This window comes from Streptomyces sp. NBC_00247 (assembly GCF_036188265.1).
Taxonomy (GTDB): Bacteria; Actinomycetota; Actinomycetes; order Streptomycetales; family Streptomycetaceae; genus Streptomyces.
This window is the reverse complement of record NZ_CP108093.1, coordinates 3964905-4021385: the sequence shown is the minus strand read 5'-3', so window position 1 is coordinate 4021385 and position 56481 is coordinate 3964905. Positions and strand designations below refer to the sequence as shown.

At 71.8% G+C, this 56481-nt stretch carries 52 protein-coding genes and 3 pseudogenes (2 of these 55 running past the window's edge); 31 read left to right on the top strand and 24 right to left on the bottom strand.

Annotated features, from left to right (window positions below; all coding sequences use genetic code 11):
- Both OHT52_RS17290 and OHT52_RS17285 read left to right on the top strand, forming a co-directional pair.
- On the top strand, nt 1-767 hold the 3' portion of the coding sequence (locus tag OHT52_RS17290; RefSeq protein ID WP_328721115.1) for an IS4 family transposase. It extends 472 nt beyond the left edge of the window; 767 of the gene's 1239 nt are visible here — the last part of the coding sequence; the start codon falls outside the window, past its left edge; the stop codon is at nt 765-767.
- Nucleotides 768-1128: 361 nt separating this feature from the next.
- A pseudogene (locus OHT52_RS17285) lies at nt 1129-1473 on the top strand (SAM-dependent methyltransferase); the annotation flags it as partial.
- Nucleotides 1474-1570: 97 nt separating this feature from the next.
- Here OHT52_RS17285 and OHT52_RS17280 read toward each other — a convergent pair.
- On the bottom strand, nt 1571-2263 hold the full coding sequence (locus OHT52_RS17280; RefSeq protein WP_328721114.1) for an NAD(P)-dependent oxidoreductase: 693 nt from the start codon (nt 2261-2263) through the stop codon (nt 1571-1573).
- Between the two features lie 75 nt (nt 2264-2338).
- On the opposite strand from OHT52_RS17280, the gene OHT52_RS17275 reads away from it, so the two are divergent.
- Entirely contained in the window at nt 2339-2965 is a 627-nt protein-coding gene (locus tag OHT52_RS17275; RefSeq protein ID WP_328721113.1) for a TetR family transcriptional regulator, read from the top strand.
- A gap of 21 nt (nt 2966-2986) precedes the next feature.
- Here OHT52_RS17275 and OHT52_RS17270 read toward each other — a convergent pair whose 3' ends face one another.
- Together OHT52_RS17270 and OHT52_RS17265 are read right to left on the bottom strand one after the other, a co-directional pair.
- Entirely contained in the window at nt 2987-3976 is a 990-nt protein-coding gene (locus OHT52_RS17270; RefSeq protein ID WP_328721112.1) for a tetratricopeptide repeat protein, read from the bottom strand.
- A gap of 127 nt (nt 3977-4103) precedes the next feature.
- Complete coding sequence (locus OHT52_RS17265; protein ID WP_328721111.1) at nt 4104-5087, bottom strand: aldo/keto reductase; 984 nt, start codon at nt 5085-5087, stop codon at nt 4104-4106.
- Between the two features lie 158 nt (nt 5088-5245).
- On the opposite strand from OHT52_RS17265, the gene OHT52_RS17260 reads away from it, so the two are divergent.
- The 7 genes from OHT52_RS17260 (at nt 5246) to OHT52_RS17230 (ending at nt 11443) form a co-directional block, all read left to right on the top strand.
- On the top strand, nt 5246-5704 hold the full coding sequence (locus OHT52_RS17260; RefSeq protein WP_328721110.1) for a MerR family transcriptional regulator: 459 nt from the start codon (nt 5246-5248) through the stop codon (nt 5702-5704).
- 599 nt (nt 5705-6303) lie between these two features.
- On the top strand, nt 6304-7332 hold the full coding sequence (locus tag OHT52_RS17255) for a C40 family peptidase (protein WP_328721109.1): 1029 nt from the start codon (nt 6304-6306) through the stop codon (nt 7330-7332).
- 168 nt (nt 7333-7500) lie between these two features.
- A complete protein-coding gene (locus tag OHT52_RS17250; RefSeq protein WP_328721108.1) occupies nt 7501-7830 on the top strand; it encodes a hypothetical protein in 330 nt (109 codons plus the stop codon).
- 192 nt (nt 7831-8022) lie between these two features.
- Nucleotides 8023-8148, top strand: a complete 126-nt coding sequence (locus OHT52_RS17245) for a hypothetical protein (RefSeq protein WP_328721107.1) — start codon at nt 8023-8025, stop codon at nt 8146-8148.
- 70 nt (nt 8149-8218) lie between these two features.
- Nucleotides 8219-8587 carry a YbjQ family protein gene (locus OHT52_RS17240; RefSeq protein ID WP_328721106.1) on the top strand — a complete coding sequence of 123 codons (369 nt, stop codon included), beginning with the start codon at nt 8219-8221 and terminating at the stop codon, nt 8585-8587.
- A 297-nt stretch (nt 8588-8884) separates the two neighbouring features.
- Nucleotides 8885-10057: a GH12 family glycosyl hydrolase domain-containing protein gene (locus tag OHT52_RS17235; RefSeq protein WP_443046799.1), complete on the top strand. Its 1173-nt coding sequence runs from the start codon at nt 8885-8887 to the stop codon at nt 10055-10057.
- A 543-nt stretch (nt 10058-10600) separates the two neighbouring features.
- Entirely contained in the window at nt 10601-11443 is an 843-nt protein-coding gene (locus OHT52_RS17230) for a class I SAM-dependent methyltransferase (protein ID WP_328721105.1), read from the top strand.
- Between the two features lie 168 nt (nt 11444-11611).
- Here OHT52_RS17230 and helR read toward each other — a convergent pair whose 3' ends face one another.
- Complete coding sequence (gene helR, locus OHT52_RS17225; RefSeq protein WP_328721104.1) at nt 11612-13798, bottom strand: RNA polymerase recycling motor ATPase HelR; 2187 nt, start codon at nt 13796-13798, stop codon at nt 11612-11614.
- 270 nt (nt 13799-14068) lie between these two features.
- Nucleotides 14069-14230, bottom strand: coding sequence for a hypothetical protein (locus OHT52_RS17220; protein ID WP_328721103.1), 162 nt, complete (start codon nt 14228-14230; stop codon nt 14069-14071).
- A 49-nt stretch (nt 14231-14279) separates the two neighbouring features.
- Between OHT52_RS17220 and OHT52_RS17215 the strand changes: the two genes are divergently transcribed.
- Nucleotides 14280-15941, top strand: coding sequence for a subtype B tannase (locus tag OHT52_RS17215; RefSeq protein WP_328721102.1), 1662 nt, complete (start codon nt 14280-14282; stop codon nt 15939-15941).
- Between the two features lie 145 nt (nt 15942-16086).
- Here OHT52_RS17215 and OHT52_RS17210 read toward each other — a convergent pair whose 3' ends face one another.
- A complete protein-coding gene (locus OHT52_RS17210; protein WP_328721101.1) occupies nt 16087-16533 on the bottom strand; it encodes a hypothetical protein in 447 nt (148 codons plus the stop codon).
- Nucleotides 16534-16657: 124 nt separating this feature from the next.
- Nucleotides 16658-16840, bottom strand: a pseudogene (locus tag OHT52_RS31510) (SDR family oxidoreductase); the annotation flags it as partial.
- A gap of 62 nt (nt 16841-16902) precedes the next feature.
- Between OHT52_RS31510 and OHT52_RS17200 the strand changes: the two are divergent.
- The gene (locus OHT52_RS17200; protein WP_328721099.1) at nt 16903-17064 is read left to right on the top strand and encodes a hypothetical protein; all 162 of its coding nucleotides are present in this window, start codon (nt 16903-16905) and stop codon (nt 17062-17064) included.
- 107 nt (nt 17065-17171) lie between these two features.
- On the opposite strand, the gene OHT52_RS17195 is transcribed toward OHT52_RS17200, so the two are convergent.
- The 3 genes and pseudogenes from OHT52_RS17195 to OHT52_RS17185 all read right to left on the bottom strand — a co-directional run bounded on the left by OHT52_RS17195 (nt 17172) and on the right by OHT52_RS17185 (nt 20040).
- Entirely contained in the window at nt 17172-18377 is a 1206-nt protein-coding gene (locus OHT52_RS17195) for an FAD-dependent oxidoreductase (RefSeq protein WP_328721098.1), read from the bottom strand.
- A gap of 87 nt (nt 18378-18464) precedes the next feature.
- Nucleotides 18465-19148, bottom strand: a complete 684-nt coding sequence (locus tag OHT52_RS17190) for a TetR/AcrR family transcriptional regulator (protein ID WP_328721097.1) — start codon at nt 19146-19148, stop codon at nt 18465-18467.
- A gap of 446 nt (nt 19149-19594) precedes the next feature.
- A pseudogene (locus OHT52_RS17185) lies at nt 19595-20040 on the bottom strand (hypothetical protein).
- Nucleotides 20041-20122: 82 nt separating this feature from the next.
- Between OHT52_RS17185 and OHT52_RS17180 the strand changes: the two are divergent.
- From OHT52_RS17180 to OHT52_RS17165, 4 genes are all read left to right on the top strand, one after another.
- Nucleotides 20123-20935, top strand: a complete 813-nt coding sequence (locus OHT52_RS17180) for a helix-turn-helix domain-containing protein (RefSeq protein WP_328721096.1) — start codon at nt 20123-20125, stop codon at nt 20933-20935.
- Nucleotides 20932-21111: a DUF397 domain-containing protein gene (locus tag OHT52_RS17175; RefSeq protein ID WP_328721095.1), complete on the top strand. Its 180-nt coding sequence runs from the start codon at nt 20932-20934 to the stop codon at nt 21109-21111. The genes OHT52_RS17180 and OHT52_RS17175 overlap by 4 nt, the downstream gene beginning before the upstream one ends.
- A 420-nt stretch (nt 21112-21531) precedes the next feature.
- The gene (locus tag OHT52_RS17170; protein WP_443046798.1) at nt 21532-22020 is read left to right on the top strand and encodes a mycothiol transferase; all 489 of its coding nucleotides are present in this window, start codon (nt 21532-21534) and stop codon (nt 22018-22020) included.
- Between the two features lie 67 nt (nt 22021-22087).
- Nucleotides 22088-23476 carry a hypothetical protein gene (locus OHT52_RS17165; RefSeq protein ID WP_328721093.1) on the top strand — a complete coding sequence of 463 codons (1389 nt, stop codon included), beginning with the start codon at nt 22088-22090 and terminating at the stop codon, nt 23474-23476.
- A 6-nt stretch (nt 23477-23482) separates the two neighbouring features.
- Here the strand turns inward: OHT52_RS17165 and OHT52_RS17160 are convergent, their stop codons facing one another.
- Nucleotides 23483-24085, bottom strand: a complete 603-nt coding sequence (locus OHT52_RS17160; RefSeq protein ID WP_328721092.1) for a TetR/AcrR family transcriptional regulator — start codon at nt 24083-24085, stop codon at nt 23483-23485.
- Nucleotides 24086-24252: 167 nt separating this feature from the next.
- On the opposite strand from OHT52_RS17160, the gene OHT52_RS17155 reads away from it, so the two are divergent.
- The 6 genes from OHT52_RS17155 to OHT52_RS17130 all read left to right on the top strand — a co-directional run bounded on the left by OHT52_RS17155 (nt 24253) and on the right by OHT52_RS17130 (nt 29227).
- The gene (locus tag OHT52_RS17155) at nt 24253-25047 is read left to right on the top strand and encodes an SDR family oxidoreductase (protein ID WP_328721091.1); all 795 of its coding nucleotides are present in this window, start codon (nt 24253-24255) and stop codon (nt 25045-25047) included.
- A gap of 50 nt (nt 25048-25097) precedes the next feature.
- Nucleotides 25098-25745, top strand: coding sequence for an RNA polymerase sigma factor (locus OHT52_RS17150; RefSeq protein ID WP_328721090.1), 648 nt, complete (start codon nt 25098-25100; stop codon nt 25743-25745).
- 77 nt (nt 25746-25822) lie between these two features.
- The gene (locus OHT52_RS17145; protein WP_328721089.1) at nt 25823-26674 is read left to right on the top strand and encodes a hypothetical protein; all 852 of its coding nucleotides are present in this window, start codon (nt 25823-25825) and stop codon (nt 26672-26674) included.
- A gap of 263 nt (nt 26675-26937) precedes the next feature.
- Nucleotides 26938-28239, top strand: a complete 1302-nt coding sequence (locus OHT52_RS17140; RefSeq protein WP_443046599.1) for an aminotransferase class I/II-fold pyridoxal phosphate-dependent enzyme — start codon at nt 26938-26940, stop codon at nt 28237-28239.
- A 116-nt stretch (nt 28240-28355) separates the two neighbouring features.
- The gene (locus OHT52_RS31505; RefSeq protein WP_443046598.1) at nt 28356-28907 is read left to right on the top strand and encodes a DMT family transporter; all 552 of its coding nucleotides are present in this window, start codon (nt 28356-28358) and stop codon (nt 28905-28907) included.
- Nucleotides 28904-29227, top strand: coding sequence for a DMT family transporter (locus tag OHT52_RS17130; protein WP_328721088.1), 324 nt, complete (start codon nt 28904-28906; stop codon nt 29225-29227). The genes OHT52_RS31505 and OHT52_RS17130 overlap by 4 nt, the downstream gene beginning before the upstream one ends.
- Nucleotides 29228-29274: 47 nt before the next feature.
- On the opposite strand, the gene OHT52_RS17125 is transcribed toward OHT52_RS17130, so the two are convergent.
- Entirely contained in the window at nt 29275-29916 is a 642-nt protein-coding gene (locus tag OHT52_RS17125) for a TetR/AcrR family transcriptional regulator C-terminal domain-containing protein (RefSeq protein WP_328721087.1), read from the bottom strand.
- An 81-nt stretch (nt 29917-29997) separates the two neighbouring features.
- Between OHT52_RS17125 and OHT52_RS17120 the strand changes: the two genes are divergently transcribed.
- Nucleotides 29998-31437 carry an FAD-dependent monooxygenase gene (locus tag OHT52_RS17120; RefSeq protein WP_328721086.1) on the top strand — a complete coding sequence of 480 codons (1440 nt, stop codon included), beginning with the start codon at nt 29998-30000 and terminating at the stop codon, nt 31435-31437.
- Between the two features lie 44 nt (nt 31438-31481).
- On the opposite strand, the gene OHT52_RS17115 is transcribed toward OHT52_RS17120, so the two are convergent.
- The gene (locus tag OHT52_RS17115; protein WP_328721085.1) at nt 31482-32174 is read right to left on the bottom strand and encodes a hypothetical protein; all 693 of its coding nucleotides are present in this window, start codon (nt 32172-32174) and stop codon (nt 31482-31484) included.
- A gap of 290 nt (nt 32175-32464) precedes the next feature.
- Here OHT52_RS17115 and OHT52_RS17110 point away from each other — a divergent pair, with 290 nt between their 5' ends.
- Nucleotides 32465-33652, top strand: a complete 1188-nt coding sequence (locus tag OHT52_RS17110) for a low temperature requirement protein A (protein WP_328721084.1) — start codon at nt 32465-32467, stop codon at nt 33650-33652.
- A 27-nt stretch (nt 33653-33679) separates the two neighbouring features.
- Here the strand turns inward: OHT52_RS17110 and OHT52_RS17105 are convergent, their stop codons facing one another.
- The 4 genes from OHT52_RS17105 to OHT52_RS17090 form a co-directional block, all read right to left on the bottom strand.
- A complete protein-coding gene (locus OHT52_RS17105) occupies nt 33680-34675 on the bottom strand; it encodes a DMT family transporter (protein ID WP_328721083.1) in 996 nt (331 codons plus the stop codon).
- A gap of 255 nt (nt 34676-34930) precedes the next feature.
- Nucleotides 34931-35473, bottom strand: a complete 543-nt coding sequence (locus OHT52_RS17100) for an O-acetyl-ADP-ribose deacetylase (RefSeq protein WP_328721082.1) — start codon at nt 35471-35473, stop codon at nt 34931-34933.
- Nucleotides 35474-35534: 61 nt separating this feature from the next.
- Nucleotides 35535-36509 (bottom strand): GNAT family N-acetyltransferase, encoded by a 975-nt coding sequence (locus OHT52_RS17095; RefSeq protein WP_328721081.1) that lies wholly within the window; start codon nt 36507-36509, stop codon nt 35535-35537.
- A gap of 84 nt (nt 36510-36593) precedes the next feature.
- Nucleotides 36594-37313, bottom strand: coding sequence for a CPBP family intramembrane glutamic endopeptidase (locus OHT52_RS17090; RefSeq protein ID WP_328721080.1), 720 nt, complete (start codon nt 37311-37313; stop codon nt 36594-36596).
- A gap of 218 nt (nt 37314-37531) precedes the next feature.
- Between OHT52_RS17090 and OHT52_RS17085 the strand changes: the two genes are divergently transcribed.
- The gene (locus OHT52_RS17085) at nt 37532-39259 is read left to right on the top strand and encodes an alpha/beta hydrolase (protein ID WP_328721079.1); all 1728 of its coding nucleotides are present in this window, start codon (nt 37532-37534) and stop codon (nt 39257-39259) included.
- A 155-nt stretch (nt 39260-39414) separates the two neighbouring features.
- The gene (locus OHT52_RS17080) at nt 39415-41469 is read left to right on the top strand and encodes a serine/threonine-protein kinase (RefSeq protein ID WP_328721078.1); all 2055 of its coding nucleotides are present in this window, start codon (nt 39415-39417) and stop codon (nt 41467-41469) included.
- Between the two features lie 124 nt (nt 41470-41593).
- On the opposite strand, the gene OHT52_RS17075 is transcribed toward OHT52_RS17080, so the two are convergent.
- Complete coding sequence (locus tag OHT52_RS17075; protein ID WP_328721077.1) at nt 41594-42094, bottom strand: cupin domain-containing protein; 501 nt, start codon at nt 42092-42094, stop codon at nt 41594-41596.
- 98 nt (nt 42095-42192) lie between these two features.
- On the opposite strand from OHT52_RS17075, the gene pip reads away from it, so the two are divergent.
- Both pip and OHT52_RS17065 read left to right on the top strand, forming a co-directional pair.
- On the top strand, nt 42193-43176 hold the full coding sequence (gene pip, locus OHT52_RS17070; protein WP_328721076.1) for a prolyl aminopeptidase: 984 nt from the start codon (nt 42193-42195) through the stop codon (nt 43174-43176).
- 124 nt (nt 43177-43300) lie between these two features.
- A complete protein-coding gene (locus OHT52_RS17065; RefSeq protein ID WP_328721075.1) occupies nt 43301-44296 on the top strand; it encodes an aldo/keto reductase in 996 nt (331 codons plus the stop codon).
- A gap of 295 nt (nt 44297-44591) precedes the next feature.
- Here the strand turns inward: OHT52_RS17065 and thpR are convergent, their stop codons facing one another.
- The 3 genes from thpR to OHT52_RS17050 all read right to left on the bottom strand — a co-directional run bounded on the left by thpR (nt 44592) and on the right by OHT52_RS17050 (nt 47230).
- Nucleotides 44592-45185 (bottom strand): RNA 2',3'-cyclic phosphodiesterase, encoded by a 594-nt coding sequence (thpR, locus tag OHT52_RS17060; RefSeq protein WP_328721074.1) that lies wholly within the window; start codon nt 45183-45185, stop codon nt 44592-44594.
- Nucleotides 45186-45357: 172 nt separating this feature from the next.
- Entirely contained in the window at nt 45358-46692 is a 1335-nt protein-coding gene (locus OHT52_RS17055) for an MFS transporter (protein ID WP_328721073.1), read from the bottom strand.
- A 97-nt stretch (nt 46693-46789) separates the two neighbouring features.
- Nucleotides 46790-47230 carry a MarR family winged helix-turn-helix transcriptional regulator gene (locus OHT52_RS17050; RefSeq protein WP_275493602.1) on the bottom strand — a complete coding sequence of 147 codons (441 nt, stop codon included), beginning with the start codon at nt 47228-47230 and terminating at the stop codon, nt 46790-46792.
- 132 nt (nt 47231-47362) lie between these two features.
- Here OHT52_RS17050 and OHT52_RS17045 point away from each other — a divergent pair, with 132 nt between their 5' ends.
- Nucleotides 47363-47575 carry a ribbon-helix-helix protein, CopG family gene (locus OHT52_RS17045; protein WP_328721072.1) on the top strand — a complete coding sequence of 71 codons (213 nt, stop codon included), beginning with the start codon at nt 47363-47365 and terminating at the stop codon, nt 47573-47575.
- 66 nt (nt 47576-47641) lie between these two features.
- Here OHT52_RS17045 and OHT52_RS17040 read toward each other — a convergent pair whose 3' ends face one another.
- The gene (locus OHT52_RS17040) at nt 47642-49081 is read right to left on the bottom strand and encodes an NCS2 family permease (RefSeq protein WP_328721071.1); all 1440 of its coding nucleotides are present in this window, start codon (nt 49079-49081) and stop codon (nt 47642-47644) included.
- 264 nt (nt 49082-49345) lie between these two features.
- Here OHT52_RS17040 and OHT52_RS17035 point away from each other — a divergent pair, with 264 nt between their 5' ends.
- Nucleotides 49346-49657, top strand: coding sequence for a DUF2530 domain-containing protein (locus tag OHT52_RS17035; protein ID WP_328721070.1), 312 nt, complete (start codon nt 49346-49348; stop codon nt 49655-49657).
- A gap of 115 nt (nt 49658-49772) precedes the next feature.
- Nucleotides 49773-52205, top strand: coding sequence for an HAD-IC family P-type ATPase (locus OHT52_RS17030; protein ID WP_328721069.1), 2433 nt, complete (start codon nt 49773-49775; stop codon nt 52203-52205).
- 39 nt (nt 52206-52244) lie between these two features.
- Here the strand turns inward: OHT52_RS17030 and OHT52_RS17025 are convergent, their stop codons facing one another.
- Nucleotides 52245-55463: a sacsin N-terminal ATP-binding-like domain-containing protein gene (locus OHT52_RS17025; protein WP_328723774.1), complete on the bottom strand. Its 3219-nt coding sequence runs from the start codon at nt 55461-55463 to the stop codon at nt 52245-52247.
- A 245-nt stretch (nt 55464-55708) separates the two neighbouring features.
- Nucleotides 55709-56481: the 3' portion of a DUF3027 domain-containing protein gene (locus tag OHT52_RS17020; protein ID WP_328721068.1), read on the bottom strand. Its footprint extends 157 nt past the window's final position; 773 of the gene's 930 nt are visible here — the last part of the coding sequence; the start codon falls outside the window, past its right edge; it ends in the stop codon at nt 55709-55711.

Sequence of the window (56481 nt, the reverse complement as noted above, 5' to 3'; positions counted from 1 at the left end):
GGCGTCCCGGTACCAGTCGCGGGCAGGGGCGCAGTGCGTATCCGCGGGCGAGGGTGGCGGCGCTGGCCGAGTGCGGGACCCATGCCGTGTTCGCGGCCGAGGTCGGACCGCTCACGGTCCACGAGACAGGGCTGGCCCGGCGGTTGTTCCCCTCGTTGACGGAGGGGATGCTCCTGCTCGCCGACCGGGGCTTTTGCGGCCTTGATTTGTGGCGGGCTGCGAAGGCGGGCGGTGCGGACCTGCTGTGGCGGGTCCGCAGCGTCGTGGTGCTGCCGGTCCTGGAAACCCTCGCCGACGGCTCCTACGTGTCGGAGATTGTCGCCGCGCGGGACAACTACCGGCGCGCGGATCCCGAGCGGGTGCGGGTGATCGAGTACGTCCTCGGCCCACGCGACGGCGGCACCGTCTACCGGTTGATCACCACTCTCCTCGACCCCGACCAGGCACCGGCCGAGGAACTCGCCGCCGTCTATGCCCAGCGGTGGGAGATCGAGAACACCCTGGACGAGATCAAGAACCACCAAGGCGTCCCAGGGCTGGTGCTGCGTTCCCGCTACCCACGCGGCGTCGAACAGGAGATCTTCGCGTTCCTGCTGGTCCACCACGCGCTGCGGGACCTGATGCACCAGGCCGCCCTCAAAACCGGCCATGATCCCGACCGGATCTCCTTCACCCGCACCCTGCGCGTCGTCCGCCGCCACGTCACCGGGCAGGCGGCGCTTTCCCCCCTCACGACTGACCCGGTCCCTCACCCAGAGCCTGCGTGAGATCACCGAACGACCGCTGCCCGCACGGCGGTTACGCTCCAACCCCCGCGTGATCAAACGCAAGATGTCCAACTGGGCCCTCAAACGAACCGAGCACCACAGCCCACCACTGCCAGACATCCCGACGGTCCGGCTGGTCAGGCCAACCAGAGCCACCCCAACCAGCCGGAAACCAACCTAAATCACCGGTATTGCACCTAGGCCGTGTCTGATAATTCGCGTCGGTTCGGCGGGCGGTGTCCGGTGCGGTGCATCGCAAGGCGGAGGATCGCCCGTGTACTGGATGTACTCGGGCGGTCCGACAACGCCGCGAGGTGCCGTGCCGGACACCGCCCGCCCGGCGGGAATTGTCAGACACGGCCTAACGCCCGGGGGCTGCTTCGTCGTCGAGGTCATGGTTCCGGAACTGCGCAAGATCCCTGCCGGGCAGAACATCGTCCCCTTCCACAGGAGTCCGACCGGGTGGGCCTACACCGTCTACGACACCGCCACCCACGACGCGACCTGCCACTACATCTCGATCGGAGAGGACGGCCCCGGCGAGGCCCGCTCGGTCCCCTTCCGCTACGTCTGGCCCGCCGAGCTGGACCTCATGGCCCAGATCGCCGGCCTGCGTCTGCGCGACCGCTGGGACGGATGGAGGCGCGAGCCGTTCACCGAGGACAGCACTCAGCACGTATCGGTCTGGGAGAAGCCGATCAGCTGATGACGGCAACATGGTCCCGTGCAACGCGAGCTCGGGGCCGTGGCCGTGCCCTCGCACGGCTGCGTGGGGCCTCGCACCGGGCCGGGTGCGGCCTGCCCTACTTCTTCTTCACGCCCTCGTTCCAGATGAGCTTCACGATGCTCGGCTTGACCGCCGTGGTGATGACGCCCATGGCCGTTCGGACGTACCGCCGCTCCGCCACCTCCCGCAGCATGCTCGCCGCGAGGTCCGCGCGGGCGGTGAAGACACCGTCCGCGCTGGTCTCGGCGGTCCGGTACGCGGTGACGACGGGGTGGTCGAAGAGGCCCGAGGGGCGTACGAACGTCCAGTCCAGGTCCGTACCCCGGATCACCCCCTCCATCCGCCGCATGTCCTCGTGGAGCGTGCGGCCGAGGCGCCGGTTCACCAGCGGATCGAGCACATGGTTGAAGAAGTACGCGCCGCTGGGCCGCCATTGGGGATCGAGGATGTTGGAGCTGACGACGAGCAGCCGTGTGACGCCCTGGCGGGTCATGGCGTCGGTGATGACTGTCCCGCTCGCCGAGTAGGTCGTGACGGGGTTCTTGCTGAAGCGGGTTCCCAGCGTGGAGAGCACGGCGTCCGTCCCCTCGATCGCCGTCGCGACGGCCGCCGGGTCGGTGGCGTCCGCGACCGCCACGGTGAGGCCCGCCCGGGGAACGAGGGAGCCGGGACGGCGGGTCACGGCGACGACCTGGTGGCCGGATGCCAGGGCCTGGTCGGTGAGGAGGCGGCCAGTCGGCCCGTTGGCGCCGAAGACGGTGATGCGCATGGTGTCGGTGGTCCTTTCGTGTGGCTGCCGGAACACCCTTGACTCTGCCGACTGCCCACCACAGGCTCAACGTTGATGAATAACGCCTCCCTCGTCATCGCCCGCCCACCGGCTCGGCCCCGGGGCCGTCCGCGCGGCAATCCGCCCACTCGCGAGACGATCGTGACGGCGGCCCGCGCCCTCTTCCTCGAACTCGGCTACCGCCGCACCACCCTGCGCGCGGTGGCCGCCTCCGCACATGTGGACATGGCCCTCATCGCGTACCACTTCGGCTCGAAACGCGGCCTGTTCGCCGAGGTGATGCGGTGCCAGTGCGTGACCGGGCTCACCGTGGGCGAGGTCCTCGGCGGCGACCCGGCCGCCCTCCCCGACCGGCTGATCGACGCGGTGACGGGCCTGTGGGAGGACGCCGACTTCCGTACGCTCTCCGCCCAGGGCGGCCTGGCCGCCGCCGCGATCGGCGAGTACCTGGAGATCGAGCTGCTGGCCCGGCTCGCTGAATTTCTCGGCGGCCGTGACGCCACCGCCCGTGCCACGGCCGCGGTGACGGTCCTCGGCGGCCTCATCTACACCCGTTACCTCAACCCCCTCCCCACCCCGGCCGCCCTCACCCCGGCCGAGGCCCGCACGGTCCTCGTCCCCGCGCTGCGGGCGGCGCTGGCACCCGGGAGACGGGGACCGACGCCCCGGTCACGGCCGTGAAGTCCCGGAGCGGCACAGCCCTCAGTCGTTCCGGATGCGACGGGCCGCCGCCACGAGCTCGGCCGGCAGCCCGGGACCGGCGCAGGCGTGATCGATCAGCAGGTCCCGGTACGACCTGTTCGCCAGGTCCGGCGCCAGCTCGATGAGCCTGGTCAGCTCGGCGGGCGACCCGGTCAGGCGTGCCCGGTAGGCGGCCCCGGCGGTACGGAGCGTCGGTTCGGACGGCTCGTGCTCCAGGCCCTGATCGATCAGCCGGACGGCGGTTTCGAAGTCGCCCTGCTCGACGCGCAGGTCGGCCAGGTCGAGATGGAGCGACCAGTTGGCCGGGTCCAGGGCCAGTGCGCGCTCCAGGGCCGCCTCGTTCTGTTCCGGATTTCCGAGCTTGCGCCAGGTGCCCGCCCGTACGACCTCCGTCAACATGACCCGTTCCACGGAGTCCGCCCGGTCGCAGAGGGCGAAGGACGCATCGGTCAGACCGCAGGTCCGCAGCAGGATCGCCATCTTGGCCAACGCGTCCGGCGACGGACGCCGGGCAGCGGCCGTGACCACGTCGAAGGCCCGGAACCAGGGCCGGAAGCGTTCCCGCGTGTTCTCGGTGTCCCGGACACGGTCGTAGTCCATCGTCCGCATCGCGGCCTCGGCCAGCGCGTCGGGACTCACCGCGTCGAGGAACCTCGCGTCGCCGAACCAGGGGGCCTCGCCCCATGCGATGTCGGGCTGCACGCCCGTGACCGAACCGAGCGCCTGCGCCGCGCCGTCCGCGTCGCCTTCGAGGAAGCGGATGTACGACTGTGCCAGCACCCGCCGCACGGTGTCGGCGTCCTGGACGACCTCGGCCAGCTCCGAGGGCTTTTCCCTCCACAACTCCTCAAGAGCCGCGTAGGGTTCGGGGGCTCCGGGAGCGGAGGCGATAGCGCCCGCCAGGTAGTGCACGGCTGCGTCCGTGCTGCCCCCGCAGTGGGCCAGCACCTGCGCGAGACCGACTCCGGCTGTCACCGATCGATTCGACATCGCACGAGGGTAACCCCGGCGGCCGTGCGCCGGGCCGCCCCCCGTGGGCACGCCGGGCGCGAGGGCGGCGGTGGCGCCTCCCCCGCCGCGGGCCCACCCGGACGACCCGACGAGCAGCGCGTACGCCTCACTCCCCCGGCAGTGGCTCCGCGCGCGCCGCGTCCATCACCGCCCGCTGATCAGCGGTGAGTTCGATGTCCACCGCGTCCAGGGCCTCGTCCAGCTGGGCGAGGGTGGAGACGCCGATCACCGGCAGCACGGCCGGGTCCCCGCCCAACAGCCAGGCGTACACCACCTGGTTGGGGGTGGCTCCGGTCTCCGCCGCCACCTCGCGCAGCGCCGCCAACTGCCGGTGCGAGACGGGGTGGTCGTACGGGGCGGGCAGCGGCTTGGCCGGGTTGGAGTAGGCCCCGTCGAGCAAAGCCGTGTAGGCGAGCAGGGTCAGCTCGGGCCTGCGGCGCACCTCGGCGAGGACCGCGTCGTCTGCGTACCGCTGGACCCCGAAGTCCGTACCGGGCAGCGGGCGCAGGTAGGTGTGGCGCTGCTGGAGCGCGACGGCGTCGGTCAGGCCGAGTGCGGCAGCGGTGTCCTCGGTGGCGCGCAGCCGTTCGGCGGTCAGGTTGCTCACGCCCGCCATGCCGACCGTCCCACCGACGATCAGCTCGCCGAAGGCGCGCACGGTCTCCTCCAGCGGGGTGTCCGGATCGTCCACGTGCCGGTAGAGCAGGTCCACGCGGTCGGTGCCGAGGCGTTCGAGGCTGCCCTTGAGGGCGGCCTGGACGGCGGGGGCGGAGAGTCCCTCCAGGATGTCGTCCGCACGGTCCGCGCCGACCGGACCCACCGGCCGGCCGCCGAGCTTGGTCGCGAGGACCACCTCGTCCCGGTTGCCGCGCTGGGCGAACCAGCGGCCGAGCAGGGTTTCGCTCTCGTCGCCCGTGCAGTCGTCGATCCAGAAGCAGTAGTTGTCCGCCGTGTCGATGAAGTTGCCGCCGCGCTCGACGAACCGGTCGAGCAGCGCGAAGGACGTCCTTTCGTCGATCCGTGCGCCGAAGGGCATCGCCCCCAGGCAGAGCACGCTGACGTTCCGGTCGCCGATGCGGTGATGGCGCATGTGTCTCCTCGGTCGAATGCGTCGGATGCGTTGCGGGGAGCCCCGAAAGCGCGTGAGCGACTGTCGGCGCCCCGGTCCACGAAGGCTCACATCCGGAGCGCGCTCCGGATCAAGCCGTGACGGCCGCATCCGTCCGCTCCGGCGGCAGAATGGCCCGCATGGACGCAGAACAGGTGACCGCAGCCGCGTTGCTCACGCCCGCCGAGACCGCCACGGAGTCGGGGTTCAGCCTGGACACCCTGCGCTATTACGACCGCATCGGCCTGCTGGGCCCGGTGGCCCGCTCGGCGAGCGGTCACCGGCGTTACTCGCCCGGCGATCTGGAGTGGCTCTCGGTGCTGCGATGTCTGCGGGAGACGGGAATGCCCATCGCGGACATGCGGAGCTACACCGAGCTGGCCAAGGCGGGGGACGGAACCGTGCCACAGCGGCTGGCCGCCCTGGAGGCGCACGACACGCAGGTCGAGAAGCGACTGGCCGACCTTCTCCGCCAACGTGCGCACCTGAGGGAGAAGATCGCGTACTACCGGTCGGTGGTCGACGGGGACGGTTCGGCCGGCACGGACGGCACGGACGGCCCCGCCACGCAGAATCGGGGCCGACGAGTCACGCAGTAGGCAAGCCCGCCGCACACCAGGAGAGACAAAGGCCCGCATCGCCCAGGGGGCCCCGGACGAGGTAGGCGCCGGCGGCGGGGTCCAGGGTTCCGTCCAGGATCCGACCTGCGATGCGATCCATCCCGTCGCACGGGCCAGAAGATTCGCGCATCCGCGGACGCCACCACGTCGCCTTCTCCTGCGGCCCGACCGCGCCCCCCGCCCGCGCCCCCGGCGGACGGCCCTCTCCTCCGGCGTGCTCACGTGAAGAGGAGCCGGGTGCCACCGGATGGCGTGAAATGGACATAAGACCGCCCATGCACCGAATGACCGATCCGGGAACTGTGCGGGCTTCTCATCCGGTCCGCCGGAAGCGAAACGTCAAGTGGCCGTTACACGCCGTGTGTTGTGAGTAAAGAAACCTCGCGCGCATCACGATTCCCCCGGTGGAGATTGCTCTGATCACAGGGTGGTCACTAAAGTCAGGGCTCGAACCTTCGCACGACCGACCACCCATCCGGGTGAAAGCGAAGCGCCGTCGTGACCGTGACGTGCCGGGAGCCAGGGATTCAGCTCCCCAGCGGCCCGGTGGGCGGCTCGAAGAGAAGGAGCTCGCCTCCGTGGCGTCCCACCGTCGTCCCAAATCTCCGAGCCGCGCCCGCGTGACCGTGCTCACCGCCACCGCCGCCGCCGCCGTCGCCCTGACCTCCCAGGCGGCCCACGCCGACCCCAAGCCGACCAAGAGCGAGGTCAAGGCGAAGGTCGACAAGCTCTACGACGAGGCCGAGAAGGCCAGCGAGAAGTACAACGGGGCCAAGGAGCAGCAGGACAAGCTCAAGAAGGAAGTCGACGCGATCCAGGACAAGGTCGCGCGCGAACAGGCCGAACTGAACTCCCTGCGGAACGAACTCGGTTCCATCGCCACCGCGCAGTACCGCAGTGGCGGCATCGACCCCTCCGTGCAGCTCTTCTTCTCCTCGGACCCGGACGACTTCCTCGACCAGGCTTCCGCACTGGACAGCCTCACGGCCAAGCAGGCCGAGTCGCTGGACAAGATCCAGTCCAAGCAGCGCACGCTCGCCCAGGAGCGCAAGGAAGCCCAGGACAAGCTCAGCGAACTCTCCGAGGTCCGCGAGGCACTGGGGAAGAGCAAGAAGGCGTCGCAGACCAAGCTCGCCGCCGCCCAGCATCTGCTGAACACCCTGACCGCGGCCGAACGCGCCTCACTCGCCGCGGCGGACCTGCGCGCCAGCCGCGGCTCCGGTGCGCGGGTCGAGCTCGGTAACGAGCTCCCCGCGTCCGCTCTCGGAGGCGCCGCGCTCCAGGCCGCCAGCACGCGGATCGGGATGCCCTACTCGCACTCGGTGACCACGGGCCCCAACTCGTTCGACTGCTCGGGCCTGACCCAGTGGGCGTACCACCAGGCCGGTGCCGAGATCACCCGCACCACGTACACCCAGATCAACCAGGGCACCCGCATATCGCAGAGCGCGCTGAAGCCCGGCGACCTGGTCTTCTTCAACGGCAACTCGCACGTCGGCCTGTACGCCGGCGGCGGCAACGTGCTGCACGCCCCCTACCCGGGCGCCTACGTCCGGGTCGAGTCGATGAGCACCATCGGCAGCTTCTACGGCGCGGTGCGCATCTGATCACGGCGCGTCCGATCACGGCGCGTCCGATCACGGCGCGTCCGATCACGCCGTAGGACCGTCCGCCCCACGGCCCGGCGCTCTTTGCGGAGCTCTCGTACTCGCTCGACAGCTATCGGATACCCGCGGGGGCGGATCATGTGGGGCAGAGGGTGTGGCATCGGCGCGGTGTCCGGCCTGCTCGCCGCGGCGGTCGCCGAGGTCCTCATCGGCAGGGCCTGGGCCACCTGCGACGTCGGCGTGAACGCGGTCGCCGACTCGGGCACGCTGGTCCTTCTCTTCGTCCCGCTCTGGATCGTCGGCGCCCTGTGCTGGGTACTGCCGTACGGGCTGCTGGGGCGGCGGTTCCACGGGGCGTGGCCGATCGCGGTGGGCGTGGCCGCCACCCTCGTCTTCGTCTGGTTCGCGGCCACCTGGCTGGGGATGCCGGACGACTACCCGGCGCCGTCCTGCGTGGACAACGTGCCGGGGTGGTGGCCGGAGTGGATTCCCGCCTGAGCGCGGCGGATTCCCGCACGGGCTCCCGTACCCGATGGTGAAAGCCGTGTACGGGCCTGCGTGCGAATACCGGGCGCGGGACCAGGTACGGACACGCCTGCTCTTCTGCCGCGACAGGGAGGCCACCGCCGTGGACGCGGCCTTCGCCACCCTGGGCCCGCGGCTGACCAGCATGCTCACCGACGGCACGACATGTGCGAGCCGGCGGCCGAGCGGTGGATCAACCCGCTGCTGCCGGTGAGCTCCGGCTCAGCCCGTCCCAACGCCTTCGGGCAGCTGGTCATGGCCCGCGAAGCTCTCATCCGGATCAACAACTAGCCTGTCGCTTCGCCGATTTCACTCGGCACGACCCACCCGCAGCTCCATCTCCTCACGTAAGGCGAATGACATGCCCATCGATGACTACACCGGCGGCCCCGCGAAGGGCTCGGACGTCCTGGTCGTGACCACCAACGATGTACCGGGTCACGAGGTGACGCAGGTGATCGGCGAGGTGTTCGGGCTGACCGTGCGCTCCCGCAACATCGGCTCCCAGCTGGGTGCCGGCCTGAAGTCCGTGATCGGCGGCGAGCTGAAGGGCCTGACCAAGACCCTGGTGCAGACCCGGAACGAGGCCATGGCGCGCCTCATCGAGGCGGCCCGCGCCGCCGGCGCGAACGCCGTGCTCGCGATGCGCTTCGACGTCACGACCGCCGCGGACATCGGCACCGAGGTCTGCGCCTACGGAACGGCCGCGGTCATAGCCCCGAAGGCCTGACGACTGCCGACAGCCTCTGACGGGGCACGGTGACCACGTCGCTCGGGGACGCGGTCACCGTGCCCCGTCGTCCGTCGCGGGCGGCCCACGACCGACGGGCCGACGAAGCCACTCGTCGGCAACCCGAACTCTTCTTGTCCGAAGCTCGAGTTCGGGCGAAGCGCTTCACTTCCCACCCGCACAACAAACCCTGTCCTCCGTCTTGTCACCCTCTCCCGGTCGCCCCTACAGTCCCCAACTGATGGGAGCGCTCCCACGGCTGCCCCACCACCTTCCCCCACGGCCCGAAGGGACATGATGCGACACCGTGCACGCACCCTCCTGACAGCTCTGACGCTGATGCTGGGTACGACCACCGCGCTGCTCACCGCGACCCCCACCCAGGCGGCGACACAAGCCGCGCAGGCGACCGGCCAGATCTGCGAGCAGTACGGCTCCACCACCGTCCAGGGCCGCTACACGGTCCAGAACAACCGCTGGGGCACCAGCGCCACCCAGTGCGTCAACGTCACCGACAGCGGGTTCACCGTCACCCAGGCGGACGGGTCGGTCGCCACCAACGGCGCCCCGAAGTCGTACCCGTCGATCTTCCTCGGCTGTCACTACACCAACTGCTCGCCGGGGACGAACCTGCCGAAGCGGATCGACACCATCGCCGCCGTGCCGACGTCGCTGACGTACGGGTACGTCAGCAACGCCACCTACGACGCGGCGTTCGACATCTGGCTGGACCCCCAGCCGAAGACCGACGGCGTCAACAAGACGGAGATCATGATCTGGTTCAACCGGGTCGGCTCCATCCAGCCCATCGGATCGCCCACCAGCAGCGCCACCATCGGTGGCAAGACCTGGGAGATCTGGACCGGGAACAACGGCGGGAACGACGTGATCTCCTTCGTCGCCCCGTCCGCGATCAACAGCTGGTCGTTCGACGTCAAGGACTTCATCGACCGTACGGTCAGCCAGGGCATGGCCTCCTCCAACTGGTACCTGACCAGCGTGCAGGCGGGATTCGAGCCGTGGGTGGGCGGGGCGGGCCTCTCGCTCTCCGCCTTCTCGTCCTCCGTGACCGACGGCCAGGACACCAACGGCAACGGCACCGGCGGCACGACCGGGCCCGGCGGCGGCACGACGAACCCGCCGGCCGGAACGGCCGCCTGCCAGGTCGAGTACACGCCCAACGTGTGGCCGGGCGGGTTCACCACCAACGTCACGGTCAAGAACACCGGCACCGCGGCCGTCAACGGCTGGAACCTGGCCTTCACCCTCCCCTCCGGCCAACAGGTGTCCCAGGTCTGGAACGCGACGGTCAGCCCCACCAGCGGCGCGGTGACCGCACACAACACCACGTCCAACGCCGTCATCAGCCCCGGAGCCACCCAGAACTTCGGCTTCCAGGGCACCTGGACCGGGACCTACGCGGAACCCTCCGCCTTCACCCTCGGCGGCAGCGCCTGCACGGTCGTCTGACCGCGCCCGCACCACGGTGAGGCCCGTGGCGCCCCCGCCGGGGACACCCGCGCCCGGCAGGGCCACCACGGGTACGGGCCACGACCGGCCCGGTCCCACGACCGGCCCCAGCCTCACCCCCGGCCCCGTCGCCGACACGCTCACGGCGTGTCCGCGGCGGGGCTGACGCGCGCCAACGGCACGTCCCGCTCCAGCCCCGCCGCCCCGTCGCCGGCCTCTCGTACCCCGTCGCGCGCGGCGCTCTCTCCGCGGCCGCCTCTCCGCGGCTCCCGCTCCGGAGCGGGAGCCGGCCGCGCGGCCACGTCCGAGCACACACGCCCCAGCTCCACGAGCCCCGGGTGCGGAGACACGACATCCACCCCGAGCGAGAGCAGCACGATCCCGACACCGGTCGAGGCCCACCACGTGATCATCGCCGCGCCGCGCGCCGGACCTGTGCAAAGGCGCGATTCCCTGACCGCGACGCACCACCCGGCGATAGGTTGAAGACTCCCACGCCCCACCCCCATCCCGGGCCCCGCGACCCGGAACGGAAGGACCCCCATGGCCGCCGCTCCCGACCGTCTCAAGGACACCGGCCGCGCGACCCCGCGCCGCACGGTCTTCGGCGAGGCGGCCGAAGCGTACGAGGACGGACGCCCGGGGTACGCCGAGGAGTTGGTAGCGCAAGTGCTGGAGTACGCGGCCCTCGGCGACCGCACGGCCCTGGAGGTCGGCGCCGGTACCGGCAAGGCCACCGGGCTCTTCGCGGCGCGCGGGGTGCCGGTCGTCTGTGTCGAGCCGGACGCCCGGATGGCCGAGGTGCTGCGCCGCACCACGGACGCGTACCCCCATGTACAGGTGGAGGTGGGCGACTTCGAGGCGTGGAGCCCCTCCAGACACCGCTTCGGCCTGCTGTACGCCGCCACCTCCTGGCACTGGGTGGACCCTGCGCGCCGCTGGGACCTCGCCCATTCCGCGCTCGGACCGGGCGGGACGCTGGCCCTGTTCTGGAATCCGGTCGCGGCGATCGATCCCGAACTGTTCGCCGCACTGCGGGACATCGACCGCCGCCACGGCGTGGAGGAGCCCCCGCACGACGCGCTCGCCTCCCGCTACGGGGAAGAGGCGGGCACCGTGGACGGGCAGGTGGGACCGGGCTGGCCGGTGGACGAGATCCGGCGCGACGGGCGATTCACCGACCTGCGTACGGTGCGCTACCGCCGGAACCTGCGGTACGACACCGCCCGCTACCTCGCCTTCCTCGCCTCGGTCTCCGCCTACCGCGTCCTCCCCCAGCACGACCTTGCCCAACTGTTGGTGGAAACAGCCGAGTTGCTGGACTCCCGAGGTGGCACGATCGACATGCTCGGCATCAACGACCTCGTCCTGGCCCGTACCGTCTGAACCCGATTCCGAACAGGCCCCAGCGATCGGCCGAGAAGACCGCCGCACGGATCGCCGCACGGCTGAACGGACAGACCCACGCGGGCAGCCGGTGCGCACACCGCACGCGACTCCCCCCACCGGCTCCACCCACCACCGCGCGGCTCGTGGCACCGCCCCGGGGGCCGGTCACGCCCTCCTCAGGACCACCAGCCGCTGCGTGGCCCGGGTCATCGCGACGTACCGGTCCACGGCCCCCTCGGTCCCCGGGCCGAAGGACTCCGGATCGACCATGACGACGAGGTCGAACTCAAGCCCCTTGGCCAGCTGCGGCGTCAGGGACCGCACCCGGGCGGTCGCACGGAAGGCCGGGTCGCCGATGACGCAGGCGATGCCCTCCGGATGGGCGTCGAGCCAGTCGTCGAGGACCGTGCGGAGGTCGGCGACGGATCCGTGGGTGACGGGAATGCCGGTGCTGCGGACGGAGGTCGGCACGTTGGCGTCCGGCAGCGCCGCCCGGACGACCGGTTCCGCCTCGGTCATGATCTCCGCCGGTGTGCGGTAGTTGACGCTCAGGGAGGCCAGTTCGATCCGGTCGAGTCCGATCCGTCCGAGGCGTTCCCGCCAGGATTCGGTGAACCCGTGGCGGGCCTGTGCACGGTCGCCGACGACGGTGAAGCTGCGGGACGGGCAGCGCAGCAGCAGCATCTGCCATTCCGCGTCGGTGAGTTCCTGGGCCTCGTCCACGACGATGTGCGCGAAAGGCCCGGCGAGCAGGTCGGGGTCGGTCCCGGGGAGCGCGGACTCGTCGGTGAGCGCCTCCCGCATGTCGCGCACGTGCAGCATCGTGATGACGCCCTCGCCGTCGTCGTCGGCCTCCAGCAGGGCATCCACGGTCTCGGCCATCCGCGCGTTCTCGGCGGCGATCAGCGCCTCGCCCCGGCGCCGGCGGCGCGCGGCGTCGGGGTCGCCGAGCCGCTGCCGGGCGGCGTCCAGGAACGGCAGGTCGCAGACGGTCCACTCCTGGGCGCGTGCGTCCCCGCGTCGCAGCAGGTTCCGCTCGTCGGCCTCCAGCCAGGGGGCGCACCTGCGGAGGTAGGCGGGTACGGACCAGAGGTCCCCGACCAGGTCGGCGGCGTCGAGCAGCGGCCAGGCGCGGTCGAACGCCTCCACCAACTCCCGGTTCCCGCCCAGGGAGTCACCGAGCCGTTCGGCGGGGGTGCCCTCGTCGTGCTTGTCCACCAGGATGGTGACGAGTTCCTCCCAGACCTGTTCGCGGGCCTCGTTGTGCGGGGTGCCGGGCTCCGCCGCCGCGAAGGCCGCCGCCCACTCCTGGGCGCTCAGCTTGACGTCGGCCCAGTGGGTGGTGACGGTCATGCCCCGGGCGGGCGGCTCCTCGTAGAACCGGACTGCCGCCTCGACCGCCTCCACCACCAGCTTCCGCGAGGCCTTCAGCCGCGCCACCTCCGGGTCCCTCTCCGCGGACGCCCCGGCGCCCTCGGCGACGAGGTCGCGCAGGACGCAGGTGCGTACCCCCTCCTCCCCGAGGCTGGGCAGGACGTCGGCGACGTAGTCCAGGTACGGCCGGTGCGGGCCGACGAAGAGCACACCGCCCCGGCGGTGGCCGAGCCGCGGATCGGAGTGGAGGAGGTACGCGGAGCGGTGCAGCGCCACGACGGTCTTCCCCGTGCCCGGCCCGCCGTCCACGACCAGGGCGCCGCGCGATCCGGCGCGGATGATGGCGTCCTGGTCGGCCTGGATGGTGGAGAGGACGTCCCGCATCCGGGGCGAGCGGTCGGCGCCTAGGCTCGCGACGAAGGCGGACTGGTCGTCCAGCGCGGCGTGCCCGTCGAAGCCGTCGGGGGTGAAGACCTCGTCCCAGTAGTCGCTGATCCGGCCGTCGGTCCAGCGGTACCTGCGGCGGCTGCTCAGGCCCATCGGGTTGGCGTGGGTGGCCCCGAAGAACGGTTCGGCCGCGGGCGAGCGCCAGTCGAGCAGCAGCCGGTGGCCCGCCCGGTCGGTGAGCCCGAGCCGTCCGACGTACACCGGCTCCTCCTCCGCGCCGGCGACCATGCGCCCGAGGCAGAGGTCGAGGCCGAAGCGGCGCAGGGTGCGCAGGCGGGCGGTCAGGCGGCGGATCTCGGTGTCCCGGTCCATCGCCTGCCGGCCCGCACCACCGGGTGCCCTGCGGGCCGCGTCGAGCTGCGCGGTCAGCTCGGCGATCGACTCCCGCAGGCTCCGGGCGACGGCCGCGAAGTGCTCCTCGTCGCGGGCGGTCAGCCGGGGGTCGGCCTTCGCGGCGAGGCGCTCGGGCAGCGCGAACGCGCTCCCGGCCGGGGAGCTGCTCAGGGGCGCTGCGGGGTGCGGGGACGGCATGCGGGCGGCTCCGGGGTGGGGCGGACGACGTACGGAATTCCGAGGTCGGCCGCCGATTGTGCGCCACCGAGGGGGCCTTGCCGCAAGGCCCCCCGTGCGCTATATGTTGAGAGTGGAAAGAGGTGGGTACACCCTCTTCCTCCCTCGCCGGTAGCCCCGGGCTTCACCGGTCACCCCGGGACTCGCCGTCGCCCCACCGCCGCGCCCCGTGCGCAAGCGCAACCCGCAAAGAGCCTCCACGGCAATGATGAGAAATTCTTAGATATTCACTCAGGAATTTCTCATATCCATTCCTGTGAATACCACCTCCTTCACCTGTGCACTTTGCGGAAAAGTCAACAGGATTGTTGAAGATTCGCTGGACGATGACATACGTTCGAAGCGCAGAAGTAATGCGCCCGCGTAGCCGTCCGGCACACGCGGCAGTTGCACGCGACCATTGCACGTGCGGCGGCTCCGGCTGCCGCAAAGGGAGAAACCCGTGAAGCACAGGGCAGTGAAACGCAGGACCGTCGTCGTGGGCCTCGGTTCGGTCGCAGGAGCGGCGGCGATCGGGGGATTCGCCGCGGACGCGCAGGCGGAAAGCCGCAACTCTTCGCGGAATGCGGAGAAGCCGGCAAATTCAGGAGCCCTGGCCTTCGACCCGAGCGCGTACACCGAGCTGACCACGACCGTCACCACCGACGAGGGTGACAAGGAGGTGACCTACCACTTCTGGAAGGCCCTCACCTACGTCACCGCGCCGGTCGACGCGGAGCACCAGAGTCTGGTGGTCAGCGTTCCCGTGAGGATCGACGGCAAGGCCGTGGACGCGACGAACGCGCCGATTCTCTTCTCCAACGCCGTGGGCGGTTACTTCCCCGCGAGCGTGGCCACGGCCGCCGGTGTCGGCGAGGCAGCGATGGAGATGGGCGATCCGGGCGGGGCGGGCGGCCCCGGGCCTGGCGGTACGCCTCCGGCCGATACGGGCACGGGCACCGGCGCCCCGACGACCGGCACCGGCGAAGTGCCCTCCGGCTCGAACGGCATGCTGAACGGCATGGGCGAGATGGTCAGCCTCCCCAAGCTGGGCCTGGCCGCCGGGTACGTGGTCGTCGAGCCGGGCTGCCGGGGCCGTACCCTCACCGACGCGAACGGTACGTACTACGGCACCGCGCCCGCCGCGATCGTGGACCTCAAGGCGGCCGTGCGGTACGTCCGTTCCAACCAGGGCCGCATACCCGGCGACACCCGCCGCATCGTGTCCACCGGCACCAGCGCGGGCGGCGCGCTCTCGGCGCTCCTCGGCGCGTCCGGGGACAGCGCGCTCTACGCCCCGTACCTCAAGGAGATCGGCGCGGCCGACGCGAGCGACGCCGTGTTCGCCAGCGGCGACTGGTGCCCGATCACCGACCTGGAGCACGCCGACGGCGCGTACGAGTGGAACTGGGGCGCCAACACCCCGCAGAGCGGCACCCTCGACCAGTCCGTTTCCAAGGAACTGCGGGCCCAGTTCGCCGAGTACCAGGCGTCCTTGCGGCTGAAGGGGCTGAACGGTTTCGGCCCGCTCACCGCGCGCAACTACGACGACTACCTGCTGGAGACCTACGTCCGGCCGGCCGCGGCCACCTACCTCAAGGGCCTCGCCGAGGCGGACCGTTCGGCGTACCTGTCGGCCAACCCCTTCATCACCTGGAAGAACGGCCGGGCCACCTTCACGTGGGCGGACTACCTCACCCATGTGGGCGCGCGGAAGAAGACCGCTCCCGCCTTCGACACGTTCGACCTGTCCGGCGGTGAGAACAACGAGTTCGGCACCGGTACGACCGAGGCCCGCCACTTCACCGCGTACGGGCAGCGCCACGACACCACCGGGCTCACCGCAAGCCGCGTGGACGGCGACATCCCGGCCCTGCTGGACCTGATGAACCCGATGTACCACCTCGCGCGCCACAACCCCGGCCGCGCGAAGCACTGGTGGATACGCGTGGGCACCAAGGACACCGACACCGCGCTGACGGTGGTCGGCAACCTCGCCGCCACCCTGCACGGTCTCGGCGACGATGTGGACTCGCTGATGTACTGGGACCAGGGGCACGGCTCCAACACCGACGCCGCCGACTTCATCACCTGGGTCGCCCGGGTGACCGGCCGCCGGAAGTAGCCACCGGAGCGCCGACGGCACGACGGGCTCCCGGGCGCTGTGCCCGGGAGCCCGTCGCGTGCCCGCCGTGTTCCCGTACCCGTACGCCCACACCCCCTGACCGGTCGGACGGACCGGCACGGACGGACCGGCACGGGAGCGCCGGTCAGACCGGCCGGTAGCGGCCCGGATCGGCGCCCGCCGCGACCAGGTCGGCGACCTGCTCGCAGGTGACGAACTCGACACCCCGCGAGGCCACTTCGTCGAGCCAGCGCTCCAGCGCGAGGAGGCGGTGGCCCCGGCCGATGACCTCGGGGTGCATGGTGACCGCGAGGACGCCGTCCTCGAAGTCCCGCACCATGTAGTCGAGATCGGCCCTCCAGCTCGCGAACATCTCGCGCGGGTCGCGCAGTCCGGGCATCAGACCGGACGGGGTCCGCAGGAACTCCAGGTACGGGAAGTCGTCCAGGGACCAGGCGACCGGGATCTCCAGCGGTCCGGCAGGCTCGCCCCAGCGGACGCCCCCGTCGTGCGTGACGTCCGGGGTGCGACAGGGGTACGGGGCGTAGTCGTGGCCCATCAGGCTGCTGTCGTAGCGCAGTCCGTGTTCCACCAGCAGATCGACGGAGGCGTCGGACAGGTCCCAGGCGGGCGCCCGGAAGCCGCGCGGCAGTGTACCGGTGGACCTGGTCCCACTGGTCGTCGCGCATCTCCAGGAGCGGGGCGCTCGGGTAGAGGCCGGCCGCGTTCACCAGGATGTCCCGACCGCCGAAGACCTCCCGGGCGCGGTCCACGAAGGCGGGCAGCGAGGCACGGTCGGTGAGGTCGACCTCCAGCGCGGCGAACGAGTCGGCGTTCTCGGCGACCAGCGGGGCGAGGCGGTCGGCGCGGAGGTCGGCGCGGAGGTCCGCGAGGATCACCTTGACGCCGTCCTCGCTCAACCGCCGCGCGAGCGGCCGCCCCGATGCCGCCGGCCGTTCCGGTGACCAGCGCGATCCTGTGCTCGTTCCGCGCGGGGGTGCTCTCGGGGGTGCTCACAGTCGGCGGCCCGCACGCCGACCACGAGTGGACCGACGTGGCCCGCATGCCGGAACGCGCCGCCCTGGTGGCGCGGATGGTGGAACTGCTGCTCCGGGAGGGGTGAGTCCGGGGGAGGTCCCGGGTTCGGTTCCGTACGGGAGGTGCAGGGGCCCTCCCGTACCAAACCGGCCCGTGGGGCTCCGGGTTCGGCCGTGGGTCCGGCCGGAGGGCTCAGCCCTGGTCCGCGCCCTGGTCCGCTTCCGGGCCGCCGAACCCGGCGAACATGTCCAGCAGCGGCTGCGGAGCGTCCGGAGCGAAGATGGCCTCCAGCCCTCCGGCGGACTCCCGCGCCATCTCCTCGGCGCGCGGGAAGAGGAGCGCCTCGTACGCCGCGAGCGCCAGCTCCGTGTCCTCCGGGTGCTCGGCCAGGCAACGGCCGAGGTCCGCGCCGTCGATCAGAGCGAGGTTGGCGCCCTCCCCGGCGAACGGCGACATCAGGTGCGCCGCGTCCCCGAGCAGCGTGACGCCCGGAACCCGGTCCCACCGGTGGCCGACCGGCAGTGCGTGGATGTGCCGGGGCACCAGCGGCCCGTCCGCCTCGGCGATGAGCCCGCGCAGGCCGGGCGCCCAGTCCGCGAAGTGCTCCAGCACGGCCGTCTTCGCAGCCCCGGTGTCGGTGAAGTCGACCGTACCCAGCCAGCTTTCGTCGGTGCGCAGGGCGACGTAGACATGCAGGCTGCCATCCGTCTCGCGGTGGCCCAGCAGCGCCTTCTCGTCGCTGAGCCCGAAGAACATCCCCCCGCCGAGCAGCGCCGCGGCCTCGGGATGACGGGTGTCCGCGTCGAACAGGTCGACCTCCACGAAGGAGACACCCGCGTAGGCGGGCATCGCGTCCGACACCAGCGGCCGGACCCGGGACCAGGCGCCGTCCGCGCCGACGAGCAGATCGGTGGTGAACGCGGACCCGTCGGCGAGCGTCACCTCGTACCGGCCCCGGCTCCCCTCGCCGTCCGTCGCCCGGCACGCCACCACCTTGGAGTTCCAGCGGATGGTGCCCGCGGGGAGAGAGGTCAGCAGCAGGTCGCGCAGATCGCCCCGGTCGATCTCGGGCCGCTCCCCGGAACCGTCGTCCTCTTCCTCCAGGTGGACGTGCCCGCTCTTGTCGAGCACCCGCAGTGCCTGGCCGCCCGGGTGCACCTTGGCCAGGAACGCTTCGTGCAACCGCGCCTCACGCAGCGCCGCCTGCCCGGTGTCCTCGTGGATGTCGAGCATCCCGCCCTGCCTACGGGCGTCCGGCGAGGCGTCCAGGTCGAAGACCGGCACCTCGATGCCGTGCACGTGCAGGACCCGGGCGAGCGTGAGACCGCCGAGCCCGCCGCCGATGACGGCGATGGGGTGGTGCGGGGTGGTGGTGCCGGGGGAAGTGCTGGTCGTCATGGTGTGGCTCCTTCTCTGGGTACGAAGTGCTTCGGGACGGATCAGCGCGAGGCGGGTTCCGCGCGGCGTGGGTTCCGCGCGGCGTGGTCAGCGCGGGGTGGTCAGCGCGCCGTTGACGACGGCCCGGAACATCCACCCGAGGCGCTCCTGCGGCGTGCCGGAGAAGAGGTCGTCGCCGAGCGCGGCGATCTGCGGATACGTGTCGGCCGAGGCCCCCCGCAGCGCCCCCACCAGCGCGTCGTGCTCCTCCTCGGCCGAGTCGGCCTCCGAACGGGTGGCCTGCTCGGCAGCGGCGGCGGTCGCCAGCTGGAGCAGTACGTCCACACCCCAGGCGGCCTGCCCCCCAGGCGCCCCGCCCTCGTCCAGCAGGGCGAGGACCGCCTCCACGAGCGCCAGGTAGTTCGCCCCGGTGGGCCGCGCCACGAGCGCGGAACGCGCGAGGCTCGGGTGCTCGAACAGCACCCCCGTGTACGACCCGAGCACTTGGACGAGGCGCTCCCGCCAGTCCCCCGCCCCCGTCATGGGGCCCAGGTCGACCGCGCCGAGGTACTCCTCCAGGATCGCGGCGTGCAGCTCGGCCGTGTTCCCGAAGTAGACGTAGAGCGAGGCCGGCCCGGTGTCCAGCTCGGTCGCCAGCCGCCGCATGGTGACCCGCTGAAGCCCTTCGGCCCGCATGATCCGCACGGCGGCCTCGACGATGCCCGCGTGGCTGAGCGCGGGCTTGGCAGGCCGCTCACGGCGGCTCCGGGGGGTGGGGCTGGCTGGTGTCATAGGACGAGCGTAACGAACATGTTCGTCACGAACAAGTACTTCACGAACATGTTCGTTCCCGCCGGCTCGGAGACCGCCGGAACACGCAGGGAGCACCCCCCGCACACGCGGGGAGCACTCAGCGCGCCCCAACCCCGGAGTTAGCCGGTCGGGACCATCGCCGCCCACGGGGAGCGCCTTCCCGACCTGCGGGCTCACGCCGCCGAAGCGCCGGATTCGACCAACTTCACCGACTCGGACATTCCACCCTCAGTCGCCCCTCCCGCCACCGCCCCCAAGCCAACACCAGCCGAACCGCATGCCCACGGGAACACGAGCACATGGGCAACAACTGAGGGCTGGCACGGTTCTCCCGCACCCGGGTCGACAGACTCACCTTGCCCGTCCGCTCGGCAATAGGCCGCGAAGGTGGCCGCTGCTCCTCATGCCACACGAGGCGAACGCCTTCACCCCGAGCGGGAATCAGCTGCGGCCTGCGCCTCTCGCCCCACCACCTCCATCGTCAGTTCGTGAAGCAACTCCACATCCACGAACGGTGTACGCACGGTAGGCCGAGAACGCCAGTCGAGCGGCCACGTCGCCCCTCCAGGGCCGGCACCCCGATGAACGCCACTCCTGAGTCATGACGCGTCATCACCTCGGCGCCGATCGGCCACCTGCACCCACGCACGGTGAGCGGCGGAACGAGGAAGTACATACTCCGCACTCCAATGCGCGACCGAACGATCGGGCCCGCATCGAAGTTGGTGAACTGCATAACTTCATAGGCCACTTGATCGCCCATGATTCCGATCATGCGCACCGCGTCGAAGTGAATTCCCGCGTGCCTCAGCGCGTGTCCACGCTGGGGCACCCACGAGGGCACCAGGTCCGGTGAATTTTTCGGTTCCATACGGAAAGCGTCGTCACCCACACTTACCGTGACCAGGGGCGCAGAGGGTCTGTGCACCTCTGTGGACCGAGGGAACCGGACTGTGCACTCCAGTGGGCAAGGCGCCAGTAACGCGGCAATGTTCGGCGGACTCCTGCGCTTCTACCGAGAACAGGCCGGACTCTCCCAGGAGTCACTGGGCGCGAGGATCGGTTTCTCCAAGTCGCAGGTCGCCATGGTGGAGCGGGGCGAACGGCTTCCGCGTGGAGACTTCGTCGCTCGTGCGGACGAGGCGCTGCATGCACAGGGTGCACTGGTGGCAGCCGGATCGAAGCTGGCCTTCAGCCATCTGGCCTCATGGTTCGAGCCGTTCGCCGAGGAGGAAGCGGTGGCATTCGCTCGGCACCAGTACGAAACACATGTGATCCCTGGCTTGCTCCAGACACGGGAGTACGCACGTGCGGTTCTCAGCAACCCCTACCCGCCGGTCTACGACGACGAGGAGATCCAAGGCAGACTCGAAGCTCGCATGGAACGTCAGAAGCTCCTGGCGCGGAATCCTGCACCGGATATCAGCTTCGTCCTCGAACTGAGTGCGCTGACCCGCCCGATCGGTGGTCGCGCTCTCCTGCGACCACAGATCGAGCACATCATCGAAATCGCGCGACTCCGACATGTTCAGATTCAGGTCATGTCCCCCGACCGGGAGACACGTGTGGGTCTCGATGGCCCCTTCACCCTGCTGGACACCAAGGAGCGTCAGCAATTTGCGTACATCGAAGGCCAAGGCGGGAGCTTCATCATCGATGCGCAACCACAGTTGGGCGATCTGTTCGGCAAGTATGGCATTCTGCGTGCGCAGGCTCTCGACCCCGACGAGTCGTTGAAGCTGATCGAACAGGTGGCTACGGGATGAGCACGGAACTCAGCTGGTTCAAGAGCAGCTACAGCGGAAGCCAGAGCGGCGACTGCGTGGAGGTGGCCCACTGCACCCGCTTCGTCCACGTCCGGGACTCCAAGAACGCGGAAGCCCAGGCCATCGAACTCTCGCCCACCACTTGGACCACGTTCATCGCCTACGCCTCCGAATAGAGACACTTGCATTTGCCGCCTCGGCGCTCGTAGAGAGCATCCCCGCACGCGCGGGGAGCACCCTTCCCGACCTGCGGGCTCATCTCGCCGACGGGCCGCATTCGACCAACTTCACCGACTCGAATACTTCCCCCTCCCCCGGTCGGCGCTCCCGCTCAAGCCTCCACCAAGTCAACAGCACCCGACCCGCCTCCCGACGGAAACCAGGTCCGCGGTCACCCGCCTTGGCTCGCACCCCACCCCGCTGTCAGTACCGCGTGCTTGGCTGGCCCCATGGCTGACGCATACACCACGGACGACGGCACGCGCGGCACCCGAACTCCCGCATCCGCCCCGAATCAGCAACCGGAGAGGTCCAGTTCGGCTCCGACCCCCGAACCGACCTCCGCCCCAGCCCCAGCCCCAGCCCCAGCCCCCGAGATCGCCACGCTCCTCGCCTGCCTGCGCGACCAGCGGCGCCATGTGCTCGGGATACTCGACGGGCTCGACGAAGAGGCGCTGCGCAGGCCCGTGTTGCCCTCGGGGTGGAGTTCCCTGGGGCTGGTGCGGCATTTGGCGCTCGATGTCGAGCGGTTCTGGTTCCGGGCCGTGTTCCTCGGCGACACGGACGTCATCCGGAGCCTGGACGGGATCGGGGATGCCTGGCAGGTCCCGGCCGGGGCCTCGCCCTCCGACATCCTCGGCACGTACCTCGTCGAGACCGAGCGCGCGGACTCCGTCATCGCCGCCGCTTCCTCGGCGGACGCCGCCCTGGCCTGGTGGCCGAGCCACCTCTTCGGCGACGGGTGGCGCCATCACACCCTGCGCGATCTCCTGCTGCACGTCATCACCGAGACCGCCTGCCACGCCGGCCATCTCGACGCGGCCCGCGAACTCATCGACGGGAGGCGGTGGTTGGTGATCACCTGACCAGGCACCACGTGCGCGGGCCGTGTGGCGCGGGTGGACTGTCAGGCCCCTCTGCCATCCTCCACGAATGATCGACAAGCATGAAGAGCTTCTGGCCGGCCTGGACGACATCGACTGGGCTGCCCTGTCTCACGCCTACGGTTCGGCGCACGACGTCCCCGGGCAGATACGCGCCGTCTGCGGGAGTGACGAGGACGCGCGGGAAGGAGCGTTCAACCGCCTGTTCAGCAACATCTTTCATCAGGGCAGCCGTTACTCGGCTTCGCCGTTCGCCGTCCCGTTCCTCGCACGTATCGCCATGGCCGGGCCTCCGGCAGCCCGTGTGCGGACGATGTGGCTTCTCACCCGCCTGGCCGTCGACTGGTACGACGAGTACGACGTGACGGTCGGCATCAACACGGCGGGGTGGCGCGCGGCGGCTGCCGAGACGTCCCCCGAGGACTTCCTGCCCTGGTACGAGGAGCAACTGGCCACTGCGACGGATGCCGAACGGCGCACGGAGCTGCAGGAGATCCGGGACTGGGTGGCGGCCGGCAACTCCCCCGACGCGCGGTGGTCGGCGCTCCAGTCGTACGACGCGGTCCTCGCCGAGCTACCCGGCCTCCTCGCGCTGCTCGACGACGACGACCCCTCCCTGCGCACACGGATGTCCTACCTGCTGGCCTGGTTCCCCGAGGTGTCCGCCGCCACCCTGCCCCGGCTTCTCGATCTCGCCCGGAACGACAAGGACCCGGTGGCCGCAGCCACTGCCCTGCTCGCGGCGGGCCTCATCGGTCCCCGCGCGGTGGCCACCGACATCGCACCGCACCTGGATTCGCCGGACCTCTTGATGAGATGGGCCGCAGCCACCGCGCTGATCCGCCTCGCGATCACCGATGACGAGCCCTTCGATCCGGCGTGCCTCGACCGCGCCGTCACCGAACTCGCCGCAGCCGCCGCCGGACGCGGACCCGAGCGTGTGACCGACTACGCCGAGGGCGACTTCCACTGGCATATCGAGCGCACCCTGCACTCGCTCCCGTCGCCCGCGTCCCCGCTCGCGAAACAGACCCACCCCTCGTCCCCGACTCCGGCCTCGACCACTCCCGTCGTCCGCGCGGCGCTCGAAGCCTGCCTGCCCCGCATCGCACGGGACAGGTCCGGCCGCCGGACCCGTGCAGCCGTCAAGGAACTGTTCCCCGCGCCGCAGCCACGCCCTCAACTCCGGTACGCCGAAATGTCTGTGGCCCAGCGGGAGCTGCTGTACGGGCTGGCCCATCACGAACACGCGTGGGTGATCAGATCCTCCGCCGAGCAACTGCGGAACGCCGGCCTTCCGGACTCCCAGGAGTCCCTGCGGGAGTTCACCGGCCCGCACCTCACGGCGCCCCACACCACCCCTGCCGAACCCACCACCCCTGCCGAACCCGCCGCCCCCGCCGAACCCGCCGAACCCGCCGACCGCCTCACCCCGTAGCCGACCTCAACTCCGGATGCCTCGCAGGAGGTTGCGGATCAGCGCGTCGGCGAAAGCCACGTCGAGCGTCTCGTCGGGGAGCAGCAGGCGGTGGTAGCAGGCGCCCCACAGCTGGTCCACGACGACCTGCGGGTCCACGTCGGCGTGGATCTGGCCGAGGTCCTGCGCCCGGGTGAGCCGTTCGACCGCGAGGCGGCGGCGCGGGTGGGTGTAGTGCTCCGCGAGGGCGGCGGCGAGGGCGGCGTCGGTCTGGGCCGCGCCGACGAGCTGGGCGATCACGCGCCCGGTACGCGCATCGGCGAGCAGGCCGACGAAGGCGTGGAGCTGGGCGGTGAGATCGCGCTCGACGTCACCGGTGTCCGCGAAGGCGAGGGTGCTCTCCACCGCGCTGAAGTACGCCTCGAAGGCCAGGGCCCCGGGCGAGGGCCACCACTTGTAGAGCGTCATCTTGCTCGCACCGGCACGTGCCGCCACCTTCTCGAAGGTGATCCCGGCCAGCCCGGACTCGAAGAGCATGGCACCGGCCGCACCCACCACCGCTTCGCGTACCTGCGTCGCGGGGCGGCGGCCCCGGCCGCGCCTGACGGAATCCTTCGCCTCCTCGGCCATCACCACTCCACTCCCCTTCCGTTCCCTTCCCGCTCACCGACACGTACCAGGGCCCGCACGCCGCGTCAGCGGTGCACCGGCCCCCTGCTTGCAGTATATGGACGATCGGTCTACATTTTTAATGGACAGGACGTCCATAAGTGACCAGCAAGCGGGAGGCTGATCCCATGACCGACACCACCCAGCCCCGGAACGCCCACAGCGACGGCACCGACGGCACCGACAACAGCAGCACCCCCGCCCGCGTCGCCATCGTCACCGGCGCCTCCGGGGGCATCGGCCGTGCCGTCGCCGAGCGGCTGGCGGCCGACGGCACCGCCGTGGTCGTGCACTACGGCCGGGACAAGGCGCGGGCCGAGGAAGTCGTGGCGACCGTGGAGAAGCTGGGCGGGCGGGCCACGGCGTTCAGCGGCGACGTCGCGGACGAGCACGCGATGGCGGCGCTCTTCGCGGCGGCCGAGCAGGCGTACGGCGGCGTGGACGTGGTCGTGAACACGGCCGGGATCATGCTGCTGGCGCCGGTCGCCGAGTTCGACCTGGACGCCTTCGACCGCATGCACCGCACCAATGTGCGCGGCACGTTCGTGGTGTCCCAGCTGGCCGCCCGTGCGCTCCGGTCCGGCGGCGCGCTGATCAACTTCTCCACCTCCGTGACCCGGCTCCAGCAGCCCACGTACGCCGCCTACGCGGCCACCAAGGGGGCCGTCGAGGCGATGACGCTGGTACTCGCCCGCGAGCTGCGCGGCCGTGACGTGACGGTGAACGCGGTCGCACCCGGCCCGACCGCCACCCCGCTCTTCCTGGACGGCAAGCCGCAGCAGGTCGTGGACACCATCGCGGGCCTCTCCCCGATGGAACGGCTCGGCACCCCCGAGGACATCGCCGAGGCCGTCGCGTTCCTGGCCGGCCCCGGGCGGTGGATCAACGGCCAGGTGCTCCACGCCAACGGTGGCGTCGCCTGAAACCCTGGCTCGGCGGGAACCTTCGCCCTGGTGCCGGACACGTACAGGGCATGGAACTGAAAGACGCCGCTCCCGCCGTGCCGGTGGGAGGCATCTCCGACCGCGAACTGTGGGCGAGGGCCGTCGACGGCGACCGGGAGGCTTTCGGGCGGATCTTCGACCGTCACGGGAGGACCGTCTACAACCACCTGTTCCGGCGCACGGCCGACTGGTCCGAGGCTGAGGACCTCACGTCGACCGTGTTCCTGCACGCCTGGCGTCGGCGATCGGAAACGGTGCTGGACCGCGACTCGGCCCTGCCGTGGCTGCTGGGCATCGCCGATCGCCTGCTGTCGAACACCAGACGTCGGCTGAGACGGGCCGAGGCCTTGCTGCACCGGCTCGTCTCGCACGCCGAGCCGGTGGGCGACCACGCGGACCGCATAGCCGTCCTGGTGGACGACGAGCGGCGCATGTCCGAGATCCACCGGGCACTGGCTCGACTGCCGCGCCACGAACGCGAGGTGGTCGAGCTCTGTGTGTGGTCGGGCCTGGATCAGCAGGCGGCCGCTTCCACTCTGGGGGTGGCCATCGGCACGGTGAAGTCCAGGCTGCACCGGGCGCGGCGGAGGCTGGGGGTCGACCTCGTCGGCGGAGACAGGGGTGCGGCGCCATTCAGTTCGAAGAACCCCGTCAACGCGGAAGAGGTCGCGCGATGAATGACGAGCAGGGCATTCCTGCGGCTCCTTCCGATCGTGATCTGCCGAACCATCGGCGGACCCGAGAGGAGCTACTGATGAAGATCGACTCCGAGGACAACCGTGCTTCGCTGACTCGCAGGTGGGGGGTGCCGCTCGGCGTCGCCACCGGCGTCGCGGCGTTGAGCGTCACGGCCGTGGCCGTCTTCGGTGGGACGGGGAACGCCGAGCCGGTCCTCGCCACCCCCGCGCGGGGCGGCGCCAACCCGACGACGGGCGCAGCCGCGTCACCGACTCCGAGCACGCCCGCCGAGACCCCCGGATCCACGACGGGCGGATCAACGTCGGGTGGAGCCGGGTCGGCTCCGGTGGCGTCCGAGCCGGTCGTGGGCACCATCACCGGCACGGCGACCACCCCGATCGACGCGGGGTCCGTGGCCAAGATCCTCGCCTCCTGCCTGGGATCGGACGCGTCGCGATACGACGCGGTGATCGCCGTCCGCACTCCCCTCGCCGCGCAGGACTGGGACGGTGTGGTCGTCGCCGTCGACTCCGCCGGCCAGTACGTACAGTGCGAGTCGAAGGGCGACAAGGGCAACAGCCCGGACTCCCCGCCCACGTTCATCAACGATCGCCTGTGGGGCGCCGGTCATCTGATCGAGTACTTCGACTCGATCGGCGCCCCGGCCGGCAAGGGGCGGTACGCGACGCTGGGTGCCGGGCACTACACGTCCGGCATCGCCAAGGTCACCGTCAGCTACGGCGACGACCCGAAGCAGTACCCGGCTGCCATGGCAGGCGGCGCGTTCGTCTACGCCGCGGCCCTCTCCACCGGTACGTCCGATCCCGGCCGCTACTTCTCGGGGCCGAGCGCCTACGTCCACGCGTTCGACGCGGCCGGCAAGGAGGTCTACGACCAGGCGAAGGACCCGCAGTTCGCCGACCGGTAACAAGTCGCCGGCCTGGGGTGCGGGCGTCGAGCCGACGCCCGCACCCCAGGCCCCCGACGCCCGCACCCCCGGCCCCCGGCCCCCGGCCCCCGACGGTCGCCTTCGGCCCCGCACTCGGCCGCCGGCGGAGAAGCCCCGGAAGGTGGCGCCGGTGAGAGCGGGACCGGTACGGGGAGCGCACCGAAAGAAGCGGGCCACTGGCCGGTTTGTATCCTCGGCATGGTGCCGTCCGGCACCGAGCGGGACCCGCGAGAGGACACACCGTGACCACCGAGCTGAGCTCCGACGCCCTGAGCGCCCCCGGCGCCCCGAGCGACCTGGGCGCCCTTGTCGACCGCGCCAGGCAGGACTACGAGGAGCTGGCCGGCCGTGGCCTCTCCCTCGACCTGACCCGGGGGAAGCCGGCGCCCACGCAGCTCGATCTCTCCGAGGACCTGCTGAGCCTGCCGGGTGGCCGCCACACCGCCGCCGACGGCACGGACGTGCGCAACTACGGCGGCCTCCAGGGCCTGACCGAGCTCCGAGAGATCTTCGCCGAGCAGCTCCAGGTACCGGTGGCGCAGCTTCTCGCGGCGGGCAACTCCAGCCTTGAGCTGATGCACGACTCGCTGGTGCACGCGATGCTCAGCGTGCTGCCGGGCGCCGAGTCGCGCTGGGTGGACCAGGGCCGGATCGCGTTCCTCTGTCCCGTCCCCGGCTACGACCGGCACTTCGCGCTGTGCGAGCGGTTCGGCATCGACATGATCCCCGTGCCGATGACCGGGTCGGGTCCGGACATGGACGTGGTCGAGCGCCTCGTCGCGGAGAACCCGGCCGTCAAGGGCATCTGGTGCGTCCCGAAGTACAGCAACCCGGACGGCGCGGTCTACAGCGACGAGACCGTCGCCCGGCTGGCCGCGATGGAGACCGCCGCGCCCGACTTCCGCGTCTTCTGGGACAACGCGTACGCGGTGCACCACCTCACCGAGGAGCGGGTGGAGATCGCCGACCTGCTCGCCGCGTGCGACGAGGCCGGGAACGCGGACCGGGTGTTCGTGTTCGGCTCCACCTCCAAGATCACCCTGGCGGGCGCGGGCGTCGCCTTCTTCGGCTCGTCCCCGGCCAACGTGAAGTGGCTGCTCGCCAACAACTCGAAGCGGTCCATCGGCCCGGACAAGGTCAACCAGCTGCGGCACGCGATGTACCTGCGCGACGCGGACGGCGTGCGCGACCTGATGGATCGTCAGCGTCTGTCGCTCCAGCCGAAGTTCGAGGCCGTGCAGCGCATCCTCGAAGCCGAGCTGGGCGGTACGGGCCTCGCTTCCTGGACGAAGCCCAAGGGCGGCTACTTCGTGAACCTGGAGGTCGAGGAGGGCTGCGCGAAGGAGGTCGTGCGACGCGCCGGTGCGGCCGGTATCGTCCTCACTCCGGCCGGTGCCACCCACCCGTACGGCGACGACCCGAGCGACTCCGTCATCCGTATCGCCCCCAGCTACCCGACGCAGGGTGAGCTGGAGGAGGCCATCTTCGGCCTGACCGCGTGCGTGCGGGTCGTCGGGTACGAGAAGCGGCTCGCCGCGAAGTAACGATTCCGTGCGGGCCGCACTCCGACCCGCCATGCGTTCAGGCCGGCCCGCCTCCCCCGCCCGGGGGGAGGCGGGCCGAAGTGCGCCTGAACAGGCCCCGGGGAAGGACCCTCGCGTTGACGGACGACAACAACCCGGACGACAACAACCCGGACCACAGGAACACCGACGCCACGGACACCGACAGCACGGACACCGACGCCACGGACACCGGCGGCTCCAAAAAGTGGCTGTTCCTCGTCGGTGCGATCGCCTCCGAGGTCGCGGCGACGCTCGCCCTGCGGGCCGCCCTCGACGACGGGCCGTGGTACGTACTGGTGGTCGCCGGTTACGTCACCGCGTTCACGATGCTGGCACTGGTCCTGCGCGAGGGCATGCCGATCGGCGTGGCGTACGGGATCTGGGGCGCGAGCGGCGTCGCGGTCACCGCCGTACTGGCCGCGTTCCTCTTCGGGGACCCGCTGACCTGGATGATGGGCCTCGGCGTGGTGGCGGTGGCCGGCGGGGTGATGACCGTGGAGATCGGCGCGCAACGCGCCACGGCCGCCCGCGAGCAGGCCGCAGCCGTCACGGACACCCCCGCCACCGCCGGGCCCCGCACCACCGCCGGGCCCCCCGGCACGGCAGACCCCGGCACTCCCCCCGAGCCCGAGGAGACCACCCCGTGAGCTGGCTCTTCCTGATGGGCGCGATCCTCTGCGAGGTCAGCGGCACCCTCGCCCTGCGCGCCTCCGAGGGCTTCCGCAAGAAGGTGTGGCTGGCGCCGGTCCTGGTCGCGTACGTCGCCTCCTTCGGCTGCCTCGCGCTGGCGCTCTCCCACGGCATCGCGATCGGTGTCGCCTACGGCATCTGGTCCGCCTGCGGGGTCGCGCTGACCGCCGTCCTCGCCCGCCGCCTCTTCGGTGAACCCCTCACCCGGCTGATGGGCGCGGGCATCGTACTGATCGCCGGGGGCGTCCTGCTGATCGAAGCGGGCGCCCACCCGTAAGACCCGGCGGCGCCTGTGGAGGCCGTCACCCGCCCGGGCCGCGTCGGCTACCGCTCCCGCCGCCCGCCGCCCAGGATGCGGCCGATCCCGTCCTCGAAGCGGGCCGGGAAGGTGTCCGCCGAGAGCACCGGGAGCGCCCTGCGCAGCGCGGGGTACTCCCCCTCCGCCACGGCCGCGCGCAGCCGGTCCTCGTCAAAGCCGGTCATCGCCTGCTCCTCCTGAGTGAGGCCGAGGGTGAAGTACGTCAGGGCGTAGAGCGTCCACGCCGCCGACTCGTCCGTCGCTCCGCCCGCCACGAGGGTGTCGAGCAGGGTGTCGGCGAACCGCAGGGTGTGCGGTTCGGCCGCGTAGGTACCGGTCACCAGGGCGGCGCCGTCCCGGTGCGCCAGCAGGGACTTCCGGTAGCGCCGCATCAGCTCCCACGCGCGCTTCTGCGCGTCCTCGGGCAGGTCCTCGTACGAGAGGGACCCCGCGAGGGCGTCGGCCAGCAGCTCCAGCAGCCGGTCCTTCGTCTTGATGTGCCAGAGCACGGTGTTCATCCGTACGCCGAGCCGGTCCGCGACCGCGCGTGTGGTGACCGCGTCGAGTCCCTCCTCGTCCAGCAGTTCCAGCGCGGCGTCCACCACGGCGGCGGGCGTGAGGCGGGCGCGGGGCTGGTTCGTCGAGGAAGCGGATTGCTTTTTGGTCACTGACCTAGTTTAGTTCGGATCAATCATTGGTCACCGACCAAGAGCATTCCGGAAAAGCCGAGAGCACCGAGGAGAGCAGCCATGGAACCGAACACCGTGACGGAACAGGCCGAGGTCGTCGTCGTGGGGGCGGGCCCCACCGGGCTCTGGCTCGCGGCCGAACTCCGCCTTCAGGGCGTCCCGGTGACCGTCCTGGAGGCCAGGACGGAGCCGAGCCCGCACTCCAAAGCGCTCACCGTGCACCCGAGGACGGTGGAGATCCTCGCGATGCGCGGGCTCACCGAGGTCATCGAGGCGGGCACCCCGATCCCGTCCGGCCACTTCGGGGCACTGGCGAGCCGGCTGGACTTCCGGGGCCTGGACACCCCGTACCCCTTCACCCTGCTCCTGCCCCAGGTGCGCACCGAAGCACTGCTGGAGGCCCACGCCCGGACGCGCGGCACCGACGTCCGGCGCGGGCACCGGGTGACCGGCCTGGAGCAGGGGCCGGAGTCCGTCCGCCTCTCGGTGGACGCGGCCGAGGGCCCGTACGCGGTCGACGCGCGGTACGTCGTCGGCTGCGACGGCACCCGCAGCACGGTACGGAAGGCGGCGGGAATCGCCTTCCCCGGCACCGACCCGACGGTCTGGGGCTGGCTGGCCGACGTCGCCCTCGACGCGCCGCCCACCGGCCCGGTCACCGAATTCGGCGCGGCGGGCGGGGTGATGGCCGTACCCCTGCCGGACGGGCTCACCCGCTTCGTCGGCATCGACGCGGCGGGCGACCGGCCGGACGGCCCGGAGCCGACGCTGGAGGAGGTGCGGGCTTCGGCCGTACGGGTCCTGGGGACCGACTTCGGTATGCGCGACCCGCGTTGGCTCTCCCGCTTCGGCAACGCCACCCGCCAGGCGGCCACGTACCGGTCCGGCCGCGTCCTTCTCGCGGGGGACGCCGCGCACATGCACTTCCCCGCCGGGGGCGTGGGCCTCAACGTCGGCTTCCAGGACGCCACCAACCTCGGCTGGAAGCTGGCCGCGACCCTCCTCGGCACGGCCCCGGAGGGACTGCTCGACTCGTACCACTCCGAGCGCCACCCGGTGGGCGCCCGGCTCCTCGCCTCCACCCGGGCGCAGACCGCACTGATGACCGCCCACACGGTCGAGGGGCAGGCTCTGCGCGCCCATCTCTCCGAACTGATCGACCGGGTACCGGAGTTCTCCCGCGCACTGGCCGAGCAACTCGGCGCGCTCGACGTCGGCTACCCGCCGGCCGACCCGGACACCGCCCACCCGCTGACCGGCACCCGCGCCCCCGACCTGGCGTTCGCCGAGGGCGGCAGCCTCTTCGCGCTGCTGCGCGAGGGCCGGCACGTGCTCCTCGAACTGGGCGGCGGGCCGGATGCCGCGCCGGCCCTCACGGAGGGCGCTCTGCCGCACGGCACCCTGCGCCGCACGGCCCGCCCGGCGGAGCCCACCGGGCGGTGGAGCGAGCTGCGCTCGGTACTGCTCCGCCCGGACGGGCACGTCGCGTACGCCGCCTGAGCCTGCGTCCGGGGCACTCGCACACCGCAGCCGGGACGGCGGGTTCAGTCCAGTTGGCGGGAGAGCTCCCGGGAGCACGAGCGCCGCCGCTCGCCCTCCGGCGTGTAGGTGAACGAGTCGCGGAAGGCGGCGGCGCCACCGACACGCACGGCGAGCAGGACCGGCTCCGTGTGCTCGGCGGTCCAGCCGCAGAGCGCGTCGGGCCGGGTGCCGTTCCAGAGGTGGAAGCAGACCATCGGGGCGGCCGGATCGGCGGTGACGTAGCCGAGCGTCTTGCCGTACCGGGGGTTGGAGCCGCCGAACCGCACCGAGGGCGGCCCGAACGCGGCCGCCACGTCCGACCAGCTCCGGTCCTCCCGGCCCACCCACTCCTGCGCCGTCGCGCGCAGCCGGGCGTACTCCACCGCGTCCAGCACCCGTACCGCCCGCAACCAGCCGAGCCGGTGCGCGAACTCCGCGTAGAGCGAGACCACGGCGTCCGCCGGGCCGTCCGCGTGCAGATGCCGGGCGAAGGCGCCCTTCGCCCCGTTCGCCGACCAGGCGCCGGACGCCTCCCAGGCCGTTTGCTGCTCGTGCCACACCACCGGTCGGCCCTCCACGTAGAGAAGGTCCTCGCACATCATCCGGAGGACCAGCTCGTCCCCCCACATCCCCGGTCGTCTCAGCACCGAGTTGAGCCGGTCGACGAAGTGGGCACGGATGTCCGCAGCGGGCACGAGGGCATCGGGAGAGATCACCGCGCCAGTCTTTCGTGTCAACGTTCGACGCGCATGCGTACGAAGAATTTCTTGGGAGATTGCCCAGCCCGACGCGCTCCTGCCCGCCCGCGCCCCGCACCGCGCTCCTGCCCGCCCGCGCCCCCTTCCCGCCGCCCCGCGCACGATCACCGGGTGCGAACCGTGCCCCATGGACGGATCGCGGGACCGCCGGGCGAGGATGAACCCGAAGGCCCGCACGGCACGAGCCGCGCGGGCACCCGGTACACAGCGCAGGTCACACGGCACACGCGCGGCGTTAAGGACGGAACATGGCTGAGCGTACGGTCCCTCTGCTGCGGACGATGCGGGCACGGAACCCCGAGGAGGAGCACCGGGCGTCGACTCCGCTGGAACTGCTCTTCGACCTGACCTTCGTGGTCGCGGTCTCGCAGGCCGCCTCGCAACTCCATCACGCGCTGGCGGAGGACCACGTGGGAACCGGGCTGGCCGGTTACGCGGCGGTGTTCTTCGCCATCTGGTGGGCCTGGATGAACTTCACCTGGTTCGCCTCCGCGTACGACACCGACGACGTGCCGTACCGGCTGGTGACCCTGCTCCAGATGGCGGGCGTGCTCGTGCTCGCCGCCGGGGTTCCCGCCGCCTTCCAGGACGGGGACTTCACGGTCGTCGTCATCGGCTACGTCATCATGCGCGTCGCGATGATCGCGCAGTGGCTCCGGGCCGCGACGCAGCACCCGGAGGGCCGCCGGTGCGCCCTGCGGTACGCGACGGGCATCGGCGTGGCGCAGATCGGCTGGGTGGCCAGGCTGGCGGTCCCGGACGGATGGCAGGCGGCCACCTTCGTCCTGCTCGTACTGGTCGAACTGGCCGTTCCCGCGTGGGCCGAGTCCGGCGGCAACACCACCAGCTGGCACCCGGAGCACATCGCCGAGCGGTACGGCCTCTTCACCATCATCGTGCTCGGCGAAGTCATCCTCGCCTCGCTCGCGGCGGTCCAGTCCGCCGTGTCCGACCACGGGCTTTCGGCCCCCGTCCTGCTGATCGCGATCGGCGGTCTGCTGCTGGTCTTCGGCCTGTGGTGGATGTACTTCACCGGCGGCGAGATCGGCCTGCCCACCCTGCGCTCCGCCCTGACCTGGGGATACGCCCACTACGGTGTCTTCGCGTCGCTGGCCGCCCTCGGCGCCGGGCTGGAAGCGGCCGTGGACGCCGCCGAACACCACGCGCACCTGTCCGAGCGGACCGCCTCGCTGGCCGTGGCCGTACCGGTCACCGTCGTCCTCGTCCTGCTCGGCGCCCTGCACCGCATGACCGGCACCGGCGGCGCGGAACACACCGCGGTCGTCGCGTCCGGTGCGCTCGTGGTCCTCGCGCTCGGCTTCGCCGGTCCGGCCCTGGACCTGGGCGGCGCGGTACTCGGCATGGGCCTGGCCGTCGCCGCCACCGTGGCCGCCGACGCGGCGGTCCTGCGACGGCGCGCGGCGGGAACCCGGTAGCGGGCGCCCACGGCGAGGTACGCCCGGTCAGCGGCGCGGAGGCGACTGTACGGACGGTGTCGGCGTGGCGTCGTGCTCGCTGAGGGCCCGGGGGTGCTGCGGTGCGGTGCCGTGGTCGCGCGAGAACCTCGGTGGTGGCGCGGACCGCGCCTTTGTGGGCGAGGGGCGACGGGAGAGGACGCCGATGGTGGCACCCGCCAGGACCAACGAGGCCCCCAGGAGTTGCAAGCCCGTCAGCCCGCTGCTCAGCAGCACCGCGCTGGCGACGATGCTCACCACGGGCTCCAGCATGCTGCCGATCGAGGCCCGCGTCGGACCGATCAGGGTCATCCCGAGGAAGAAGCAGAGAATCGCCACGACCGTGGAGGCCAGGGCCAGACCGAGCACCCAGAGCCACCCCCGGAACGCGAAGTCGAACCTCAGGTCGCCCGTGGCCATCCCGTACAGCAGGAAGGAGACCGCGGTGGCCGCCGAGACGAAGGCCGTGATCACCACGGGGTGCACACTGCCGCTCACCCGGTCGCCGTACATGATGTAGGTGGTGTAGACCCCCGCGGCACCGAGCACTTGCAGGACGCCCACGACGTTCAGGTCCGACCCGATGCGACCCAGGACGAGTGCCACTCCCGCGAAGGACGCCAGCATCGACCCGACGATCGCCAGTGAGGGTCTGTCCCGGCCCACGGCTGCGGACACGATGGCCACCAGGGCCGGGTAGACGTACAGCAACAGAGCGGCCAGCGCGGGCGAGATGTGCTTGACGGACGAGAAGTACAGCGCCGACTGAGCCATGTACAACACCCCGCCCAGCACGCCCAACCGCAGCAGGTCCGCCCGCTTCGGGAGGCCGGTGCGGCGCGCGTGGTGGATCGCGTAGGGGAGGAAGACCACCGCTGCGAGAGCGAAGCGGAGGAAGAGCAGCGTGCTGACGGTCAGCCCGTCGCGGTAGGCGAACGTGGCGAAGACGGGCATGAACCCGAAGCCGGCAGCGGAGAGCCCGATGAGCAGGTACCCCTTCAGCATCCGTGACCTTCTTCTCTGCGGGACGGGCGTCCGGGCTGCACGTGACATTGGTGGAGGGACGAACGAACAGAATTGAACGGTGTCCCGCACGGCAGCCACAAGCGCCCCGGAAAAGTTGGCGGCAATCACCACCCCACGCCCCGCCGCACACCCGCCGCCGAATCCCTCACTCCGCAGGTGGGGCACAGAGTGGGCCCGCCGGGGTGTCACCCCTCAGGGGTGCCGGTTCCCGCCACCGTCCCCCGCACGCCGGTCCTACGACGAGGGGTGATCCCCCTCCGCGAGCGCCCGCTCGAAGCACGCGTACGCGTCCTCGTCGAAGAGGACGAACCGAACCTCGGCGACCGGGAGCCGGGCCTCCTCGCTCACCGTGCGCAGGGCGAGACGGGCACCGTCGTCCATCGGCCAGCCGTAGATCCCGGTCGAGATCGCCGGGAACGCCACGGAGCGCGCGCCCAGTTCGGCGGCCACCCTGAGGGACTCGCGGTAGCAGGACACCAGGAGCCCGGACCGGTCCTCCTCCCGCGACCAGACCGGGCCGACCGTGTGGATCACGTGATCCGCCCGCAACCGCCCGGCGGTCGTGGCCACCGCCTGCCCGGTGGGCAGGCCTTTGCCGTACCGCGAAGCGCGCAGATCACGACAGGCGTCCAGGATCTCCGGGCCGCCCTTGCGGTGAATGGCACCGTCCACCCCGCCCCCGCCCAGAAGCGAGGAGTTGGCGGCGTTCACGAGGGCATCGGCGTGCTGTTCGGTGATGTCGCCCCGTACGAGCGTGATGATGGGCTTCGTCGTCATGGAGCCATCCTCGGGCGCCGGAGCCGGACGCACCATCCCCGCGGGCGCGGGGAGCACCGCCTCAGTCCGCCACGCCGGGTCCCGCCGCGTCAGCCGGCTCCTTCCCCGACTCGCGCTGGAAGAAGACCGACCGGTGCGTGGGCAGGTAGCCGAGCGCGTCGTTCACCGCGCGCATCGGGGCGTTGCCGTCCGCCGTGTCCGTGATCAGGCCGGTGAGGGCGGGGTGGGCGGTCAGGGCGGTACGGATCGACTCGGCCTTCATCCAGCGCGCGAGGCCGTGGCCGCGGTGGGCGGGCAGGACTCCGGTGCCGTAGTGCAGGCCGTCGCCCGCGCCGTCGCCGGGGACGACCAGTTCGGTGAAGCCGACGATCGTGCCGTCCGCCTCGTCGACCGCCGCGACCGTGTGCAGGAGTTCGCCGCGCCGCTCGACGGCGCGGGCGGCGGCTCGTACCCGGTCCACGTCCCAGACTTCCGCGCCGTGATCCATCTCGTCCATCGGCATGTCGTCCATCGCCCACCGCGAGCCGGCGAACGTCTCGGCCAGGTCGTCGGGGACGGTGCCGCTCCAGGAGATCAGCCGGTAGCCCGGGTGCGGCTCGGCCGCGAGGGCGGCGAGCGCGGCCGGGTCGGTGTCGGCGGTCGCCAGACGGGCGAAGGTCAGGGTGAGGACCACCCGGAAGCCACGGGCCGTCAGGAACGCCGTGGCGCCCTCCCCGTCGGCTCCGTCCGCCCCCGCCACCTGGACCGTCACCGTGCGGCGGCCCTCGCCCCGGGCACCCGCGAGGGCCGCTTCCAGGAGGCGGGTTCCGGTGCCGGTGCGGCGGGCGGCCGGGTGGACGGCGATGTCCAGTTCGGCGAGGTGGTCCCGCCCCGGGGAGGTGAAGAGCCGCAGGTACGCCGTCCCCACCGGGTACGCGGGCGGATCGACGCCCGCCGGTCCAATACCTCCGCCGGGCACCTCCTCCGCCAGCCAGACGAGGCGGTGGGAGGACGTGCCGTGGTCCGGCTCGGCGAGCGGGGTGACGCGCAGCGGCAAGGGTCTTCTCCGTCGAACGGGGCGCGGCGGGGCGAACGGGGACCGGAGGAACGTACCCGGACGCACGGAGCCCCCGCAACGGCGTTACCGCAGGAGGAAACCGGTCAGGTACCCCAGCGCGTTGGTCGCCCAGTGCAGGCCCATCGGGGGGAGCAGGCTGCCGCTGCGGCGGCGCAGCTCGCAGAAGAGGACGCCGGAGGCCGCGGTGAACAGCACGGCGCCGATGTCGGCGACGACCGCCGCGAGCACGGTGCCGGTGGAGGAGGTGCCGAAAAGGCCGGAGAGCGCGGGCTTGTCACTGGCCAGGTGGAGCGAGGGGAGGATGTGCCACATCCCGAAGAGGACGGACGAGACGACGGTGGCGGTGACCGTTCCCCGGGCGCGTACGAGGAGCCCGTACAGCACCCCGCGGAAGGCGACCTCCTCCAGCAGCACGGTGCCGACGGGGACCTGGATCAGCATGCGGTAGGCGACCTCGGCGCCGGAGAGGCCGCTGTTGCGCTGGTCCTCGAAGAGGTCGCGGGTGGCGGGAAGCAGCGCGCCGACCAGGTAGACGAGTCCGACCAGGCCGATCAGTACGGCGGCCCAGCGGGCGCCCTTGGCCCAGGTGCCCCGGCCGAGACCGGCCTCGGGCCAGGTGCCGCCGGACCACTTCCACACGGCGAGCAGGACCGGGGTGACGACCAGGGAGACGACCAGGCCCCAGCCGTGGAGGAAGACGTGGTTGACGAGGTTGGTGGCGACCAGGATGGCGATGGTCAGCGCGATCGCCCCGTTCAGGGGAAGCCGCCGCCCCTCAGCCATGCCGTCTCCTTCTCCCCGCTCTCTCCCCAGGTGGGTCCACTCTCGGCGCCGCCCCCGGCCCGGGCAACTCAGGGCTGTCCCGCGTGGACGCCACCCCCTGCCGCGCCCCCGCAGGGATCACGGCCGTCACAGGGTGTCGCCGTCCGGTGGCGTACCGTGCCGCCTAGCGTGCCTCTGGAGCGGCCGGGTGACGGCGGCCGAGACGACCGGGAGGCCCCATGACCGACAGTGGCGGAGCGACCCGGGAGGGGGAGCGGCCCCGGCCGGCCGCCCGCCTCGTCCGGCGCCCGGTGGTGCGGCGCCGGCCCGGCTGGACGGGAGTGGTCGTGGCGGTGCTCTTCTACGTCGTCTCGTTCACGCCCTCGCTCATCCCCCGCTCCTGGCTCGTCCAGTCGCTGGCGGCCGGGGTCACCGCGGCGGCCGGCTACGGCGTGGGGGCGGTCCTGGGGTGGTTCGCGCGGCGCTGCGGGGCGCGACCGGGCGGGGCGACGCGCCGGTGGGCGTGGCTGATGCTCGTACCGCTGGGGGTCGCGGCCGTCGTCGCGGTGACCGTGCGCAGCGTGCGCTGGCAGGGCGACGCGCGGCGGGCGGTCGACATGGAGCCGGGGTTGGTGTGGTGGCAGTGGGCGCTGGTGCCTTTCGTGGCGCTGCTGCTCTGCGCGCTGCTCGTCGTGCTGGCCCGGTCCGTCCGGCTGGGCACGCGCACGCTGGCGCGTCCGCTGGAGCGGCTGGTGCCGCGCCCGTGGGCGCTGATGGTGGCGGCCTCGGTGGCGGTCGTCGTGGTGGTGGGAGTGGTCCAGGGCTTCCTGCTGCGCGGGGTGGTGAACCTGGTGGAGAGCAGTGCGTCGTTGACGAACGGGTCGACCAGCAAGGGGATCGCCCGGCCTCTGCTGCCGACGCTATCGGGCAGTCCGTCCTCGCTGGAGAGCTGGTCCTCGCTGGGGAAGAACGGCCGGGACTTCGTCGGTCACGCGTCCAGCCGGGCGGAGATCTCCGCGTTCACCGGCGGTCCGGCGAAGGACCCGGTGCGGGTGTACGTCGGCCTGGAGTCCTCGGCGACCCTGCGGGGCCGCGCGGACCTCGCCGTACGGGAACTGGAGCGGACCGGCGCGTTCCGCCGGAAGGCGCTGGTGGTGTTCGGTACGACGGGCAGCGGCTGGGTCAACGAGAGCCTCGCGAAGCCGCTGGAGTACATGTACGGCGGCGACAGCGCGGCGGTCGCCCTCCAGTACTCCTACCTGCCGAGCTGGCTCTCGTTCCTGACCGAGAGCGAGGCCGCCGTGGCCGGTTCCGCGCTCTTCGACGCCGTGTACGCGCACTGGTCCGCGCTGCCCGCCGGTGAACGCCCACGGCTGCTGGTGTCCGGCGAGTCCCTCGGTTCGTACGCCACCGAGGGCGCGTTCGACGGCGAGCTCGCGAGGATGACCGCCCGCAGCGACGGCGCGCTGCTGGTCGGGCCGACCCTGCGCAACCCGATGTGGGAGCGGCTCGGCAGGGCCCGCGACCAGGGCACTCCGCTCTGGCTGCCGGTCTACCGGGACGGCCGCACCGTGCGGTACGCCCGCCGCGAGGAGGACTTCGGCAGGCCGGCGGGGGCCGTCTGGGACGCGCCCCGGGTCGTGTACCTCCAGAACGGCTCCGACCCCGTCACCTGGTGGTCCCCCGATCTGCTGACGTCTCGGCCGCAGTGGCTGGTGGGGCCGAAGGCTCCGGACGTCTCCCCCGGGATGCGCTGGTATCCGGTCGTCACGTTCTGGCAGGTGACCTGCGACCTGGCGGCGGCCGACTCCGTGCCGGTGGGATACGGGCACCGGTTCGGCACCCTCCCGGTCGCCGCCTGGGCCGCCGTGACCCGGCCGTCCGGGTGGACCGGCGAGGACACCGCCCGCCTCGAAGAGACTCTGGAACGGAAGCAGGAGCAACAGGACAAGCAGCAGGAGGAGTGAATGTGCGGGGGAGACGGCCGAGGAGCGGGGTCCCGCACTCCCGCGCCCCCGTCCCGCCACCTTCCGAAGCGTGACATAACCGCAAGTCCGGTGACCCGTTTCGGCACTGACGGACCGTCTACCCTGATGCTTCCATGTAGTGCTCAGGGGGTCGCATGCGCAGCGAGGGAACGGCCGACGAGCCGGAAACGGGCTTCGACGGCAGTCCCGGTGGCGGTCGGCAGCCCACCGGGCCGCAGCACGCCGAGCCCCGGCACGCGGGGGCGCACGGCCCCGGGGACGAGTCCGACGAGTCCGTCGTGGAGCCCGTCGGTGACCCCACCGGCCCGGAGTTCCTCGGGGACGCGCCCGAGCCCGCCGGTGACACGCACGGCACCGAGCCCGAACTCCACCCGCACATGGTGATCGCCGACCGCTACGAACTCCAACGCCAGCTGGGGCGCGGCGGTATGGGCGTCGTCTGGGAGGCGCTGGACAGGCGCCTCGGGCGGCGGGTGGCGGTCAAGGGGCTGCTCTACCGGGGAGCGGTGGAACCGGAGACGCAGGCGCAGTGGGTCGAGCGGGCGCGGCGCGAGGCGCAGGCCATCGCCCGGATCGGGCACCAGAACGTCGTGGCGGTGCACGACGTGATCGAGGCCGGCAACCAGGTCTGGATCGTGATGGAGCTGCTCAACGCACGCTCTCTGGCCGATCTGTTGCGCGAGCAGCGCAGGCTGCCGGTGGCGCAGGCGGCCCGGATCGCCCTCCAGGTGCTGCGCGGGCTGCGCGCGGTGCACGAGGCGGGAGTGCTGCACCGGGACGTCAAGCCGCACAACGTCCTCTTCCGGCCCAACGGCCGTGCGCTGCTGATGGACTTCGGCATCGCCACCTTCGAGGGCGCCGTCCAGCTGACCAAGTCGCAGGAGATCATCGGCACACCGAAGTACCTGGCGCCGGAGCTGGTCCACCGGGGCGGCGAGGCGCTGCCGAAGCCGGGCACCCCCGCGTCCGACCTGTGGTCGCTGGGGGTGACGCTGTTCGAGATGGTCGAGGGCCACGCACCCTTCCGGGGCCTCAGCTCGTACGAGATCTTCATCGCCGTGTACGAGCAGCCGCTGCCCGCGATGGCGCACGCGGGACCGCTCGCCCCCGTCATCGGGGCGCTGCTCCGGAAAGATCCGCTGGAGCGGCCGACCGCCCGGGAGACCGAGGCGATGCTGATGGCGGTCACCAGTGACCCTCCGGCGCTCGACCCGCCGACCCACCGCCGGAACGAGGGCCTCCGGCTCCCGGCCGGCGACGGGAACGCCGGCGCGGGAGACGACGGTGGCAACGGCAAGGGACCGGCGTCGGGCGGCGGCGGTTCCCGTCGCCGGGCCGTACTCGCGGCGGCGGCGGTCGGGTGCGCGGTGCTGCTGGCCGGCGGCACCTGGCTGACCTGGCAGAAGATGGCCGCGCCCGCGCCCACGTACAAGAAGGCGCACGCCGAGCTGAAGATCGGGGTGAAGGAGGACCAGCCCGGACTGAGCCAGCGCCAGACGGACGGTTCGTACGCCGGGTACGACATAGACCTCGCCACCCGGATCGCGAAGCGGATGGGCTACGGGGCGAAGGACATCCGCTTCGTGCCGGTGAACAGCGAGAACCGGGCGTCGATGCTCTCGGCGGGGCGTGTCGATCTGGTGATAGCGAGCTACAGCATCACCCCGGAACGCAAGCAGCAGGGCGTCGTCTTCGCGGGGCCGTACTACACGGCACTGCGCAGCTTCCTCGTGCGCAAGGACGCCGAGCACGCGTACACCGACGCCGCCGAGCTGATCAACGACAACGCCCAGATCTGTACGGTGCGGGGCTCCACGTACGAGAAGTGGCTGACCGACACCGGGTACAACCTGACGAAGCGGCAGAGTTCGTACCAGCTGTGCGTGGACTACCTGCTGGACGACAAGAGCGGGATCTCCGCCGTGTCCACCGACGACATCATCCTCGCCGGGTACGTCGGGCAGGACCCGGACAAGCTCCAGCAGATCAGCAACGCGGGCGGCGCCGAGGGGTACGGCGTGGCGATGGTGCCGGGCGAGCCCGAGCTGAAGAAGGAGGTGTGCGACGCGTTGCGGGCGATCGTGAACGGTCAGGAGTGGGAGGACCTGTACGCCGAGCACCTGGCATCGCTGATGGCCAACGAGTCCGCACCCAACCGGCCGAAGCTGACCGAGTGCGAGGACTCCTGAGCGCTCCTCAGGTGGGCGCGAGGACTCCTGAGCACTCCTCAGGTGGGTGCGAGGACTCCTGAGCGCTCCTCAGGTGGGCGCGAGGACTCCTGAGCACTCCCCGGAGGCGCGCCCCGGTCGTCGCTCACCGCCCGCCCAGCCGCTCCCCGCACTCCGCGCAGAACTTCGGCGCCCGCCCCTCCGCGAGCCGTCCGCACTCCGGGCAGACCCGGTCCAGCGCGCACGGCGCCTCGCCGCCTTCGGCCTCCCGCACCCGGGCACCGGGCGGCGCGGAGGCGATCGTCAGGCCGGGGCGGCGGCGGTGGACGGTGAGGTAGGCGAGGCCCTCGGGCCCGGCCGCGACGGAGCGGCGGGAGGTACGGGGCAGCCAGGTGACCGTGGTCGGGGCGAGCGGCAGCGCGGTCTCCCCGGTGACGATCAGACCGCTGCCCGCGAGGACGACGAGGAGCACGTCGAGGGTGTCCTCCTGGTGCTCGCCGACCTCGGCCCCCGGCGGCAGCCGCACCAGGTTGGCGTCCAGTTCCCGCCCCCGTTCGGCGAGTTGCCAGAGCGCGCCCCTGCCGTCCGGGCCCGCCCGGGCGAGCGCGTCGGCGAGTACGGCGAGGTTCCTGGGCACGGCGTTCACGCCCCCGAGCGTACGCCCGGGGGCGCGCACCGGGCCGCTCCCCTCCCGCCGGGCAGCCCGTAGGCTGATCGTTTCCCCCCTCACCGAGAAGGAGCCGCATGCACCGCGAACCCGACGCGAGTTACCCGCCCGTCGAGCCGTACGACCACGGCATGCTCGACGTCGGCGACGGCGACCTCGTGTACTGGGAGGTGTGCGGCAACCCGGCGGGGAAGCCGGCGCTCGTCGTGCACGGCGGCCCCGGCTCCGGCTGCAAGCCCTGGCCGCGAAGGTACTTCGACCCCGAGCTGTACCGGGTGGTCCTTTTCGACCAGCGTGGCTGCGGGCGCTCCACCCCGCACGCTTCCGACCCCGCGGCCGGGCTGCGGCACAACACCACCCCGCACCTGATCGCCGACATGGAGAAGCTCCGCGTCCACCTCGGCATCGGGGCGTGGCTGCTGTTCGGCTGGTCCTGGGGGTCGACGCTCTCCCTCGCGTACGCCGAGACCCACCCGGAGCGCGTCACGGAGCTGGTGCTGTCGGGCGTCACCACGACCCGCCCCAGCGAGATCGACTGGCTCTACCGGGGGGCCGGGCAGATCTTCCCCGAGGCCTGGGACCGTTTCCGCGCGGGCGTCCCGGAGGTGACGGCCCCCCGGCCCTCCGCCACCGAGCTGGTCGCGGCGTACGCCCGGCGGACGGAGAGCGCCGACCCCGGCGTACGGGAACGGGCGACGGCCGACTGGTGCGCGTGGGAGGACGCGGTGCTGTCCCAGGAGGGGATGCCGCCCGCGTTCACCAGCAGGCCCTCCCGGGACCGGCTGGCGCTCGTCCGGATCTGCTCGCACTACTTCGCGCACGCCGCCTGGCTGGAGGACGGGCAGCTGATCCGGGACGCGGGGCGGCTCGCGGGCATCCCGGGGGCACTGATCCACGGCCGGTTCGACCTGGGCGCCCCGCTGACGACCGCGTGGGAGCTGGCCCGCGCCTGGCCGGACGCGGAGCTGACCGTCGTCGCGGACGCCGGACACCTGGGCGGCGCCGCGACCTCCCGCGCCGAACTGGCGGCGCTGGACCGGTTCGTGGGCAAGCCCGCCTGAACCGCCGGGGCCTTTCGTCGGGAGCAGGCTGGAGCGGGGAGCCCCGCGAGCCCGGAATGATCCCGCCGAAAGGCCCCTGAGCCCCCTTGCTTCGAGCACACTCGAAGGAGTTGGGTGGGCAATCATGAAGTACACGCAGCTCGGACGCACGGGCCTCAAGGTCAGCCGCCTCGTTCTCGGGACGATGAACTTCGGCCCGCAGACCAACGAATCCGACAGCCACACGCTCATGGACGCCGCACTGGACGCGGGCGTCAACTTCTTCGACACCGCGAACGTCTACGGGTGGGGCGAGAACAAGGGCCGTACCGAGGAGATCCTCGGCACCTGGTTCGCGCAGGGCGGCGCCCGCCGCGACAAGGTCGTCCTCGCCACCAAGGTCTACGGCAACATGGGCCCGGACGGGGAGGCGTGGCCCAACCACGACAAGCTCTCCGCGCTCAACATCCGCCGTGCCGTCGACGCCAGCCTCAAGCGGCTCCAGACGGACCACATCGACCTGTACCAGTTCCACCACGTCGACCGGTCCACCCCGGCCGAGGAGATCTGGCAGGCCATCGACGTACTGATCCAGCAGGGCAAGATCCTGTACGCGGGCTCCTCCAACTTCGCCGGCTACAAGATCGCCCAGGCCAACGAGACGGCCAAGCGCCTCGGCTCGTTCGGCCTGGTCAGCGAGCAGTGCCTGTACAACCTGATGGCCCGCGACGCCGAGATGGAGGTCATCCCGGCGGCCCAGGAGTACGGCCTCGGGGTCATCCCCTGGTCGCCGCTGCAGGGCGGGCTGCTCGGCGGCGCGCTCCGCAAGGAGCGCGAGGGCGGCGGCGCCCGGTCCACCACCGGCCGCTCGGCCGAGGGACTCGCGGACCCGAAGGTGCGCGCCCAGATCCAGGCGTACGAGGACCTGCTCGACAAGCACGGTCTCGAGCCCGGCGAGGTCGGCCTGGCGTGGCTGCTGACGCGGCCGGGCATCACCGGCCCGATCTCGGGTCCGCGCACCCGCGAGCAGCTCGACTCCGCGCTGCGCGCGGTGGAGCTGGAGCTGTCCGAGGAGGTGCTGGCCTCGCTGGAGGAGATCTTCCCCGGTCCGGGCCCGTCCCCGGAGAGCTTCGCCTGGTAGTCCCGGTACGTTTTCGCGCGTCCCGGCCGGCGGTCAGCCGTCGGCCGGGACGCCCGGGGCGTCACCGGGGAGGGCGGTCGTCAGTTGCCCACGGCCGCCGCCACGGCGACGACGACGAACATCAGCACGAGAACGGTGGCCATGATGCGGTTTCTGGTCTTCGGATCCACCCGACGAGGTTAACCGCCCCACCCGTCTCCCCCGTCACCCGCCCCACTCGCCCGCCGCGCCCAGAGCCGGAGATCGTCACCCGCCCTCTTGCCCGCCGTGCCCGGCGCACCGGCAGCCGCCGCGCTCACCGCCCCAGCGGCCAGGCCCGCACCACCTCGTAGCGCGGCTGCTCCCCGGGAACGCCGGAGACCGGCGGGTTGCTGCGGACCAGGCTCAGCGAGTCCGCCTCCCAGGCCGTCCCCTCGAACCCCTCCAGCACCCCGGTGAACGGATGCAGGTCCACGTCCGTGCGGCTGCGCGCGAGCGTGAGGTGGGGCGTGTAACGGCGGTGCTCCTCCATCGGGACACCCGCCCTGCGGGCGGCGGCGTGGGCGCGTTCCGCCAGCAGCCGCAGCGCGTCGAGGCCGCCCGCCGCCCCGGCCCACAGCACCCGCCCGTCGAACCGACCGCCGGCGTGCACCCGGAGCGGGAACGGCTCGCTCCGGTGGGCGGCGCGCTCCAGCCGCCCGTACAGCTCCGGCAGCAGCGCCTCGTCCACCTCGCCGAGGAAGGCGAGCGTGAAGTGCCACCCCTCCGCCCCGGTCCACCGCAGGCTCCGCGCCCCCGGCAGCCCGCGCAGTGGGGCGACGGCGGTACGCAGCTCCTCGACGGCGGAAGCGGGCGGCAGGACGGCGGCGAAGAGGCGCTGGGTGACGGCGGGGTCCTTGCTTCTGCTCATGCGCGCGAGTCTCGCAGTTGCCCGCACGCCCGGGAGGCCGCACGTGTCGCTGACCGCACGACCGCCCGGCGCGGGAGTCCGTGCGGCCCGCCCCCGCACCCCCGTAAACCGTTCCGCCCTCCTTCCCCCGCGCGCGGGAAGGAGGGCGGAACGGTGTCAACGATCGCTCGATCTACGCCGCCGTCGCCAGTTGTTCGCGCGGGACGAAGCGGACGTGAGGGCGCCCCGGGCGGAGGTCCACCTTCAGCCTCAGGCCCCCGACACGGGCCAGCATGAAGCCGATGGTCAGGGCCGCGAGCAGCGATATGCCACCGCCGACCGCGAAGCCGGTGCGGGGGCCGTACGTGTCGCTGATCCAGCCGACGATCGGGGCTCCCACCGGCGTACCGCCGGCGAAGACCATCATGTAGAGGCTCATCACCCGGCCGCGCATGGCAGGGTCGGCGGCCATCTGGACGCTGGTGTTGGCGCTGATGTTGGTCGTCATGCCGAGCATCCCGATCGGCACCAGCAGGATCGCGAAGATCCAGACGGTCGGCGAGAGCGAGGCCGCGACCTCCAGCAGGCCGAAGAGGGTGCCCGCGGCGACGACCATCCTCAGCCGGGAGGAGCGGCGCCGGGCGGCCAGCAGGGCTCCTATGAGGGAGCCGACGGCCATCAGGATGTTGAAGAAGGAGTACATGCCCGCGCCGCCGTGGAAGATCTCGTCGGCGTAGGCGGTGAGCCAGATCGGGAAGTTGAATCCGAAGGTGCCGACGAAGCCGACCAGCGCGATGGGCCAGATCAGCTCCGGGCGCCCCTTCACGTACCGCAGGCCCTCACGGAGCTGGCCCTTGGCGCGGGGCACGGTCACCATCTGGTGGAGTTCGCTCGTCCGCATCATCAGCAGGCCGACGAGGGGCGCGACGAAGGACAGGCCGTTGAACATGAAGGCCCAGCCGCTGCCGACCGTGGTGATCAGGACACCCGCGATGGCGGGGCCGATGAGCCGGGCGGACTGGAAGTTCGCGGAGTTCAGGCTGACGGCGTTGCGGAGCTGCTTCGGGCCGACCATCTCGGACACGAACGACTGGCGGGCCGGGTTGTCCACGACCGTGACCATGCCGAGCAGGAACGCGATCAGATAGACGTGCCAGACCTGCACGAGGCCCGCGAGGGTCAGGGTGGCCAGGGCCACGCCGCACAGGCCGAGCAGGGCCTGGCTGACGAGAAGGAGCTTGCGCTTCGGGAAGCGGTCGGCGATCACGCCGCCGTACAGGCCGAAGAGCAGCATCGGGAGGAACTGGAGGGCCGTGGTGATGCCGACGGCCGCCGCGGACCCGGTGAGGCTGAGGACCAGCCAGTCCTGCGTGATGCGGGACATCCAGGTACCGGTGTTGGAGATCACGGCGCCCGTGGCGAACAGGCGGTAGTTGCGGATCTTCAGCGACGAGAAGGTCCCGCCGGTCGTGCTGTCGTGGGTGGAGGTCGGTGCGGGGGCGGAGTCTGCTCCGGATCCCGTACTCAAAAGGGTTCGCCTCCTCGGCGTGGGTGACTGCTGGCAGGTGACGAGGGAGCGACGGCGGTCACGGGCACGGCGGCTGTGGTCCGGCCGGCCCGGGGCGTCACAGGTGGGCGAGCTTTTCGAGCACGGGTGCGGCGACCCTGAGCTTCTCCCACTCGTCCTCGTCCAGGCCCTCGGCGAGTCCGGCCAGCCAGGCGTTCCGCTTGGTGCGGCTCTCACTGAGCATGGCCTCGGCCCGCTCGGTCTGGCTGACCTTCTTCTGACGACGGTCATCGGGGTGCGGTTCGAGACTGACCAGTCCCTTCGCCTCCAGCAGCGCGACGATGCGGGTCATCGACGGCGGCTGGACGTGCTCCTTGCGGGCCAGCTCACCGGGGGTGGCCGAACCGCAGCGGGCGAGGGTGCCGAGCACCGACATCTCGGTGGGGCTCAGCGACTCGTCGACGCGCTGGTGCTTGAGGCGTCGGCCGAGCAGCATCACGGCGGAGCGGAGGGAGCTCACGGCGGCGGCACTGTCGCCGTCGTGGATCAGGTCAGGCATGGTCATTAGCGTAACTCATTACTTTAACTAAAGACCAATCGGTGGTACGAGCGGGAAAACGCTCACTCGAACGAGTGAGTCGAGCGCGGAAAGTCACACCTGAAGCGCGCCGGGGCGGCGACCCTGCTTGGCATGGGATCGACAGTACTCAGCCTGCGGATCGACGGTGAGCTGCTCGACCGGCTCCGGCAGCACGCCGCAAAACGCGGAATGAGCGTCCAGGACTATGTGGTCCGGACGCTCATTCGCGACGACTTCGACGAGCGCTTCAAGTCGGCGGTCGACGAGACGGAGAAGTTCTACGGCCCCCAGGCCGAACAGGGGCCGGTGGACCGGATCACGTGACCGGCGCCCGTGCTCCCCGGAAGGAGGAGGGGCGCCGGGCCACGCGGTCCGGCCCGGCGGGCCGGATCACGTGAGGCCGAGAGCCGGCATCGCGTAGTAGAAGACGAACACGGCCGACACCACGTACATGGCCACCGGCACCTCACGGCCCCGGCCGGCCGCCAGCCGCATCGCGCTGAACGCGACGAAGCCGATGCCGATGCCGTTGGTGATGGAGTAGGTGAACGGCATCATCACCATGGCGAGGAACGCCGGGATGGCGAGGGTGAAGTCGCTCCAGTCGACCCCCCGGACCGAGCTCGCGACGATCAGGAACCCGACCGCCACCAGCGCCGGGGTGGCCGCCTGCGAGGGAACCATGGTCGCCAGCGGCGTCAGGAACAGCGCCACCGTGAAGAGCAGCCCGCTGACCACGCTCGCGAGGCCGGTACGCGCACCCTCGCCGACGCCCGCGGTGGACTCCACGAAGCAGGTGGAGGCCGAGGAGGAGGTCGCGCCGCCCGCGGCGACCGCGATGCCGTCGACGAACAGCACCTTGTTGATGCCGGGGAAGTTGCCGTCGGTGTCGGTCAGCTTCGCCTCGTCACCGACGCCGAGGATGGTGCCCATCGCGTCGAAGAAGCAGGACAGCAGCACGGTGAAGACGAAGAGGATGCCGGTGAGGACGCCGACCTTGGAGAATCCACCGAAGAGGCTGAAGTCGCCGAGCAGCCCGAAGTCCGGCGAGGCGACCGGGTTGCCCGGCCACTCGGGGACGGTGAGGCCCCAGGCACCGGCCGGCAGGTCCACGGCCGCGTTGATGATCAGCGCGACGATCGTCATGGCGACGATCGAGATCAGGATGGCACCCGGCACCTTGCGGACGATGAGCCCGAGGGTGAGCAGCACGCCCAGCACGAAGATCAGGACCGGCCAGCCGTGCAGGTGACCGCCGCTGCCGAGCTGGAGCGGGACGGTGGTCTGGGCGATGTCCGGGATGCGGGAGACGAATCCGGAGTCGACCAGTCCGACGAGCAGGACGAAGAGTCCGATACCCATCGAGATGCCCTTGCGGAGCGAGGTGGGCACGGCGTTCATCACGCGTTCCCGGAGCCCGGTGGCGACCAGCAGCATCACCACGATGCCCGCGAGGACGACCATGCCCATCGCGTCCGCCCAGCTCATGCGCGGGGCGAGCTGGAGGGCGACGACGGTGTTGACGCCGAGACCGGCGGCGAGCGCGATCGGCACGTTGCCGATGACGCCCATCAGCAGCGTGGTGAACGCCGCGGTCAGCACGGTGGCGGTGACCAGCTGGCCGCTGTCGAGCTGGTGCCCGTACATGTCCTTGGCGCTGCCGAGGATGATCGGGTTGAGCACGATGATGTACGCCATCGCGAAGAACGTGGCGAATCCGCCGCGGATCTCACGGGCGACCGTGGAACCCCGCTCGGAGATCTTGAAATACCGGTCGAGCCCGTTCTGCGGCGGGCTGGGGTCGACCTCTGCGGTGGCCGAGCGGGACATGTGTGACCTCAGACGTACGGAGGAGCCGTGGAGCGGGCCCTGGATCAAGTGGGGTGCCGGGGGGAAAGGTGACCGTCTTTGGACTTTTACACGAATAAATCGCGCCATTCCCGAACGGATTAAGTATGAATACATAAGGCGAAGATCGCTATCTCCGCGCGTAGACCCTTGTGGCGCAAGGGATCGGGGCCCTTATGTACGCGGCTCTCATCACCGCACCGGCCTGCCCCTCCGTGCCCGACCGGGGGCCCATAGACTGGGGCCATGGAGAAGTGGACACCGAAGCACGAGGCGCCCGAGCCCTTGGAGGGCCCCGTCGTCGCCACCATCACGGGCGGCACGATCCTCTGGTTCGTCCTCTTCCTCGTGCAGCTCCCCTTCTACGGCTGGTTCGACGACCACGGCCACCTCTGGTGGGTGTGGACCTGCCTCGCCGGGGCCGGACTCGGCCTGATCGGCATCTGGTACGTCCGCGGACGCGACGCGGCCCTCAAGCGCCACGCCGCCCTCCGCGATGCCGCGGCCGCCGCCGTGACGGGTGACGACGGGCCGGACGCCCCGGGCGCCGCGGGCTGACCGCTCCGCTCCCCCGCACCCCGCCCGCCCGGCCCTCCCCGCGCGGGGCCGAGCCTCCCCCTGTACAGCCCCGTCTCGCGGGCTGACCCGGCGTTCCGCCCGTACCGTCTGAACCATGACGCAGCGGGCAATCGACTCCTCCGGGGGACAGACCCCCGATCGCTCCCCCTCCGAAGGGGCCGCTCCCCTCGCGTACGACCCCCGCGGGCTCTCCACCGCCGAGGTGGCGGAGCGGGTCGCGCGGGGCGAGGTCAACGACGTGCCCGTCCGCTCCTCGCGCTCGCTCACCGAGATCGTCCGCGCCAACGTCCTCACCCGGTTCAACCTGATCATCGGCGTGCTCTGGGTGATCATGCTGGCGGTCGCGCCGATCCAGGACAGTCTCTTCGGCTTCGTCATCATCGCCAACACCGGCATCGGCATCGTCCAGGAGTGGCGGGCCAAGAAGACCCTGGACGGGCTCGCCGTCATCGGCGAGGCGAAACCCACCGTGCGGCGCGACGGGACGGCCGGCGAGATCTCCACCTCCGCGATCGTGCTCGGCGACCTGATCGAGCTGGGACCGGGCGACAAGGTCGTGGTGGACGGCACGGTCGGCGAGGCAGACAACCTGGAGATCGACGAGTCCCTGCTGACCGGCGAGGCCGACCCGGTGCTCAAGCGCGCGGGCGACCCGGTGATGTCGGGCAGCTTCGTCGTCGCGGGCGGCGGGGCGTTCACCGCGACGAAGGTCGGGCGCGAGGCGTACGCCGCCCAGCTGGCGGAGGAGGCGTCCCGCTTCACCCTCGTCCAGTCCGAGCTGCGCAGCGGCATCTCCACGATCCTGAAGTACGTGACCTGGATGATGATCCCGACCGCGATCGGGCTCGTCATCAGCCAGCTGGTGGTCAAGGAGAACGACTTCAAGGAGTCGGTCGCCCGGAGCGCCGGGGGGATCGTGCCGATGATCCCGGAAGGGCTGGTGCTGCTGACCTCGGTCGCCTTCGCGATCGGGGTCGTACGCCTCGGCCGGAAACAGTGCCTCGTCCAGGAGCTGCCCGCCATCGAAGGGCTGGCCCGGGTCGACGTCGTCTGCCTCGACAAGACCGGCACCCTCACCGAAGGCGGCATGGACGTCACCGAGGTCCGCCCGCTGGGCTCGGCCGACGAGGCGTACGTCTCCCGCGTGCTGGGCGCCCTCGGCGGCTCGGACCCCCGGCCGAACGCCAGCCTCCTGGCCATCGTGGACGCCTACCCCGACCCGGGCGGCTGGCGGGTGACGGACACACTGCCGTTCTCCTCGGCCCGCAAGTACAGCGGCGCCGCTTTCCGGGAGGACGGCTCGGGTGATCACCCCGCCGACTCCGTCTGGCTGCTGGGCGCTCCCGACGTGCTGCTTCCCGACGGCGATCCCGAGCTGGCCTCGATCGAGGAGCTGAACCGGCAGGGTCTGCGCGTCCTGCTGCTCTCCCGGGCGAAGGGCGGACTCGACGGCCCGGACGCCGCCGCCGGCTCCCGGCCGACCGCGCTCGTGGTGCTGGAGCAGCGGCTGCGGCCCGACGCCGGGGAGACGCTGCGCTACTTCGCGGACCAGCGGGTCGCCGCGAAGGTGATCTCCGGGGACAACGCCGTCTCGGTGGGGGCGGTGGCCGGAAAGCTCGGTCTGCCGGGCGCCGAGCACACGCTCGACGCCCGGAAGATGCCCGAGGAGCGGGACGCGATGGCGAGCGCGATGGAGGAGAACACGGTCTTCGGCCGGGTCACCCCGCAGCAGAAGCGGAACATGGTCGCGGCCCTCCAGTCGCGCGGCCACACCGTCGCGATGACCGGCGACGGCGTCAACGACGTGCTCGCGCTGAAGGACGCCGACATCGGTGTCTCGATGGGCTCGGGATCGGAGGCGACCAGGGCGGTGGCGCAGATCGTGCTGCTCGACAACAGCTTCGCCACGCTGCCCTCGGTGGTCGCCGAGGGCCGCCGGGTGATCGGCAACATCACCCGGGTCGCCACCCTGTTCCTGACGAAGACGGTCTACTCGGTGCTGCTGGCGATCCTGGTGGTCTGCTTCCAGGTGGAGTACCCGTTCCTCCCCCGGCACCTGACGCTGCTCTCGACCCTGACGATCGGTGTCCCCGCGTTCTTCCTGGCGCTCGCCCCGAACAAGGAGCGGGCCCAGCCGCACTTCGTCCGCCGGGTGATGCGGTACGCCGTCCCGTCCGGGGTCATCGCGGGGGCGGCGACCTTCCTGACGTACTTGCTGGCCGGGAGCCACTACTCGGGGGCGGGGGCGCTCGACGCGGAGACCAGCGCGGCGACGCTGACGCTGTTCCTGGTGTCGATGTGGGTGCTGGCGATCATCGCCCGCCCGTACACCTGGTGGCGGATCCTGCTGGTCGCCTCGATGGGGGCGGCGTTCCTGATCGTGCTCGCGGTGCCGTGGCTCCAGCACTTCTTCGCGCTGAAACTGGTCGGCGCCACCATGCCGTGGGCGGCGGTGGCCGTCGCGGCTGCGGCCTCGGTGCTGCTGGAGTACGTCTGGCGCCTGGTGGGCCGCCGCTTCGGGGCGTGAGCCCTTCGACGGACAGGAGCCCACCAGGCACCGGCTCGCTCAGTCGAACCAGCGGTCCCGGGCCAGCTCCTGGGTGCGGGACGGGTCCTCCAGCAGGGCGGCGACCTCGAAGCGGCGGGGCCACTGGCCGGCCGCCCAGGCGAGTCCGGCCGCGACCCCTTCCAGGGTGGAGGCGTGCACGGTGCCGTCCGGGGCACGGCGCCAGTCGAGTTCGACGCCGCCGGCGTGGAGTTCCTCGTGCTCGACGTAGGTGTCCGGGGTGCGGTCGCCGAGGAGGGCGCGGACCGGCTCGGGCACCTCGTGTTCCTCGCCCTCGGTCTCCACCTCGGCTTCGATCGTCTCGCCGAGCCGTCGCACCTGGAACAGCTCCGCCAGCTCGGCGGCGCGGGCCGGGGCGACCGGGAGCAGGGGCATCCCTCCGGCGAGCGGCAGCACGTCGGGGGCGTCCGCGACGACGGCGTCGGAGGCGTCGACCACCTCCACCGCGCCGTCCACGACGGCCCGCAGCTCGTCGGGCAGGGTGACGTGTTCCGGGTCGAGGTCGGCGAGCGCGGTGTAGAGCGCGTGGAGCTGCGCGGCGGTCACCGGCCGGTCCTCGTCGGCGAGGCGGCCCAGCAGTTCGGCGGCGCCGCCCGGCTCGTCCAGCAGGGCTTCGACCGTGGTGCGCACGCCGAGCGCGCGCAGCACCTGGGCGTCGTCGAAGCCGGAGGCGTCCACCGCGTCGTAGAGGCCGCTCAGCAGCGGGTCGCCGCCCGCCGCACGGACCCCGGCCGGGCGGCGGCCCTCCAGCACCGGGTGGTCGCGCAGCCACCAGGCCGTGTACGGGCGCACCGAACGGGTCGTACCGTCCGGGAGCAGCACCCGGACCGGCTGGGTCAGGGCGTCGCGCAGCGGTGGCCGGGAGAGCATGGCGAGCGCCTGCGGCCAGGCGTCGTCGGCGACGAGGTCGAGATCGCGCACGGCGACGATCTCGGTGGCCACCGGCGGCACCGGGGTGTCGGGGAGCTGGTCGAGCAGGTCCTCGCACCAGACGTCCACGGCGTCCAGCAGTCCGGCGTCGTCGGGTTCGGCGAAGTCGCCGTCCCGGGGCTCCAGTTCGTCGGGGTCGAGGACCACGTCGGTGGTGCGTACGAGGGCGAAGGTCGCGAGCACCCCGCAGGCGGTGAGCGGCTGCTCACCCCAGCGCTCGGTCAACTCATCGTCACAGAGCGCGAGTTCCCCCTCGCGCATGATCTGGGCGAACTCACTTCCGGGGAGCACGAGTTCACCGGCGGGCGCGGTCTCCCCGTCCTCGTCGAGCAGCGCGAGGGCACCGAGCCAGGGTTCGTCGCCGGGGCTCAGCTCGGCGTCGCGCACCAGGGTGAGGACGGTCTCCACGAGCTCGTCGCCGTCGAGCGCGTCCTCGTCCCAGATCTCCCCGGCGTCGAGCGATCCGGCGACGGCGGCGCGCACCTGGGGGGTGGTCAGTACGGCGCGCGGGGTGGCGGGCAGCGCGCCGAGCTTCTCCAGCAGCGGGTGCGCGGCGTCCGGGTGGGCGACCTTCAGGCCGAGCCGGGCGAGGCGGGCGAGCACCGGGCCGGTCAGCGCGTCGGGCAGCGGCAGCAGCACCTGGCGCGGGCCGATCGTGGTGCGGGGCGGCTGCCCCTCGGGGGCGTCGGGCGCCCCGGCCAGCGGGACGGGCAACCCGGAGAGGCGGTCCGGGTCGACCCCGGCGAGGCTGTCGTAGAACCGCCGCCACCAGTGGGGTTCGCGCTCCAGACCGGCGAGCCGGTCGATCGCCTCGGTCAGCGGCACCCGGCCGACGCCCAGGGTGCGCAGTTCGGTGCGGCGCTCCAGCCCGGCGGGCAGCAGGCACGGCAGGACCTCGGCGAGCACCCGTACGGTCTCGGCGCCCGCGCCCTCCACGACCTCGGCCTCGACGGGCCGCAGAGCCGCGTGGTCCCGGTGCCGGACGGCGTCGGGTGCGCCGGGCTCCGCCCAGTCGTCGGCCCAGTTCTCGGCGATCGGCGCGAGCGCGGCGGCCGGGTCGGCGGGTACGGCCGGCGCGAGGAACGCGACCCGGGGCAGCCGCTGGAGGATCGCCGCGCGCAGCGCCCCGTCCACCGCGCCCCGGCCGAGCGGTCCGGGCACGAGGTCGAGGGTGCCGGTGGAGACGGGGTGCCAGTCGGCGAGGAGTTCGGCGTAGGCGTCGGCCGCGCGCTCCACCAGGAAGTCGGTGAGCGGGCCGGGCGCGGGGTGCCTGCGGGTGGGGTCCAGCGGCAGCGAGGCGATGAGCAGGGCGGGTACGCCGAGCGGTTCGTCGGTGGGCGTCGGGGCGTGCACCACGGGGGCGGTGCCGGGGCGGCGGGGCGAGCCGTCCTCGTCCACGGGGACGGCCCAGGTGACGGACCAGTGCGGGCGCAGCCGCTCCTCGACCGGCCGGTCGGCGAGCAGCGCGGGCTCGACCGGCCCGTGGTGGAAGACGGTGCGCCAGCGGTTGACGCCGTGCGCGGAGTCCTCGACGTGGATGTACGGGCCGTGCGCGGAGCGCCTCAACGTCCGCACGCCGGAAGGGGTTTCGACCACGATCTCGTCGAGTCCGGTCAGGGTGAGCAGGAGTGCGTCGTCGATGTGGTCGAGCAGCCGCTCGACCAGGTCCTCGGCGGCGGTGTCGCGCAACGGCAGCACCACGACGGTGTCGTACCCCTCGGGCGCGGTGCCCTCGGCGGGCAGCGGGAGGCGCAGCAGCGGTACGTGGCCGTCGCGGCGGCGGAGTTCGTCCCCGAGGCCGGGGCTGCCGACGGCCGCGCCCTCGGCGAGGACCCGGGCCTCGGCGAGGGACCAGCGGACTCCGCCGTGGCGGCCGAGGACGGCGGGTTCGTCGCTCACCGCGAGCACGGCGGCGAAGCCGACGCCGAAGCGGCCCACGGAGGTTTCGTGGCCCTCGCGCTTGGCGGAGGCGCGCAGGGTGGAGAGGGATTCGACGCCGGTGGCGTCGAGCGGGGCGCCGGTGTTGGCGGCGGCCAGCACGGCGGGGGCGCCGTTCCCCCCGGGGTGCAGGGTGAGGCGGAGCCGGCCGGGCGTCTTGGCCCGGCCGGCGGCGTCGGCGGCGTTCTGCGCGAGTTCCACGACGAGACGGTCGCGGTACCCGCCGAGGGCGAGGTCCTCCTCGGCGTTGGCGTCCTCGCGGAAGCGGGCCGGCCCGGCACCCCAGGCGTCGAGCACGCCGCGCCGCAGCCGTGCCGTCCCGAACGGATCGGCCCCCTCGGTCGCCTTCATGCTCACGCTTCGACTCCGCTCTGTTCCGCTGCCCCGTCGGCCGTTGCCGCCCAGTGTGCGCCCGAACGTACCGCGCGCGGACGACAGCGCGGTTCACGGGAGCGGGTACGACGGATGTGCGCGGGGTGCGCGAGGGGTGCGCGGTGCCGCCCGGCGGACCCGGTGGTGGCCGGGTCCGCCGGGCGGTGCGGTGCGCCGGAAGTGGCCGGTCCGGTCAGGACCGGCCGGGTCCGCCGTGCGGTGCCTCAGGAGTGGCCGAGGTCGTCGGCGTGCGCGTCGGTCTCGTCGGGGACGGAGCCGCCGTCGCGCTCGGGGTGCAGCTGGTAGGTGTCCACCCGCATGGTGTCGAGCGCGTGCGGTGCGGGCGTCGGCGGCTTCGGCATGACGGCCGCCTCCGAGTGACCGCCGCAGCCGTACGCCAGCGAGACGACATGGCCGTCGGCCGGACCGAACTCGTTGGCGCAGACGCCGAAGGCCTGCCGCAGCGAACCGGTCAGCGGGACCAGGAACGCGCAGCTCACGCAGGTCGCGGGGGCGGCCTGGGCCATCGGCGTCTTGGGGCCGAACTCCTCGTCCCAGCGGTCGGCCGCCGCGTGCAGCCCGTACCGGGACAGCACCCGCGCACGCCGCATGCCGAGCTCTTCGGCGACCGAGGCGATGGAGCCCCGGCCGATCGCGGACTGCCGGGAGGTGAGCTCGGCGTCCTCGGTGTCGACGACGTCGGCCAGCTCCCCGGAGACCTCCGGCGTCTCCGACTCCTCGACGGTCTCACCGGTCCACCCGGGCTCCAGGCGGAGGTCCTCCGCCTCGGTGGGCAGCAGGTCGCCGGGGCCCATGTCGCCGGGGCGCAGCCGTTCGCTCCAGGGCACCCACTCCGGGGCGAGCAGGGCGTCCGAGCCGGGCAGCAGCACCGTTTCGTCGAGGGTGACGTTCTTGGCGCGGGAGGCCCGGGCGACGGTCACCGCCCAGCGCCAGCCCCGGTAGCCGAACATCTCGCACTCGAAGTAGTGCGTGACGA

Coding starts and splice junctions, on each gene's coding strand:
- OHT52_RS17165 (WP_328721093.1), top strand. CDS start 22,088: ATGATCGACAAGCATGAAGAGCTTCTGGCCGGCCTGGACGACATCGAC.
- pip (WP_328721076.1), top strand. CDS start 42,193: ATGCACCGCGAACCCGACGCGAGTTACCCGCCCGTCGAGCCGTACGAC.
- OHT52_RS17105 (WP_328721083.1), bottom strand. CDS start 34,675: ATGCTGAAGGGGTACCTGCTCATCGGGCTCTCCGCTGCCGGCTTCGGG.
- OHT52_RS17040 (WP_328721071.1), bottom strand. CDS start 49,081: ATGTCCCGCTCGGCCACCGCAGAGGTCGACCCCAGCCCGCCGCAGAAC.
- OHT52_RS17240 (WP_328721106.1), top strand. CDS start 8,219: ATGCCCATCGATGACTACACCGGCGGCCCCGCGAAGGGCTCGGACGTC.
- OHT52_RS17150 (WP_328721090.1), top strand. CDS start 25,098: ATGGAACTGAAAGACGCCGCTCCCGCCGTGCCGGTGGGAGGCATCTCC.
- OHT52_RS17145 (WP_328721089.1), top strand. CDS start 25,823: ATGAAGATCGACTCCGAGGACAACCGTGCTTCGCTGACTCGCAGGTGG.
- OHT52_RS17110 (WP_328721084.1), top strand. CDS start 32,465: ATGGCTGAGCGTACGGTCCCTCTGCTGCGGACGATGCGGGCACGGAAC.
- OHT52_RS17260 (WP_328721110.1), top strand. CDS start 5,246: ATGGACGCAGAACAGGTGACCGCAGCCGCGTTGCTCACGCCCGCCGAG.
- OHT52_RS17280 (WP_328721114.1), bottom strand. CDS start 2,263: ATGCGCATCACCGTCTTCGGCGCCAACGGGCCGACTGGCCGCCTCCTC.
- thpR (WP_328721074.1), bottom strand. CDS start 45,185: ATGAGCAGAAGCAAGGACCCCGCCGTCACCCAGCGCCTCTTCGCCGCC.
- OHT52_RS17230 (WP_328721105.1), top strand. CDS start 10,601: ATGGCCGCCGCTCCCGACCGTCTCAAGGACACCGGCCGCGCGACCCCG.
- OHT52_RS17050 (WP_275493602.1), bottom strand. CDS start 47,230: ATGCCTGACCTGATCCACGACGGCGACAGTGCCGCCGCCGTGAGCTCC.
- OHT52_RS17100 (WP_328721082.1), bottom strand. CDS start 35,473: ATGACGACGAAGCCCATCATCACGCTCGTACGGGGCGACATCACCGAA.
- OHT52_RS17190 (WP_328721097.1), bottom strand. CDS start 19,148: ATGACACCAGCCAGCCCCACCCCCCGGAGCCGCCGTGAGCGGCCTGCC.
- OHT52_RS17160 (WP_328721092.1), bottom strand. CDS start 24,085: ATGGCCGAGGAGGCGAAGGATTCCGTCAGGCGCGGCCGGGGCCGCCGC.
- OHT52_RS17265 (WP_328721111.1), bottom strand. CDS start 5,087: ATGCGCCATCACCGCATCGGCGACCGGAACGTCAGCGTGCTCTGCCTG.
- OHT52_RS17275 (WP_328721113.1), top strand. CDS start 2,339: ATGAATAACGCCTCCCTCGTCATCGCCCGCCCACCGGCTCGGCCCCGG.
- OHT52_RS17235 (WP_443046799.1), top strand. CDS start 8,885: ATGCGACACCGTGCACGCACCCTCCTGACAGCTCTGACGCTGATGCTG.
- OHT52_RS17195 (WP_328721098.1), bottom strand. CDS start 18,377: ATGACGACCAGCACTTCCCCCGGCACCACCACCCCGCACCACCCCATC.
- OHT52_RS17080 (WP_328721078.1), top strand. CDS start 39,415: ATGCGCAGCGAGGGAACGGCCGACGAGCCGGAAACGGGCTTCGACGGC.
- OHT52_RS17085 (WP_328721079.1), top strand. CDS start 37,532: ATGACCGACAGTGGCGGAGCGACCCGGGAGGGGGAGCGGCCCCGGCCG.
- OHT52_RS17065 (WP_328721075.1), top strand. CDS start 43,301: ATGAAGTACACGCAGCTCGGACGCACGGGCCTCAAGGTCAGCCGCCTC.
- OHT52_RS17030 (WP_328721069.1), top strand. CDS start 49,773: ATGACGCAGCGGGCAATCGACTCCTCCGGGGGACAGACCCCCGATCGC.
- OHT52_RS17245 (WP_328721107.1), top strand. CDS start 8,023: ATGTGCGAGCCGGCGGCCGAGCGGTGGATCAACCCGCTGCTGCCGGTG.
- OHT52_RS17045 (WP_328721072.1), top strand. CDS start 47,363: ATGGGATCGACAGTACTCAGCCTGCGGATCGACGGTGAGCTGCTCGAC.
- OHT52_RS17025 (WP_328723774.1), bottom strand. CDS start 55,463: ATGAAGGCGACCGAGGGGGCCGATCCGTTCGGGACGGCACGGCTGCGG.
- OHT52_RS17270 (WP_328721112.1), bottom strand. CDS start 3,976: ATGTCGAATCGATCGGTGACAGCCGGAGTCGGTCTCGCGCAGGTGCTG.
- OHT52_RS17090 (WP_328721080.1), bottom strand. CDS start 37,313: ATGGCTGAGGGGCGGCGGCTTCCCCTGAACGGGGCGATCGCGCTGACC.
- OHT52_RS17120 (WP_328721086.1), top strand. CDS start 29,998: ATGGAACCGAACACCGTGACGGAACAGGCCGAGGTCGTCGTCGTGGGG.
- OHT52_RS17155 (WP_328721091.1), top strand. CDS start 24,253: ATGACCGACACCACCCAGCCCCGGAACGCCCACAGCGACGGCACCGAC.
- helR (WP_328721104.1), bottom strand. CDS start 13,798: ATGCCGTCCCCGCACCCCGCAGCGCCCCTGAGCAGCTCCCCGGCCGGG.
- OHT52_RS17035 (WP_328721070.1), top strand. CDS start 49,346: ATGGAGAAGTGGACACCGAAGCACGAGGCGCCCGAGCCCTTGGAGGGC.
- OHT52_RS17175 (WP_328721095.1), top strand. CDS start 20,932: ATGAGCACGGAACTCAGCTGGTTCAAGAGCAGCTACAGCGGAAGCCAG.